The sequence below is a fragment of the Corallococcus sp. BB11-1 genome, from assembly GCF_026626625.1.
Lineage (GTDB): Bacteria > Myxococcota > Myxococcia > Myxococcales > Myxococcaceae > Corallococcus > Corallococcus soli.
Genome location: NZ_JAPNJY010000039.1, coordinates 457,370 through 513,758 on the forward strand (window position 1 = coordinate 457,370; position 56,389 = coordinate 513,758).

A 56,389-nucleotide genomic window follows, 5' to 3' on the forward strand; every position below is an offset into this window, starting at 1 on the left:
GGCCTGGACCAGGCCGAGCTGGCCGCGTAACGCCCGGGACGCAGCACCTGCGACAGCAAGCCGGCCCCGGACCCTCGCGTGGGAAGCGCGAAGGCTCGGGGCCGAGTCATGTCCGGGCTACTGGGGCCGCGGCGGCGTGGCGCCCGGCGACGACTCACCGCTCTCCGGCGCGGCGGGGGCGGCGGGCTGGGCGCTGGACGTGGCGTCGATGCGCAGCGCCTGCGGCTCACCGCTGTTCGCATCCGTGCGGTACGAGGCCCGCACCTGCGCGCCTTCCTGGATGTCCGCGGCGCTGGCGGCCCGGCCGTCCACCTGCACCTGCGTGGCGGGGCCCACCTGGAGTCGCAGCCGCGGTTCGCCGCCCTGGCTGAGCAGCACCTCCTGGGCGCTCGCGCTCAGCACCTGGCCGGAGATCTGCTGCTCCGGAGCGGCCTGCGGGGAGGCCACCGCCACGGGCCGCTGGACGGAGTTGGCGGGCGGCTGCGCGGGGGCGCTCTGGCCCACCGCCTCGCGCTGCTGGACCGTCTCACGCTGCTGGACCGTGAGGCCCTGCTGGAGCCGGCGCTGGGCCTCCAGCGCGCTCGCCTGCGCCTGCTGGGCCTCCGACTGGGCCTGCTGGGTGCTGGCCTGCGCCTGCTGCTGGCTCGCCTGGGCCTCCTGGGATTCCTTCTGGGCCCGGGCCCGCGCCTCCTGGAGCTCCTGCTGCTTCTGCTGGAGGTCCTCCTGGGCGCGCGCGGCCTCCCGCTGCTGGTTGGAGGCTTCCTTCTGGGCGTCGCGCGCGCTGTCGAAGGCCTTCTCTGAACGCTCCTGGGCCTGCTCCACCTCCTGGCTCGCGGAGACCGTCTGGCCCGAGGTCGTGGGGGTGGTGGTCTCCTGCCGGCTGCGATCGCCGTCCTGGCAGCCGGTGCCCACCACCAGTGCCGCGACTCCGGCGGTCAGCCATGTTGCGCGCGATTTCATGGGGTTCTCCTGTCGAAGGGATGACATCGCAAAGATGGCGCGGGCCCTCGGGGAACCAAGCCATGGGGCCGCGAGCGCTCGGCGCCCTGCCCCCCCTGCGGCAGGCAGTCACTTTGGGGCTACCGCGACTGGAGGAATGGCGATAAGGGGCGCCCCCCCATGCGCGCCTGCGGACTCGACTTCGGAACCAGCAACACCGCCCTGGCCCTGCCGGATGGCACCGTGCTGCCCCTGCAACCCCACACGCCGGAGCCGCGTCTGTTCCGCTCCGTGTTGTTCTTCGCGGAGGACGAGAAGGAGATCTTCGCGGGCGCGGACGCCATCAACCGCTACCTGGAGGACAACAACGGGCGGTTCATCCAGTCCGTGAAGTCCTTCCTGCACAGCACGTCCTTCCGGGCGACGCAGGTGAAGGGGCGCACGTTCACCATCGAGGACCTGGTGGCCATCCTGCTGCGCCGCGTGCGCGAGTCGGCCGGGGCGCACCTGGGCGAGCCACCGGACGCGGTGGTGATGGGGCGGCCGGCGGTGTTCACGCCGGATCCAGAGGCGGACGCCCTGGCGGAGAAGCGGCTGCGCAAGGCGGCGGAGCTGGCGGGCTTCACGCACGTCCAGTTCCTCATCGAGCCCATCGCGGCGGCGCTCGCGTACGAGGCGCGGCTGACGCGCGATGAGCTGGTGCTGGTGGCGGACTTCGGCGCCGGCACCACGGACCTGACGCTGATGAAGCTGGGGCCGTCGCGCCGGGGGAACCTGGACCGCAGGCCGGACGTGGTGGGGTCCACGGGCGTGCGCATCGGTGGTGACCGGTTCGACGCGGAGATCATGCGGCACAAGCTGCTGCCGCGCTTCGGGGCGGGGTCCACGTACAAGGTGAAGGGCTTCAGCCACAAGCGGCTGCCCATCCCGCAGCACGTGATGGCGAAGCTGCTGAACTGGCATGAGATGTCCTTCATCCGGGAGAAGTCCACGCAGGAGCTGCTGGAGGTGATGCTCGACACGAGCGACCACCCGGCCGAAATCGAAGCGCTCTACGACCTGGTGATGGACAACCTGGGCTACCGGCTGTTCCGGTCGATTGAAGCCGCGAAGGTGCGGCTGTCGAGCGAGGACGTGGCGACCATCGACTTCGACGAGGGGCGCATCCGCCTGCACGAGCCGATCACGCGCGCCGAGTTCGACACGGCGAGCCGGGCGTTGCTGGATGAACTCGCGCAGTGCACCGAAGGGCTGTTGGCGAAGCACCCGGAGGCCAGGGACATTGACGCCGTGTTCCTGACGGGTGGTTCGTCACAGATTCCCGCCGTGCGGGAGCTGTACGTGAAGCGCTTCGGTGAGGACCGCGTGCGCACCGCGGATGCCTTCACCTCCGTGGCGGAGGGTCTGGGACGCGCGTCCTCGTGGCTCGCGGGGTGAGGCATGGGTGGACCGACAGCATGGCGGCACGGGCTTGCGGCGGGCATCGCGCTCATGCTGTCGACGGCGTGTATCGGGCCCACGGATAGGACCTTCGTCACCGGGAAGATACAACCCCGGCAGATCCGCTTCGTGACGATCATCGAGACACCGCCGGAGGAAGAAGGAGGATGGAGGGCAGCCTGCATCCACATCCGGATTACGCGCGGAAACACTGGCGAATCCATCCTCTGCAGATTCGGGATCGAAACGCCCATCCACAACCTGGAGGGCCCCATCTCCACCCCACTGGCGCAGCGAATCACGGCGGCCCGAATCAACGAGGCCACGCAGACCGTCTTTGGCACCGCCACGATTGAGTCTCCGCTGGGGATGCTATGCGAGTCGCTGAAGGCGACGTTGCGGCCGATAATGAGGGCGTCCATCGCAGGCGCGGCGGTGACGACGCGGTGTAACGAGAAGGCCAGTCCGGTGCAGTTTGGCGCCTTCACCCTCTGACCTTGGAGGCTTCTCGCCATGCACCCAGACACCCAGCAACTGCTGACCATTGCCAGGCACTACTGGCCAGCACCGGGAGCATCCGAGGACGATGCCCCTGAGCACGCACGTCGCGCCCACCGCTGGGATGAGGCACTCCAGTTCATGCCTCAGTGGAATGGATTCCGAAGGGATCTGCGCGCATTGCTCCCAGGCTTCACCGTAGGGGACAACTCCGCGCCGTCCCAGGCATGTTTGGGCTGCACCGCCTATCCGGCGACAGGGGTACCCCTTCCCTCTGTTCCCTGGGCCGTCGTGGCGTGCTTGAGCATCCTGGCGCCTGTCTTCACCGTCTATGGCGTCTCGTTTGAATACGAGGGATGCAAACGCAGTGGAGCCCGGCTGCACTTGGACCCGCTGCCAGAAGCCATGAAGGGGACAGCCCACCTCATCGCGAGGGAACTGGAGGCCCGTTTCAACGTCAGCAGGTTGCCGCGAGAAGTCGCGGCCATCCCGGTGCCACTCGTAGTGGAGTGGACGCGTCCACCCCAGACCACCCTGTTCGACGCGCTCTTTACCAGCGATCCGACCAACATCCCGTGATGGAGTGCCCCGTCGGACCTCAGGGCCCCACGTCCACCGTGCGGAGGGCCCAGTCCACGCCGCCGCGGCCGTCGCGGGCCACCACCCAGAGGGTGATCCGCTCCGGCGCCATGGGCGTCTGGTAGGTCGTCGTCGGGTCGCCGGGCTTGCCGTCCACCGGCTCCAGCGAACGGAACGAGTTCACCTCGCCCTCCCCCGTCGCGAACCAGCTGTAGAAGACCTGCTCCGTCCTGGGCCCGTCCACCGTGGCGTAGGGCTCCGCGCTGCCCTCCGCCAGCACCGGCGTGAACGTCACCTCCGTGTCCAGCGGCAGCGGCCCCACCAGCGGCGCGCCGTTCCACAGCACGTCCTGCATCACCGGGTTCAGGTTCGGCGTCTGCGTGGAGCGCAGCGTGATGCGCCGCACCCCGCGCTCCAAGCCCTCCGGCGTCCCGCTGCCGTCCGTCGCCTCGTACCCCACGAACAGCGGCAGCCCCGCCTCCAGCACCGAGCGCACCGCCGGGTCGTTGAAGTCGAACCCGCCCCCGCTCCCCCCACCCGTGCCGCCCGTCACCGCCTGGAACGACGCGATGAGCAGCGCCTGCACGGCCGGGTCGCTCAACGACAACACCCCGTCCTGCAACGCCACGCCGGTGTCCCCCGGGCAGCCCGTGTCCCCGTAGGGGTTCACGTCCGGCCGGCACAGCGCGTACGTCACCGTCACCGGACGGCCGTCCGGCGTCACCGCCAGCGCGTTGAACGTCACCGGCGGCGGCAGCGTGGACGCGTTCGGATCCAACGCCAGCTCCGCGGGCTCCGCCTTGATGGCCAGCACCCGCACGCGGCGGATCTCACTCTGCAATTCGAAGTCGTTACCGCACGCGCTCAACACCAGCAGCGCGGCACACAGCAGGACAGGGGTGCGCATGGCGTCAGAAGCTCCCCTTGGCGCCGAGGATGGGCAGGATGGGCAGGCCCTTGAAGAACTCGCGCTGAGAGTAATTGTAGTTGTAGGCCACGCCTTCGACGGACTGGTTGTTGTAGGCGTTCGTCAGGTCCAGGTAGACGTTCAGGTTCCACGTGTCGAAGATGAAGCTCTTGTCCACGCGGATGTCCAACTGGTTGAACGACGGCAGCCGCTGCGAATTGATGGCCCCGTAGTACGGGATGAACACGTCCGTCGTGTCGTCGCGCCGCGCGCCCTCCACCGGCGTCGTCGGGTTGCCGGACGCCAGGCGGAAGCGCGCGCCCACCTCCCAGCCCTTCGGCAGCTTGTAGCTGGCGATGGCCGTCAGCACGTGCGTCTGGTCGTTGTCGAACAGGCGCCAGCGCGCGTCCGGCGCGTCCCGCCGCTCGCTGCGGCTGAGCGTGTACGAAATCCAGCCGAACAGCCGGTCCGTCAGCGCCCGGCGCACCAGCAGCTCGAAGCCGTAGATGCGCCCCACGCCGCCGTTCTTCAGCACCTCCGGCACCGACTCGCCGTCGCGGATGATGCGCGCGTTGGAGCGCACGATGAGGTCGTCCAGGTCGTTGTAGAAGACCTCGCTGCCCACGAACCACTCCGGCCGCGCCTGCCACTCCGCGCCCACGCTGTACTGGAGCGACCGCTTCGCCCCCAGGTCCGGGTTGCCGAACCCCGGCGACGGCTCATCCTGCGTCGGGGGGCTGTGGTAGACGCCCGCGCCGCCCTTCAGCGTCAGCGACTCCGTGAGCGCGTAGCGCACCGCCAGCCGGGGGTTCACCGAGCGCTTCACCTCCTGCTGCTCCGTGAAGATGTAGCTCTCCGTGCGGATGCCCGGCACCACCAGCAGCTCCTTCACCGGCCGCCACCGCACCTCCGCCCACGCGGACGGGTAGTACTGGGAGAAGGTCCCGTCGATGTTGATGAGGTCCTCCGTCACCAGCGGAGACGGCGGCTCACCCTCGCGCGGCGGCTGCTGGATGCTCGCCGTCACCTTCGCCAGGTTCGTCACCACGTCCAGGCCGCCGGCCACCGCCACCGTGTCGTTGAACACGTACTCAATCGTGGGACGCAGGAACAGGTCCGTGGACGCGATGCGCAGGCCACGCTCGCCAATGGAGAAGTCCAGCAGCGTGTTGCCCACGAGCGCGTGCGTGTCCAACGTCAGCTTGCCCTCGCGGTACTGGTGCCGCAGGCGCAGCTGGTTGAAGCCCGTCGTCACGTCCAGGCCCCCGTTGACGGTGGGGTCGTCGTCCGCCGGCTGATCCAACAGGAGCGCCAGCCGGTCGCGCGACGTGAGCCCCTGCAGCGTGAAGGTGTGGCGCTTGTTCGGCTTCCACACCAGCTTCGCCTGCGCGTCGTAGTAGCGCGGCGCCACCTGGAGGCTGTCGTCGTCGAACGGCACCGCCTTGAGCACCACGTCGATGTACGAGCGCCGGCCGCCGATGGCGAAGCTCAGCGTGTCCGTGATGGGGCCCTCCACCACCGCGTTGGACTCGATGAGGCTGATGCCCACCGTGGCGTGCAGCCGGTCCGTTCGCGGCTCGCGGCTGCGCACGTTGATGACGCCGCCGGTGATGTTGCCGTAGTACGCGGAGAAGTTGCCGGGCAGGTAGTCCACCGCCTCCAGCAGCTCCGAGTTGTACACGGAGGTGAGCCCACCGAAGTGGTACAGGATGGGGATGCGCAGGCCGTCCAGGAAGACGCCGGACTCCTGGGGGCTGGTGCCACGGATGACCAGCGCGCCGCCGTTGAACGCGGGCCGCGCCACGCCCGGCAGGTTCTGCACCACCTTGAGCGTGTCACCCTGCGTGCCCGGGATGCGCTGCACCTCCGCCACCTGGATGGTGGTGCGCGTCACCTCCTTGCGCTCGCGGTCGCTTCGCACCACCGTCTCGTACGCGCTGAAGATGCGCCGCTGCACGTAGTACGTGGCCTGCGTCTCCTGCCCCTCCGCGATGGTCTCCTGCGTGCGGAAGCGATCATAGCTGCCCAGCACCACGACCACCGGGTGCGTGCCCACCGGGACGCCCCGGAAGGAGAAGCGGCCCTCGCCGTCCGTCACGGTGGAGCGGTCCAGTTCCGTCAGCACCACCTCCGCGCCCACCAGCGGCTTGCGCGTGCCGCGCTCCAGCGCCTTGCCGCTGAAGTTCACCGGGCCCTGCGGCTCCGCGACGCCGCCGTCGGTGGCGACCTCCGGGGGCGGCTCCGGCGCGCGGAACACGAACTGGTAGGCGTACTGGATGCGCACCGGCGCGGGGACGTTGTCCACCTCCGCGGGCTCGAACTGGAACTGCTTCACCGCGGCGATGGCCGCCTCGTCGAAGCCGTTGCCGGCGGGCTGGGTGACCTCGACATTCGTGACGGCGCCCGTCTCCGAGATGTCGATGAACATCACCACCGTGCCCTCCAACTGCTGGGCGGCGGCCTCCGGCGGATAGGTCGCTTCGACCTGGCGCAGGAGCGCGGGTGGCTTCGTCAGCACCCCGGTGGGAACGCCAGCATCGCCAGCGGGGAGGCCAGCTTCACCAGCGGGAACACCTGCGTCCGGGGCCTGAGCTGCAGCCCCGGTCGCAAGCAATACACAGACGACGCAAGCGAGCGTTTTCATGAAGGGTGCGCGGGTCTCCCGCGCCCCCTCCTAGCGCCCCCCGAGGCTGGGCGCGAGCACGATTTCGATGCGCCGGTTCTGGCTCTTGTGCTCCGGCGTGTCGTTGGCGACGATGGGCTGGTACTGCCCGTAACCCGCCGCGGACAGCGACGTCGGGTCCACGCCCGAGTCCTGCAGCGAGCGCACCACCGCCATCGCGCGCGCCAGGCTCAGCTCCCAGTTGGACGGGAACTGCCCGCCGCCCGTGGGCACGTCGTCCGTGTGGCCCTCCACGCGGATGATGCGGCCGCGCACCGTCTTGAGCGCGTCCGCGATCTTCACGAGCGCCTCCTGCCCTTCCTTGCCCACACGCGCGGAGCCGGACGCGAAGAGGATCTTGTCCTTGAGCTGCACGGTCATCCGGCCCTTCATCTCCGACAGCTCAATCTTCCCGTCGGAGATCTCCTGCTTGAGGCTCTGGGCCAGGTTCTCGTACTCGGAGCTCTTCTTCTCCAGCTCCTCCTTGGCCTGCGCCAGCTTCTTCGTGTTGCGCGCCAGCTCGTCGTTGAGCGCGGCCAGCTGCGCGTTCTTCTCCTCCAGGGCGCGGCGCTCGGCCGCGGCGCTGGTGAGGCGGCTCTCGGAGGCGTTGAGGCGCGTCTCCAGCGCGGCCTTCTCCTGGGTCAGCGCGGCCTGCTGCTCCTCCAGCGCCTGGATCTTCGCCTCGGCCGCCGTGCGCGCCGCCTTCTCGTCCGTGAGGTTCTTCGTCAGCCCCTCGGCTTCCAGGGCCTTCTCGTTGAACTTGCCCTGCGAGACGCAACCCGTGGAAAGGGCAACCAGGGCAGCCAGAACCAGACGTGTCCGCATATGTGCGCTTCCTCCTGACAAGATGTTGGTGGGTCCGAGACTACCGCTCTCGGGCCCAGAACCTAGGAGAAACGCGCATCTACTTTGGGAACCAACTTCCCGGCCTGGTGGCCTACTGGGGGAAGATGGGGTGGGTGTTCAGCCAGGAGCTGAAGAGGGCGTCCGCGAAGGGCTTGCCGGGAATGTGGACCCCGCCGGAGGCGCCGCCGGAGACGTGGAGGCCGGAGCCCGGCAGGTAGGTGAGGACCAGGTCATCCCCCTTGCGCACGTCGTGGAGCGACGAGAGGAGCTTCTCCAGGGACTGGTTGAGGGTCTGCTCGCGCATGGCGGGGTTCTTGCGCAGGCCTTCGCGGAAGCTGCCCACCAGCTGGTCCCGGGTGATGGTCCGCAGGAACCGGAAGTGCAGTCGTTTCAGGCTGTTGGAGGCCACGGCCTCCTTGAAGCAGGTGGGCTCCTCCTCCATGTAGAGGCTCCACACGTAGATGTTGAAGAAGAGCTTCTTCTTCAGCTCCATGTGGGTGAGCGCGAGTGTGCGCCCCTCCACCTGGAGGGAATCCGGCATGTCGACCCCGCCCGCCTGTCCCGCATGGGCGACACCGCCCACCAGCAGGAGCATCCCCAGCGCGAACCCTCGCGCCCCCATTTTCAACGCCGTCCCCGTCATCGCCTTCCCCTTCACCCTCTTCCGAGCCGGTGATCGCAACGGTGCGCACTCTCCATGAAACCGCTACCGGCGCCGATCATTGGTTTGTGCACCATTGGACGGCAACCGGGCCCTTCTGGCAAGGACGTTGGGGCGCAAGTGACACCCCGCGTCGGAAGGAAGCGGGGCGGGAGCACGGGGAGGTGGCGGCTACTGCCGGTCGCTGAGCCGCTGTTGCAACAGCCAGGTGTAGAGGGACAGGTCGGCGTAGGCGGTGTCCCAGGTCGCGCCGTTGTGTCCTCCGTTGGGATAGACGGTGACGGGGCGCATCGCGCTCACGCCCGCGCCGCACTTCGTGTCCAGCCAGACCTTGATGCTGGTGGAGCGCGACGGCGTGTCGAGCGCGCCATGGAACGCCCAGATGGGCAGCGGCTTGAGGTCGCAGACGTTCGGGCTGTTGGTGGGCGTGGAGGTGAGCGCGATGGGGACGATGGCCGCCAGCTTGTCCCTGTGGAGCATGGCCAGGTCGATGCTGGTGTTGGCCCCGCCGCTCAGGCCCGTGAAGTAGACGCGGTCCGCGTCCACCCGGTAGTTCTTCTTCGTGTCCTCCAGCAGCGCCAGCAGCGTGTTGACGTTGAACCAGCCGTTGCCGCTGTTGGTGACCGGCGCGCGCTGGTTGGGCGAAATCACGATGGCCTGCATCGCCGCGCGGAAGCTGGCCGAGTTGAACTGCTTCGCCAGCCCCTCCGGGTTGGCCAGCACCGCCGTGTGGTCCACGGTGAGCGTCGAGCCGCCAATGCCGTGGAGCGAGATGATGAGCGGCCAGCGCGTGGTGCGGTCGTCGTTGTAGCCCTCCGGGAGGAACACCGCGGCGTCATAGCGGGGGCCGCGCGCCACGGTCTGCTGCCCGGCCGCGCAGGTGGTGGGGCCCGTGGGGAGGACGGCGTTCGGCGTCCCCATCAGCTTGAACTCCCGCAGCCGGCAGTACGGCGCGTCCTTGCACACCAGGCGCACCTTCGTGGTGATGACCGGACTGGTGAAGCTCAGCGTCCTGAACGTGGTGGTCAGCGGGTTGCCGTCCACCACCGTGCCGGGAATCGTCTTCCAGCAGCCCCCGTCCCACGCTTGCAGCTCGAAGGCCGTCATCGCGGCGGCCGCGGTCGCGGTGGTGGACAGTTGCAGCTCCGCGCCCTGGAGTTCGTGCGGCCCCTGGAGGTCCACGTCGAAGTAGTTGTGCGTCAGGAAGCTGTAGGACGACTCCCAGCGCGTGGTGAGCGAGCCGTCCACCGCGAACGCCGGCACGTACGTCGTGCTGCTGCTGCCGGCGGAGACCGGCTTGTCGAGCGCGACGTTGGTCACCACGGCCGGGGACGTCACCGTCACGCGCACGTCGTCAAAGCCCGTGGCCCCCTGGTTGTCGGTGGCGGTGAGCCGGAAGGTGGAGACCCCGGCGACAAGGCCGCTCACGCTCAGCGTCGCGGTGTTCGCGCCGCTCAACGTCGCCGTGGGGCCGTCCACCTGCGTCCAGGCCAGCGAGGCCACGGTCCCGTCCGCGTCGGTCGCGCTCCCGCTCAAGCCCAGGCTGTTCGCGGGCAGGGTGAGCGCCGCGTCCGGCCCCGCGCTGGCCACCGGAGCGAGGTTCGCGGTGCCGCCATGGAGCGAGCCGAAGACCCACAGCTCCTTCACGCGGCAGTTGTCCGCCAGCGGATCCAGGCAGGTGAGCCGCACCTTCTTCGCCGTCACCATTTGGGTAAAGGTCGTGGACACCGCGATGCTCGCGTTGGCCGTCTGGCTGGCGCCCGGAATCAGCTTCCAGCCGGTGCCGTCGTCGTAGGCGATTTCATAGTGCTGGATGGGCTTGGTGTCGCGGAAGCCGGTGTAGAGCTCCATCCGCATCAGGTCGAACGTGCCCTGCAGGTCGATGTCCAGTTGCCGCGTCGGGGTGTAGATGCCCGGACACCAGCGCGAGGCGTCGTCCGTGATGTTCCCATCCACCGCGTATGACGGCTGGAAGGGCGACTGGGAGGACGTGGCCGTCGCCGGCTTGTTCAGCGTGACATTGAGCAGCGGGGCGTCCAGGCCCGCACGCTGCTCCGCGAACCCGGCGCCTTCCGGCGCGCCACAGCCGATGAGCGCGAACGTCGCCAGCGCGCCCAGGAGCGATTGAAACCGTTGCATGGTGCCTCCCTGATGAGAACGAAGCACCTATCATGCATTACCTGTTTTACTTTTAAAACACGGTGACGTGAGCGAAAGGCCTCCTTCCCCCGGGCCGCGGTCCTGCTACGCGGCGGTGGCTGCCCTGGCGGCGGCGAGCAGCTGGTCGATGTCCAGGGGCTTGCGCAGATAGGAGCGGGCCGTCAGGACGTCGCGGCGGCTGTCGAGCTGGGGGTCGGCGCTCATCACCACCACCGGGATGTGGGCGAAGCGCGCGTCGGCCCGCTGCTCGGCGCGGAACTGGAAGCCGTCCTTCACCGGCATCATCAGGTCCAGGAGGATGAGCTCGGGTGGCGGCTGGAGCGTCTCCAGCGCGGCCAGCGCCTGGGCCCCGTTCTCCGCGCAGAAGACCGTGTGCCCCTCCTCCTGCAACAGCTCACGGATGGACTCGCGGATGTAGAAGTCATCCTCCACCACCAGGATGCGATGGCTCACGCCCGGAGCTCCTGTTCCCCGACCTGTGCTCGCGCGGCATCACGGGGCAGGCGGACCACGAAGCACGCGCCCCCGCCGGGCGACTCCTCCACGGAGATGGTCCCTCGGTGGGCCGCGACAATCTGCTTGGAGATGAAGAGGCCCAATCCCAGTCCTCCCGCGTTGCGGGATGCGAGCCCCCGGTCGAAGCGGTCGAAGATGCTCTCACGCTGCGCTGGCGGGACCCCGGGCCCCTGGTCCCGCACCTCCAGACGGACGTGGTCCCCCTGCTCCTCGGCCCGCACCTCCAGCGGCGTGCCCGGCGCGTACTTCAGCGCGTTGCAGAGGAGGTTCGTCAGCACCTGCTCCAGCCGATGCCCATCCCATACCCCTACGATGAGGGACGGAACGTCCAGCCGCACCCGACAGCCGGCCTGCTCCAACTGCCCGGAGAGGCGCTCCAGCACCTCGGAGACGAGCAGGGACAGGTCGACCTCCTGGAATGTGAGTTCGAGCGTGCCCGTGCGGATGCGCGCCACGTCCAGCAGGTCGTCCACGAGGCTCGTCAGCCGGTCCACCTGGAGCAGCGAGATGCGCATCGCCTTCGCCAGCTTCTCCGGGCTCGGGACACGGCCCTCCGCGGGCTTCACGTTCCGCTCGGTCATCTGCAATTGCATCCGCAGGGAGGTGATGGGCGTCTTCAGCTCGTGCGAGGCGATGGACAGGAACTCGTCGCGCGCGCCCAGCAGCACCTTCAGGTCGCGCTCCGCCTGCTTGAGCCGGGAGATGTCCCGGAGCGTGAGGATGGTGCGCGACGGCTGCTGCCCGATGGCCGGAACGAAGTCGGAGTCGACCACGAGGTGGAGCCGCCCGGCCGGGGAGTGGCCCACGGCCTCCAGGTCGCGGACCGGCGCATCCAGCGCTCGCGCCAGGTCGAACGGCGCCTCGGTTTCGTCGGTGAGGCGGAAGGCAGCGCCCTGCTCCGCGTCCTCGATCCCGCCCGGGAAATCTCCATCCGCGAGCTCCTGCGCGGCGTGGTTCGCGAAGGTGAAGCGGCGCGAGTCCGGGTCCACGAGCAGCGTGGGCGTGGGCAGCCGGTCCAGCACCGCCTCCAGCCACCGCTGCTGCTGCGCGAGGAGCGCCGCCTGCTCCTCCTGCTCGGCCGCCCGCAGCCGCATGGCCGCCATGGTGAGCTGCGCCCGCACCCGGGCCAGCAGCTCCCGGGCCGCGAAGGGCTTCGTCAGGTAGTCGTCCGCGCCCAGCTCCAGCCCGCTCGCCGTCTCTTCCTCGCCCGCGCGGGCGGACAGCAGGATGATGGGCACCGTGCGCAGCGCTTCGTCCGCGCGGAGCTGCCGCACCAGCTCGATGCCATCCATCACCGGCATCATCACGTCCGACAGCACGAGGTCCGGCCTGGACTCCCGCGCCAGACGCAGCGCCTCCGCCCCGTTCGAGACCGCCGTCACCTGATAGCGGTGTGACAGGAGGCGACGGACGTAGTCGCGCATGTCGGCGTTGTCGTCCGCGAGCAGGACCCGGGGACGGGCCCCGCTCACCCCTGCCTCCGGAGCACGCGCGGGCACCGGTGCTTCACCGTCCCCCGCCTGGGGAAGGGGCTCCGTCGCGGGGTTCGCCAGCCAGCGCAGCGACTCCTCGACGAACGCCTCGACGCGCATCGGGTTGGCGGGAAGTGACTCACCAGCGTCGATGGCCGGCGTCCCCATCCAGTAGGCATTTCCGAGCGGCACGCGGACCGTGAAGGTGGAGCCCTCTCCGACGACGCTGCGCACCTCCACGGAGCCCCCATGCAGCTTCGCCAGGTCCTGCACGAGCGCGAGCCCGATGCCGCTGCCCTCGTGGGTGCGCCCCTTCGCTTCCTGCACCCGGTGGAAGCGCTGGAACACGCGCCCCAGCTCGCCCTCCGGGATGCCAATGCCGGTGTCCCGCACCGACAGCCGCGCGAAGCCCCCGTCCCGCTTCACCTCCACGCGGATCTCCCCCGCGTGGGTGAACTTGAACGCGTTGGACACGAGGTTGAGGACGATCTTCTCCCACATCTCCCGGTCCACGAGCACCGGCTCCCCGAGCGGCTCCGCGTCCACCACCAGGCGCATGCCGGCGCGCTCCACGGCGGAGCGGAACGCGCTCGCGATGTCGCGGGTGAGCGCGGACAGGTCGGTGGGCTCCACCGACGCCCTGGCGCGACCGGCCTCGATGCGGGAGAAGTCGAGCAGCGCGTTCACCAGCTTGAGCAGGCGCAGCGCGTTGCGGTGCACGACCTCCAGCTCGCCGTGCGCCTCTGTCGGCAGTTGCCCCAGGCGCCCGGCCAGCAGGTCCTCCACGGGCCCGAGCATCAACGTGAGCGGCGTGCGGAACTCGTGGCTCACGTTGCTGAAGAAGGCCGTCTTGGCCTGATCAATCTCCGCCAGCGCCTCCGCCCTGCGCCGCTCGGCTTCATAGGCGCGTGCGTTGCCCAGGGCCGCGCTCGCCGCCCCGCCCAGCATCTCCACGAAGTTCCGATAGGCCTCGTCGAACGGGAGCCGCTGGCTCGTCCCGATGACGAGGAACCCCAGCGGCAGCTCCACGCCCGCGACCCGGACCGGCAGGACGAAGGCCTTCTGGAGCGGTTCTGGATACGGGCCCGCGGAGACCTGGCCGAACCGGGTCTCCAGGTCCGTCAGCATCTCCACCCGGCCGCTGCGCGCCGCGCGTGCGAGCGGCCAGCCACCCTCCCCAGCCTCGCCCGTGAGCCAGAGGACTTCGGGCGCGAGCGGCCCCCCCGCCTGGGTGCCACTGCTTCCCCGCAGCCGGGCCTGGGTCCCGTCCGGCGTCGTCACGTAGAGGAGCGCGAGGGGCACATCAAAGGCATACGTCCCAAGCGTCGCGAGGAGCAGGTCGCACGCCTCGTCGAACACCAGGGCCTTTCCGGCTCGGTCGGCCACGTCGCGCAGCGCCCGCGTCCGTCGCTGGGCAAGCATCGTGGCGGTGGTCTCCGTCACCGGATGGAAGATGCCCACCACCTTACCGAGCTCGTCGCGGATGGGGCTGGAGGAGAAGGTGAAGAAGGTCTCCTCCGGGTAGCCATTGCGTTCGAGGAACATCCGCTGGTTTTCGAGGTAGGACGTCTCCCCCGCCAGGGCCCGCTCGAAGGGCTCGCCAATGGCAGGCCACGCGGAGGCCCACGTCACGCGGTAGTTCTCCCCCATGGCGCGCGGGTGCGCCGCGCCGCAGACCCCGCGGTAGCCATCGTTGTAGATTTGATTGTGGCCGTTCCCCCAGATGATGTTGATGGGGAAGTTCGACGCGAGGCAGAGGCTCACGGTCGTGCGCAGGCTCTGGGGCCACGACTCAATGGGGCCCAGCGGTGAATCCGACCAGTCCAGCGACGCGATGAGGGAGGCCATTTCGCCCCCACCGGCAAGCCATGCGAGCTTCCTCGGAGGCGTGTGCATCGTGGAGGGATATGTACCCGGGTACGGGGGCACAAGGCGAGCCTCCACGCCCCGAGGACTTGGAGCGTCAAGAAGCTGACGCACGCTGTTTCAGGGCCTGCGCTTGACGCGTCGCGGAGGGGTTGGCCGGGGACTTCAGGGCACGCTTGCTCCCATGCCCGCGGGTCACCCCGACCCCGCACTCCAGATAGGTTCCCCCCATGAGCGCTTCGGCCCCGCCCCAGGTCCACTTCCGCACCTGCAACCTCTGCGAAGCGATGTGCGGGGTGCGCATCGAGGTGGCTGATGGACGCATCACGTCCATCAAGGGTGACGACGCGGACCCGTTCAGCCGGGGCCACGTCTGTCCCAAGGCCGTGGCCCTGCGCGACCTGCACGAGGACCCGGACCGCCTGCGCCATCCCATGAAGCGCACCGCCTCCGGCTGGGAGCGCGTGTCCTGGGAGGATGCGCTCAGCGACATCACCCGGCGCCTGCATGCACTCCAGCAGGAGCACGGCCCCCACTGCGTGGGCGCCTACCTGGGCAACCCCAACGTCCACAACCTGGGCGCGATGATGTTCGGCCCCGGCCTGCTGCGCTCGCTGCGCTCGCGCAACCGGTTCTCCGCCACCTCCGTCGACCAGCTCCCCCACCAGCTCGTCGCCCACTTCATGTTCGGCCACCAGCTGCTCGTCCCCATCCCGGACATCGACCGCACCCGGTACATGCTCATGCTGGGCGCCAATCCCCTGGCGTCCAATGGCAGCCTGATGACCGCGCCGGATGTCCGCGCCCGCCTCCGCGCCATCCAGGAGCGCGGCGGCAAGGTCGTCGTCATCGACCCGCGCCGCACGGAGACCGCGGGCATCGCCGACCAGCACGTCTTCGTCCGCCCTGGCACCGACGCGCTCGCCCTCTTCTCCCTGCTGCACGTCGTCCTGGGAGAAGGCACGCACCGCATGGGGCGGCTCGCCGCGTTCGTGGACGGCCTGGACACCGTCATGCCGCTCGTCCGCGACTTCCCTCCGGAGAGGACGGCCCCGCACACCGGCATCGCGCCGGACGTGCTTCGCGGCATCGCCCGGGACTTCCTCGCGGCGGAAGGCGCCGTCTGCTACGGCCGCGTCGGCGTTTCCACGCAGCCCTTTGGCTCGCTCTGCCAATGGCTCATCAACGTCCTCAACGTCGTCACCGGCAACCTGGACCGGGAGGGCGGCGCGCTCTTCACGCTGCCGGCGTTCGACCTCATCGGGGGGCCTCGCGCGCTGGGCGTGAGCCCTGGCAGCCATGGCCGCTGGAAGAGCCGCGTGCGGGGCCTGCCGGAGTCCTCTGGTGAGCTGCCCGTGGCCGTGCTCGCGGAGGAGATCCTCACGCCGGGCGACGGCCGCATCCGCGCGCTCATCACCGTGGCCGGCAACCCCGTGCTGTCCACGCCCAATGGCACCCAGCTGGACTCCGCGCTGTCGCGGCTGGACCTCATGGTGAGCGTGGACCCCTACCTCAACGAGACCACCCGGCACGCCCACTACATCCTGCCGCCCGCGTCCGTGCTGGAGCGCGGGCACTACGACCTCGTCTTCCACGCGCTCGCCGTGCGCAACACGGCCAAATACTCACCGCCCGTGTTCGCCCCCGGCCCGGAGTCCCGCCAGGACTGGGAGATCCTCCTGGAGCTCCAGCACCGCCTGGAGACGCTGCGCCACGGCCGCACCGCCCGCGCCACCCTCCAGTACCAGGCCCTCAAGCGGCTGGGGCCGGAGCGCCTGCTCGACCTGGGCCTGCGCATGGGGCCGTATGGCTCGCGCTTCCATCCGCTCAAGAAGGATGGCCTGTCGCTCGCGAAGCTCCGCGCCTCGCCTCACGGCATCGACCTGGGGCCCTTGAAGCCTTCCCTCCCCGGCCGCCTGCGCCACCGCTCCAAGCGCATCCAACTGGCGCCGGAGCTGCTCGTGGCGGACGTAGCCCGGCTCCGTGCGGCGTTCCCCGACGACGCGGCGCCTGGCGACGGCGAATTGCTGCTCATTGGCCGGCGGCACCTTCGCGACAACAACTCCTGGATGCACAACGTGCCGGGGCTCGTGAAGGGCCGGCCCCGCTGCACCCTCATGGTCCACCCGGACGACGCCTCGCGCCTGGGCCTCACCGACGGCGTGGACGCCACCATCCGCTCCCGCGTGGGTGAAATCACCGTGCCCGTGGCCATCACCGCCGACGTCATGCCCGGCGTCGTCAGCCTGCCGCACGGCTACGGCCACCAGCGCTCGGGCATCCGCATGCAGGTGGCTGGCGCGCACGCGGGCGCCAGCATCAACGACCTCACGGATGAGCAGGCTTTGGACGCCGTCAGCGGCAACGCCGCGTTCAGCGGCACGCCGGTGCGGGTACGGCCTGCGGCACCACCTGCGCCACCGTCACCTTCCGGCTCCGCCACACCAGCGGCGTGAGCGCGCCCACCAGCACGAACACCGCCTGCACCGTGTGCGCGAGCAGCGCGATGGACATCGCCTTCGCCGCGGACGTCCCCATCGCGCCCGCCGCCAGGGTGAACATGCCGTCCGTCACGCCCACCTGCCCCGGCACCAGCGAGCCCATGGCCAGCGCCACCAGGTAGAGCCCCTGCGTGAAGAGCGCCTGCACCACCGTCGCGTCGATGCCCACCGCGTGCGCCAGCACCGCGTACTGAATCACCTGCAACGCGCGGCTGCCCAGGAAGACCAGCATGGGCCGCCAAGGGCACAGCCCTCCGGCGCACAGCGACGCCTGGAACGACTCCGCGTGCGCGCCCCACTTCCCGCACCGGCGCTGCACCCACGCGCCCAGCCGCTTCGCGCGCAGGCCCGCGCGCACGCCCAGGGACGCCAGCAACAGCACGAAGCCGTGCACCACCATGGCCACCGTGAACGCGGACCAGCCCGTCATCAGGTAGGACGCCACCGCGCACGGAAAGGAGACGAGCCCTCCGGCCCCCAGGGACGCCGCCTGGGACGTGGCCGCCGCCGCCGTCGCCGCCGCGCCCCCCGTGTAGGGCGTGAGCAGCGTCGCCTTCGTCGCCTCCGCCGCCGCGCGGCCCGCGGGCGCCATGCTCGACACCGCCGTGCCAATCAGTTGCGCGCGCACCAACACCGACAGCGGCACCTGGCCCGCGCGGGCACCGTAGGACAGGCGCGTCGCCGCCGCGTCGCAGCCCTGCCGTCCCATTTCGATGAGCACCACCCAGGGCAACAGCGGCAGCGCGGCCAGGAGCGTGGTCTTCAGCTCACCCGCGCCAGCCTTGTTCACCATCGCCGTCAGCATGCCCAGGCCGCCGAGCGCGAAGACGGGCTTGAGCACCGTCAGCAGCCTGCGCCTCCAGACGCCCGGTTCGGCTGTCTGGCCTCCGGGTACGACGGCCAACGGCCCCGCCAGGGCCACTTCGTGGTGCACGTTGCTCACACTCGCCCTCCTCGCCCATCCCCACGTGCCCCACCGAGGGGTCCGCAACTCAAGCTGTGCAGCCCCCACCGTCGTGGCGAGGGCCGAACGTCGCCGGTCGGCAGCCTCCTCCGGCCCACGTTCGGGTGTGGACAGACCCCCGCCCTCGGGGGGCCGGAATGAAGCGCGGATGGATCAATGCAACCCCGCGTGCGCACGCGGAGTGGGCCTGCTTTGCACGCTCGGCAGCAGCGGCGAAGGCGGCTAGGGTGGCGCCGCCTTCAGGCAGCCTTCACGCGGGAGCATGCAATGAAAGCAGTGCGCTTCTCGGCCTTCGGTCCGCCCTCGGACGTCGCCCAGGTGGTGGAGGAATCCCCCGCGCCGCTCCAACCGGGAGAGGCGCGCCTGGCCGTGCTCGCCACGCCCATCAACCCCTCCGACCTGCTCACCCTCTCCGGTGAGTACGGCGTGCTGCCCAAGCTGCCCGCCACCCCGGGCAACGAGGGCGTGGGCCGCGTGGTGGAGGTGGTGGGCTCCGACGCCGTGGCGGTGGGTGACCGGGTGTTCCTGCCGCTGGGCGCGGGCACCTGGCGCACCCACCTCACCGTGCCCGCCGCGCAGCTGCTGCCGGTGCCGCCGGGATTGGACCTGCTCCAGGCGAGCATGCTGCTGGTCAACCCGCCCACCGCGTACCTGATGCTGCGCCAGTTCGTGACGCTCCAGCCCGGGGAGTGGGTGGTGCAGAACGCGGCCAACTCCGCCGTGGGGCGCTACCTCATCACCCTGGCCCAGGTGATGGGATTGAAGACCGTCAACGTGGTGCGCCGCCAGGACCTGGCCGACGCGCTCAAGGCGCAGGGCGCGGACGTGGTGCTGCTGGACACGGATGAGCTGCCCAAGCAGGTGCGCGACGCCACGGGCGGCGCGAAGGTGCGGCTGGGCATCGACGCGGTGGGCGGGGACTCCTCCCGGCGGCTGGGTGACTGTCTTTCCACCGGCGGCGTGCTGGTGAACTACGGCGCGATGAGCGGCAAGGGCCCCAAGCTGTCCGCGGCGGCCACCATCTTCAAGGACGTCAGCCTGCGCGGCTTCTGGCTGGTGCGCTGGATGCGCAACGCCCCGCGCGAGGAGCAGAACGCCACCTTCGCGCGGCTCGCGGAGCTGATGTCCGCGGGCACGTTGCAGGCGCCCGTGGACGGCACCTACCCGCTGGAGCGCATCCACGACGCGCTGAAGCGCGCCCAGGAGCCCAGCCGCGACGGGAAGATCATCCTGACCCCCACCCCCGCGGACTGAGCGCCCCGGCGGCCCCCCATTCCCACGGCATCGAAGGAGCAACGGACATGAAGCGAGTCGAAGGCAAGGTGGCGTTGGTGACGGGCGGCGCGGGAGGCCTGGGCGCCGCGTCCGCGCGGATGCTCGCGCGCGAGGGCGCCAGGGTGGTGGTGACCGACCGGCGCGAGGACGAAGCGCGCGCGGTGGCGGAGGAGCTGGGCGACGCGGGCCTGTTCGTCGCGCTGGACGTCACCCAGGAGGCGCAGTGGGAGCACGCCATGGCGCGCACCCTGGAGAAGTTCGGGAAGCTGGACGTGCTCGTGAACAACGCGGGCATGGGCATCGTGAAGGACATCGAGACCATGTCGCTGGACGAGTGGCGGCTCGTGCACGCGGTCAACCTGGACGGCGTCTTCCTGGGCTGCAAGCACGGCATCGCCGCGATGCGGAAGACGGAGGCGAAGGGCTCCATCATCAACATCTCCTCCATCGCCGGCATCGTCGGCGTGGGGCAGTTCCCCGCGTACAGCTCCAGCAAGGGCGGCGTGCGCCTGCTGTCCAAGTCCGTGGCGCTGCACTGCGCGGCCAAGGGCTACGGCATCCGGTGCAACTCCGTGCACCCGGGCTACGTGGAGACCGCCATGGTGGAGGCCCTGTCCCAGGCCAGCGGTCAGGCGGAGAAGACGCGCGCGCGCATGCTCAAGGGCATCCCCCTGGGCCACTTCGGTGAGCCCGACGACGTGGCGAACGCGGTGCTCTACCTCGCGTCGGACGAGTCCAAGCTCATGACGGGCGCCGAGGTCATCCTCGACGGCGGCGCCACCGCGCAGTAGCGCGGGGCCTCACGGGCGCCCACGGCTCACGCCCAGGGCGCCTGGAGCAGCTCGGCGAAGCGGAGGGCCAGCTCCGTCCGGCCCACCATCGCCTGCCCCCACGCGTTCGCCTGCGTGGCCCAGGTCACGGGCGTCAGCCCCACGACCTCGAAGAGCTTCATCACGTCCGCGCCCCCCTGGAGCGCCTTGAGCATGCGGGCGTAGTGCAGGAGCGTGGGCAGCGCCGTGCCGGGGAAGAGCACCTCCCGGTCCAAGGGGCGCGAGGGCACCTGGGGCTGCACGTCCGTCATGAGGCGCAGGGCGTCCGACAGGGCCCGGGTCTGTTGCTGTCCGTGCTCCACCAGCCGGGCGGCCTCCAGCGCTTCGGCGGCGCGGCGGGCCTGCTCAATCTGGCGCTCCTGGTCGCGGCGGCGGGACTCCGCCACCTGGCGTTCGACTTCACGTTCGCGCTCGTACGCCTCGCGCTCGCGGCGGCGGTCCCGGCGCTCGCGCATCATCCGCAGCGCGTCGTGCGTGTCATCCAGGAAGTCGCGGTGGATGTTGGACTCCTCCGGCGGCGACGGCGTGGCGCGCACGCGCTGCTCGAAGGCAGGGAGGCGCGACTCGAAGTACGCCAGCTCCGCCTCCATCTGCTGGACGTGGCGCGGGTCGTCGGACTCCACCGCGCGCAGCAGCGCCCAGGCCCCCTTGGACACGGAGAGGGACGCGGTGCGCGGGCGCGTGCCCACGATCTCCTCCGCCGCCGCCCAGAGGGTTCGCAACCGGGCGGGCAGGACGTCCAGCGGCGCATCCGCCAGCAAGGGCTCCACGTGGGGATAGAGGCCCACGGGGTCCAGCCGCCACCACGCCTGGAAGCGCACGAGGGCGTCGGGCTCCGCCTCACGCTGCTTCTCCCACAGGCGGTCGCGCCAGCTCGCGAAGGCGCGGAGCAGCAGGCTCCGTTCGGAGGGATGGGATTGGAAGCGCCGCCAGACCGCGTCCACCAGCACCTCGCGTCCGGAGTACGCGCTCCACTGCCGCGTCACGCGGGACATGGGCTCCACCAGCAGGTGCTGGTCCGGGCCCTCCCAGACGGCCATCAACAGCCGGGCCGCGTGTTCGAGTCCAGTGGCGGGAAGGCGCGCCTGCTCGCGCCACGAGGGGAAGATCATCAGGGCTTCCAGCAGGGCCTCCCCGCTGTGCGGATCACGGGCCCAGTCGTTCAGCCGCCGCTGTTCGTCCACCCCCGCATGGTGGAGGAAGTACACGAAGAGGAAGTCCTTGAAGCACGCGACGCGGTCCTTCTCCGCGCCCCGCTCAATCGCATGCACCGTCTCCTCCAGGAAGCACCACACCGCCTCCATCTCCTCTTCCTCGGGGGGGTCGGTGCTTTCGCCAGGGGCGGCGGCCCAGCCGAAGAAGTGCAGCGCGGTCTGCGCGGGCAGGGCGCGCAGCACCGAGCGCGCCCACCGGGCCCAGCGCTGCTGGTCCTCCAATCCCCAGTCGTGGAAGGGCCGCCGCTTCGCGAAGCGCAGCAGGTCGTCCGCGAGTGAGCCGACGGTGCGCACGGACACGGTGAGCAGCGCTTCCAGGGCCCCCTCCGGCGGAGGGAAGGGCAGGTCTTGCAGCACCTCCTGCACGAAGCGCTCGTCCCCTTCGCGCATCAGCCGGAGGAAGAGCCTGGGGGAACCCCACCCGCTCAGCGTGCGCCGCGCGAAGGTGACGGTGGCCGCGTCGGGTGAGTCCAGCGCCTGCGCCACCTCCACCTCGTCGCGCAGGCACAGCGCGCATTCGAAGCGCACCTCCGGGTCGGTGCCGTACAGCCCCCGGTGCAGGGCGGTCAGCACGGCGTCGGGGGGCGCCTCCCGCGACACCCGCGTCCAGGCGACCGCGGCGCGCGCGCCGATGTCGGGCACGTCCAGCACGCCCAGGGCCAGCAAGCGGATCCGCTCGCGCTCCTCCGAGGTCAGTCGCAGGGAGGAGGCATTGCGCCAGCGCATCAGGGCGAGCATCGCCTCCACCGCCACGCGTCCGTCCTGGAGCAGCAGGTAGCGCACCGTGGCGCGCGCATCCTGGGAGAACGTGCCCTGGTGCACCCAGGCGAGCGCCGCCATGTCGCGCAGGTTCGCGTCCGGCGCCTTGCTGGACAGGTACGCCAGCGAATCCGGCAGGGGGCTGAAGGGCGCGATGCTCTCCGCGAGGACGGCCTCGTCCATGGGCAGGCGGGCCGCCCAGGCGTCCTCCATGTCGCCCACGAAGCCGCGTTGCAGCAGCCGGGGCTCGATGCGCCGCGCGTCCTCGATGAGCCGCAGCGCCACGCCCCACTGTCGCGCGTAGCGGGCCGCCAGGACCTCCACCTGGGCGGGCTCCAGCGCGGCGGTGCGGCCCGCCAGGGCGAAACGGTCCACCCCGGACTTCAGCAGCTCGCGCGCGGCGCCGTAGCGCTCCGGCGGGACGGGGCCACAGAAGCAGTGCGGGCAGGCGACGGCGGTCGGGATGAAGCGGGTGCAGCCGGGACAGCGCACTTCCGCGCCCCGCTGCACGCCGCTGTCGAGCAGGGCGGACATGCCCTGTGTCTACTCCGCCAGGGGCCCCGCGTGCACCCCGGGAGCCGCATCGTCAGGCCACCGCGCATGGATTGCGGCGACCGCGTGGCATGCCTCGCATCCGCCAGCGGGCAGCCGGCTGCGCTGCTCAGGGCAGGGCGTAGACGCGGACGTAATCGATTTCAAACACCGCGGGCAGCGACACGAAGAACAGGTCGGTGGTGGCGCAGCCGGTGGTGCCCGGGGCGGCCTGCGTCCGCGAGCAGCGGTGGACCATGGGGAGGTAGCCCAACTGCTGATCCGGCTCGCCCACCCACTTGCCGCCGACGGCCGTGTTCAGACAGATGTCCCAGGTCGAATTCGCGCCCGGCTGACGCAGCATCGCCAGGGTCGCCGCATCGGTCAGCTGGTAGCCCCCGTACTGGACCCCGTCCAGGAACGCCTTGAAGTCGATGGGGCCGGTGAGCGGGTCGCCCGCCGGGGTGATCTCCACGGACCAGGTGTGCCAGCCGCCAGTCCCCGGCGCGGCGGGCTCGAACGTCACCAGCTGCTGCGTCGTGTTCACCCCGAGCGTGTTGGGGAAGTGCAGCGAGAACTTCCCGCGCCCCGGCCGGTAGTTGAAGAAGTACTCCATGACGTCGACCTCCCCGGAGGAGGCCCCGCCCTTGCGACGCAACCAGAAGGCGGGCAGCAGGCCCTGCCCATGCGGCAGCCGGGCGCGAATCTCATACTTGCCATAGAGCGGGAAGTACGTGGCCGGGCTGCCCTCGCGGGTGTTGATCATCCCGGAGGTGAAGTAGCGCTTGCCCGCGGGGAGGCCCGTCCTGGGCGTGGCCCGGTTGACGCCATCCGGGCTGGTGAAGGGCATCGCAGGCGCCTGGGTCGTGGACCCGAGGTAGTCCTGGCGCCGGGAGTGGATCTTCAGCGTCCCCGCCGAGACCTCCAGGTTCTCCGGCCGGTACCACTGCGACTCGCTGTTCCCCGCCGCGTAGGTGTGCGGCATCTTGTACCACCACGGCTTCAGGTCGGTGCCGTCGAACTCGTCCTGCCACAGCGGGGCGCCCCAGGCAGGGAGCAGCCCCGTGGCGCCGGCCGCGCGAACGCCTCCAGGGCCCTCCGCCGCGACAACAGGAGCCGTGTCAGGAGCTGGCGCGGGCTCCGGCTCGCCGCAAGCAGCCCACAGGCCCAGGCCACAGACCGCCAACCCCCATCTTGTCGCACGAAGCATGTTCATCCAGCAGGACCTTCCGTGAGAGGGAATCACACGGAGCCAGCCTGCCATGGAACAGCATTCCATGGAATACGAGCTTAATCATGATATCTACAATGGGGATGTAACAGCCACCGTCGCGGTGCGGCCTTCAGGGTTCGACCACCGCGGCCTCACCTGCCATGGGGGAGGCTGCGGCGTCCCGCTGCGCCTTCTGCGTCCACAGCGTCTGGAAGCGCTCTTCGAGCCGCGCGCCCAGCGGCTCCGAGTCCAGATACAGGCTCGTCTCGTCGTAGCGGGTGAACGAACTCAACGTCCAGTTGTGGCTGCCCATCACCAGGTGCCTGCCATCCACCAGCACCAGCTTGGAGTGCGTGAGCCGGGTCGCCGTGTCGTAGCGCACCGGCACCTTCCGGGCCGTCAGCGCCTGGAAGGCCGACAGGTTGATGATGCGGGAATGATAGACATCCCCCTTCGCGTCCTGGTCCAGGATGACCTGGACGTCCACGCCGCGCTCATGCGCCGCGATGAGCTGTTGCAGCAGACCGTGCGTGGGATATTTCGCATCCACGTACCGGAAGAAGAAGAGGACCACCCGCACGGAGCGCGCCGCCCCTGAGAGCAGGCGCTCCACGAACTCCGGGTACTGGCCCTGCCTCAACAGCACGCCCGCCCGGACCGGGCCAGAGGCGTCCTCGGCGTGGGCGCGGGCCCGGTCCAGCCGCTCCTGTTCGGTCCGCGCCGCGCTCGCCCGCGTGGCCCCCAGCCGCCGTGCGACACCGCAGGGGTGCTCCCGCGCATCCCGCAGGGCCTCCTCCAGCTCCATCAGCACCTGGGCCACCGGGCCCTGCCCCTGCGCGCGGCGCCACTGGAACGAGCCTCCGCTGGCGGCCACCCATTGCACGTACCGGGCGAAGGAGGGCTCCTGGACGAACGCCTCCAGCGCCTCGCTCCGGAACACCGGCGGGCGCTCCTCCAGGAGGATCCGCCCGCGGAGCTGCTCCAGCCCCTTCACGCCCAGGCCCTCCACCCGCAGCAGCGACTCCAGCGTGCGGAAGGGGCCGTGCGCGCGGCGGTGTCTCACGATGCGCCCCGCCAGCCCCCGCCCCAGGCCCGGCAGCCCCTCCAGTTCCTCCGCGCTGGCCGTGTTCACCTCCAGGGCGTCCGCCCACTCGTGCGGCGTCACGAAGGGCAGCGCTGGCGTGTCCGACGCCTCGCGCACGGGCCTGCTGTAGCGGGCGGACCCGGCGCCTTCCTCCAGCGCACGGGCGTAGCGGTTCATCCGCCGTTGCAGCACCTCCCGGGCCCGGCGCAGGGCGAACTGGCGCGCGACGTCCTCGCCGGGCGCCTCATCCAGGACCAGCGCCCCGCCCTGCGCGCGGCTGAGCTCCACCAGCAGCCCGGTGGCCCGCTCCAGCTCGCCCGGCTCCCACCGCACCTGCTCCGACCAGCCACGCACCATCGGCGCGAACCACTCAGGACGCATGGGCCGCCTCCGCTTTCCGTGCACCCTCGGTCCAGAGCCGCTCGAAGTCCCGCCCCAGCCCCATCGCGAGCTGCGGCGAGTTCACCGCCAGGGAGTCCTCATGGCTCACGTGGAAGGCGGAGTGCGTCCAGTTGTGACTGCCCAGCAGCACCCGGTCGTCCACGATGACGAACTTGCTGTGGGTGCTCACGTGGCGCTCGGAGTGGAACAGCCGCACCGGCACGCCCAGCTCCCGCATGTAGAGCGCGGAGGTGGTGTTGGCGATGTGGACCTCCGGCGTGTCCGACACCCCCACCAGCACCCGCACGTCCACGTTGCGCCACCGCGCCCGGGCCAGCTGCTCCACCAGGCCGCGCACCGACCGCAGCGGATCCCTCAGCACCCGCGTGTCGATGATGAAGACAGACACCCAGAGCCGCTTGCGCGCCAGCGCGAACCAGCTGGCCGCGAAGGGTGCGTAGTCCCCGTCGTGGAGCAGCGTGCCTCCGGACACGGGGAAGGCCTCGAAGCTCATGGCGCCTCCGGCGTCAGGGTCGCCAGCCGCTCCCGCAATCCCTGCTCATAGTGGCGGTAGGTGAGGAGCAGCCGGCGCGTGAAGTCCTGGTACTCCGCCAGCGCCAGGGAGACCCGCGGCGCCGCCTCCTTCTCCGACGGCGTCTTCGCCTTCGCCTCCTGTTCGGCCTGGAAGAGCAGCGCCACCTCCTGCCAGGAGAGCGTCGCGAGCTGTTCGTGGATGAGCAGGCGGTGCTCCTCCAGCAGGTCCTCGATGGCTTCCAGCCGTTCGTATCCGGGGGACATGGGCATGGGCGGCGTCCTCGCTACATGCTGCCCGCCTCATCGAGCAGCAGTTGGAGCATCCGTTCGAAGTCCAGCCGGGCCTGGTCCTCGGGGCTTGTGGGCGCGTAGGGGTCGGCGAAGTCGAACAGGTCGATGGACGCGCCGTCGCCTGGCAGGGCGTTGGGGTCGAACTCCGGGTCCAGGTGGAGCATGTCCGCGTAATTCCCCAGGTTGGGATAGCCCATCAGTGGACCTCCTCCCGCTCCTGTTCGGGCAGGTACGCGCGGACGGTGGCCTCGACGAGCGCCTTCAATTCCTCACGGGTCCACGCCAGGGTGGAGGCGCGGAAGAAGCGGCGGGTGACGGGGTCCTCCACCCGCTCCCAGTCATACAGTTGCTCCAGCCGGAGCTGGACCAGCTGCTCGCGCGTCATCGTCGTCGACAACCGGCGCAGCTGCTCCCTGAGGAGCTGCTCGAAGCGGGGCTGGAGCGGGACCACCAGGAGTTCCATGTTGGAAATCTGGGAGGCGCCCCGGAGCCTTCAAGAGACGGTCCGGTGGAGGCTCCCCTGCCCGGCCCCGCGAGCGATGCAAGACCCGGGCGGACGGGCCTCCAAGGCCCCGCCCCCGCCTCCGGGCGCGCCGGGCGTTCGGTGCCGCGCGAGGACTGGAGGCCTATCCTCAGGTGTGAGCCTCGGGGCCAGGGCGAGCACCCCAGGCGCGGCCCGCGTGGGCACTCAAGGACCGGGGGTTCGCATGGAGCGCCTTCTCACCCGCGATGCGCGGCCAGCACCGGAGCGGGGTGTCTGGCAGGGCAGCCGCGCCGCCCCCCGGTGGCTCCTCGGCACGCTGCCAGGAGCGTGGGTCGCGCTCCTCTTCGCATGTCTGTCCTTCACCCCGTCCCTGCTGCCACGCACCGGGGCCTTCCAGGGCTTCGTCAGCGGCGTCAGCGCGGTCATCGGCTACGGGCTGGGCGTGCTGGGCGCCTGGCTGTGGCGCGAGTTCGCCCATCGCCCCGCGAGGACGCCCCGTCCCCGGGCGTGGCGGTTCTTCTTCATCGCGGGCGGTGTGGCGCTGGTCGCCGCGCTGCTGCTGGGCTTCCACTGGCAGCGCCACATCCGGGAGCTCATGGGGATGCCCCATCCGGGCAGCGCGGGCTACGTGTTCGCCCCCGTCATCGCGGCGTTCGTGTTCTTCCTGCTGCTCACTTTGGGGCGGGGCCTGCGGGCGGTGCATCGCGCGCTGGACGCGCGGCTCGCGCGGCACATCGGGCCTCGCGCGGCGCGCGCGATGAGTGTCCTGGCGGTGGTGGCGCTCACCTTCCTGGTCGCCAGTGGCTTGATGAAGGATGGCCTCCTCGGGATGGCGGACCGCAGCCTGGCCCTGCGGGACCTGACCACCGAGGAGGGCGTGGTCCCGCCCTCCACCGCGCTGCGCTCCGGCGGCCCCGGCTCGCAGGTGGAGTGGGAGTCATTGGGACGGGAGGGACGCAACTTCGTGGGGCGCGGCCCCAGCGTGCAGCAGCTCACCGCGTTCGCCGGCACGGAGGCGAAGGAGCCCATCCGCGTGTACGCGGGCTACGCATCCGCGCAGGACGCGGAGGGGCGGGCCGAATTGGCGGTGCGGGAATTGGAGCGGACCGGCGCCTTCCAGCGCGCCCACCTGCTGGTGGTGACGACCACGGGCAGCGGCTGGGTGGTGCCCCAGGCGGTGGAGGCCTTCGAGTACGTGACGGGCGGGGACTCCGCCATCGTCGCCACGCAGTACTCACACCTGTGGTCGTGGCTCTCCGTGCTGGTGGACCAGAAGAAGGCGCGCAAGGAGGGCCGCGCGCTCTTCGATGCGGTGTACGAGCGCTGGTCGAAGCTCCCCGAAGGCCAGCGCCCGAAGCTGCTCGTGTTCGGCGAGAGCCTGGGCTCCTACGGCGGGGAGACCGCGTTCAGCGGCGAGCGCGACCTGGCCAACCGCACCGACGGGGCGCTGTTCGTGGGCCCGCCGAACTTCAACACCCTGTATCGCGAGTTCACCGACCAGCGCGACGCCGGCAGCCCGGAGGTGGAGCCCATCTATCGCCAGGGTCGCACGGTCCGCTTCAGCCGCCGGCCTGGGGAGGTCATCCCTCCGGCGGATGCGCCGTGGGGGCCTTCCCGCGTGCTGTACCTGCTGCACCCCTCCGACCCCATCACCTGGTGGAGCCCCTCGCTCATGGTGAAGCGGCCGGACTGGCTGCGCGAGCCCCGCGGTCCAGACGTGCTGGGCGCGATGGTGTGGATCCCCTTCGTGACGTTCTGGCAGGTGACGGCGGACCTGCCGCTGGGGCTGGAGGTGCCTTCAGGCTACGGCCACGTCTACACCGGCGAGCACGTGGACGGCTGGGTCGCGCTGGTCCAACCCCAGGGCTGGGATGACGGGAAGTCCGCGCGGCTGCGAAGGCTGCTTGAGCGAGAGCCGTGACAGGAATGGCCACACACAGCACCGGATTCGTAGCGCATTCCGCTACACCCGGAAGGTCCTGAAACCCTCCGGGCGGCGGGGATGGGCATCAGGGCGTGCGGACTTCCTTCTGGAGGGTGAAGCTCTCCAGGCCGTCCGCCTGGAAGGTCACCTCACGGAGCGTGCGGGACTTGAGCGCGACGCCCTCGGGCTGGAAGGTGACGAGTTGCACCGCGACCGAGAGGCTGTAGTCGGGGAAGCGGACGGGGCGGGGGGACGGGAAGTCCAGGCCCGGGGTGCAGGTCTCCCCGTTCGGGCCTTCCATGACGCCGTGGGCGCTGCCCCAGCGGCCGGGGAAGGAGACGAGCTTGGACAGCTGCATGGCGCCACCCGGGGCGGCCCGGCCCACGAAGTCCTCCTGGACGGGCTTCACGCCGGTCCGCGTGAAGACCAGCTTCCCGTCGTTGTAGCCCCGCACCGTGTAGGAGGTGGCGCCGTGGACGGAGGCATCCACGTAGATGGCGCCCTGGTCGTCCTGCTTCGAGCGCGCCACGACCACGCGCTCACGCAGCTCCGGCGAGCCGTCCGGCAGGGCGCCGGTGAAGGTCATCAGCATCCGGCTGCCGAAGTCCGGCTCCAGCGGGCTCAGCCACGCATCCCACCCGGTGGCGTCGTTCAGTTCGATGCTCACCCCGGCCTGCTTGCCATCCGTGCTCTTGACGACCAGGCCCTCGTTGGAGGCGTGCAGTTCGGTGCCCGCCAGCGGGCAGTGCGCCATGCCGGAGAACTCCGTGCAGCCCTCGGCCTTCGCGTCCCCGGCGAGGACCGGCGTCGCGGTCAGCAGGATGCCGACTCCCAGTCCGAGTCCGAGCGCGTTACGAACGAGTGAGCGGTTCTTCTTCCATTGAAAGGTCATGGGTGTCTCCGGGGGAGGGTGGAACGACTGCGCCGGAGCGCGACTGCACACCCCATGCCGCACGGCGCCTGGAATTGCGGCCGGGTGGGAGCGCCGTGCTTTGCTGCCAGGGTTTCCTTCACCAGGAGGTAGCCGTGGGTGCATTGGACGGGAAGATCGCGGTCATCACGGGCGGTGGCACTGGAATCGGTCTGGCCATCGCGGAGCGCTTCGCCCACGAGGGCGCGGAGGTGGTCATCGCCGGCCGCCGTCAGCAACGCCTGGACGCCGCGGTGGAGCAGTTGGGGCATGGCGTCCGGAGTGTGGCCACGGACGTGGGTGACGACGCGCAGGTGAAGCGGCTCATCGACTCCGTGCCGCGCGTGGACCTGCTGGTGACGTGCGCTGGCGGCGCCGTGTTCGGCGCGGTGGAGGCCGTGCCGTCCCAGGCGTGGCGAAACCTCTTCAACGACCGGTTCTTCGGCCAGCTCTCCGCCTGCCATTACGCGGTGCCGAAGATGGCGGCGGGCAGCGCCATCATCCTGTGTTCTGGCATCGCCGGACACGCGGCCCTGGTGAACTACTCGGGGGGCGCGGGCCTGTGCGGCGCGGTCAACGCCATGGGCCGCTCGCTCGCGGTCGAGCTCGCGCCCAAGGGCATCCGCGTCAACGTGCTGTCGCCGGGGTTGACCCGGGATACGGCCATCGACTGGGGCGTTCCGCCCGAGCAGTTGGGCGCGTTCATGGACGCCCTCGTGAGCAACATCCCGCTCAAGCGGCCGGGCACCGTCCGGGACATGGCGGATGCGGCCTACTTCCTCGCGACGTGCGCCTACGCCACGGGGCAGGTCATCGACATCGACGGGGGTTGGACGGCGGTCTGAGCGGTTCTTCCGCGCACGGGGCCGGGAGGACTGCCGGCGCCGTGCCGTGGAGCCGCGTCTCAAATGATTTAATCCGGCTTAACTCCACCGCGCCCCGGTGCTCCCGGACAATGCCCCTGCATCGAAACAAAGCGCAGCACCCGAGGGGGAAGTCACATGGGGAGCACCATCCAGCCGAACTTTGGCGCCAACGCGTCTCGCACCACCTTCAAGCCCGTGGCGGCCACGGTGCCGCCGCCGGCCGCCAACACGACGACGCCCGCCGCGCCCAGGCTGGCCGCCGCCACGGACACCTTCGTGTCCCAGCCGGTCCGCAAGCAGGGCGTGAACCTGACCGGTGAGCCGCCCGTCGTCACCGTCATGCCCGCCGTCGACGTGTCTCCCAAGCCCACGACCTACACCGTGAAGGATGGCGACACGGGCTACGGCATCGCGCACAAGCTGGGCGTGAGCCTGGAGGCCCTGCGCAATGCCAACCCGCAGGCGGGAGGGCTGGGGGGCGGCTCCGGAGGCTTCCTGAACATCGGGGACACGCTCAACGTCCCGTCGGGCACCACCCCTTCGCAGGCGGCCCCGGCCCCGATTCCCTCCGCCACGGTCGCCACGCCGGTGGTGCCGCAGACGACGACGGAAGCGACCGCGGCCCCGGCCGTCGTCGCCCCCGACACCGCCGCGCCCTCGGCGCAGTACACCATCGTGGACGGGGACAACCTTGATCTCATCGCGCAGAAGCTGGGCGTGAGCAAGCAGGCCCTACTCGACGAAAACCCGCAGGCGGCGGACGGGCTGCTGCGCCAGAACAATCAATTCATCCACCCGAATCAGAAGCTCTCCATCCCCGGACCGCCTCCGCCCCCGCTGGCCGAGGCCCCGGCCGGATCGCCGGACCTCGCCCCCGCTCCCGCCATGGTGACCGCCGCAGAGGAGATGGAGGCGGCCTACGGCGCGGACTCGGCGGATCCGACGCACTACGACTGGAAGTGCCTGAAGTTCGTGGCGCAGACCGCCGTCAACGCCGGACAGGGGGACCCCATCCTGGACCAGCCGAGCGCCGCGACGGCCCTCTACGAGGCACAGCGGCAGGGCCGCCTGTACGCGAGCACGGCGAACATGCCGGAGGGCGCGGTCGTCTTCTGGCCGGCCACGGACAACAACGGGGACGACGGTCACGTCGCCATCTACACGGGGCGCAACACCGAGGATGGCGACCCCATCATGCTGACCAGCACCGGCTTCAACTCGAAGACCAGCGGCGTGCGGGAGATGCCGCTCTCCGAACTCAACAGGATGGAAGCCGCGGAGCCCTCGGGCTGGATGATGCCCCGCTAGCAACGTCCGTCATGAATCCGTGGCGGCGTGACGCGCATGTCTCGAATCCGTTGAGCGCGACGGAGCCGGACTCCTGAGCAGACCCTCCGTGGCACGGTGGTTGCGTAGGGGGAAGCCCATGACGCCACGGATCATCTGTCTGTTCATGTTGTCGCTGGTCCTCCCTGGCGCCGCCGCCAGCGCCGGGGAGCCGGACGCGGCGCTGCCCCAGGCCGCGTCCAGCGGTTGGTTCGAGAACCCCGCCCGCACGCGCGGCCTCACCGGGACGACCGCGCTCCCGCTCCATGCGGGCGAGGGCTTCATCGGGCAGCAGGCGCTCTTCTTCACCGTCGCGGAGGTGGGCCTGAGCGACCGCGTGTCCGTGAACTTCGCCTCGGCCACCCCCTTCCAGCTGATGTTCACCGAAACCTCCTTCAGCCTCCTCGGGGGCATCAAGCTGACCACGCCGCTGAGCGAGAAGCTGCACCTGGCGGTCGGCGTCCAGGGTGGCACCTACGACAGCGACTTCCCGGGCTCGTTGGGGCACCACAGCGCCGTCGCCGCCTACGGCACCCTCACCTACGGGACAGGCGACGCGAACCTCTCCCTCACGGTCCAGCCCATCTACGTCTGGGCCCGCGACGACGATGGGGGCCTGATGGTGCTGCCCATGCTGGGAGGCTTCCTGCGCCTGGGCGAGCACTGGGGGCTCACGGGAGAGGTCGCCCTCTCACCTGTGCGGGCCATGGCCGACGCGTTCGCCTTCGCGACCGCGGGCGCGCGGCTCATGGGCCAGCGGTGGTCCGTGGACCTGGGAGTCCTGGCCGGACAGCAGCTGCGGGGTCAGGACGTCCCCGCCTTCGTGCCTGGAGCGTCCTTCCTGTTTCACTGGCGCTGAGCCGGGCCGTGGGGCCGCGGCCTCACGGCTTCGGCGCGGGCGCTGCCTTCGGCGCGGGCGTGGCAGGCGTGGCGCCCGGGGTGGTGCCCTGCGCGGCCTTGGCCTTGGTGTATGTGGCCACGCGGTTCGTCACCTCGCCCATCAGGTCGTTGGGGATGGGGACGGAGAGGTTGTACTGGGCGATGCGCCACCCGGCGGGCTCCTTCACCAGCACGCCGCTGCCGCGCGCCGGCCCCAGGTTGGGCGTGTCCAGCGCTTCGTCGAACCAGGCCGTCTGGCCGTCCTTCGCCAGGAAGACGTTGCGCGACAGCGACTTGAAGCTCCAGGCCTTGCCCTTGGAGAAGTACGGCTTCGACCAGGCGCGGAACTGGTCCACCGTCCAGCGCTCCGTCCCGTCCGTGCCCATGAAGACCGCGTCCGGCGTGAACAGCGCGAAGTAGCGCGCCTCGTTCGCCGCCGCCGCCGCGCGGTGCCAGTCGTCCAGCACCGTGGCCACCGCCACCTTCGGGTCGGCGGGGGCCGCGGGCACGGGCGCCGCGGGGTTGGCGGCGAGCGTCAGCCACAGGAAGGAGAAGACGGAAGGCACCGGGTTCACCTCGACGGAAGGAGTGTTCGCGGTATGAAGCGGCACGACGTGCCCCGGGTCAAGGCACACGGACAAGGTGGTGGTGGCGTGGTGCTCGAAAGCTTTCAGGTTGGCGCCGGAGACGTCCCCACGGTGCTGTTGCATGGCTTCCTCGGCAGCGGTCGCAACCTGCGCTCGCTCGCGGTCGCGTGGACCCAGGCCGACCCGCGCCGCCGCATCCTCCTGCCCGACCTCACCGGCCACGGCACCTCCCCGGCCCTGCCCGCCAACGCGGACCTGTCCACGCTGGCCCGCGACGTCGTGGACACGCTGGACGCCCAGGGCATCACCGGCGCCATCGACTGGGTGGGCCACTCGCTGGGCGGCCGCGTGTCCCTGGCCGCCAGCCTCCACGCCTCCGAACGCGTGGGCAGCGTCACGCTGCTGGACATCGCCCCCGGGCCGGTGCCCCTGGACCTGTCGGAGAGCGGCTTCGTCCTGGACATCCTCCTGAAGGCCCCGCCCCGCGCCGACAACCGCCGGGCCCTGCGCGAGGACCTCACCGGACGCGGCCTGTCCGAGGGCCTGTCCGACTGGCTCCTCATGAACCTGGTGCCCGACGGCGACGGCGTGCGCTGGCGGTTCGATCGCGAGGCCCTCCTGCGCCTGCACCAGCGCGTCAACGGCGAGGACCTCTGGCCCGCCGTGGAGCGCCCCGTCCACCCGCCCCTGCGCTGCATCCGGGGCGGGCGCAGCCGGTACGTGCCGGACGCCTCCGCCCAACGCCTGGAGGCCGCGGGCTGCCCCGTGGCCCTCCTGCCGGACGCGGGCCACTTCGTCCACGTGGACAGTGCCCAGGCCCTGCTGGCGTGGCTGATGGCCTGATGGATTCCCAGACCGTCCTGCTCGTCTTCATCGCCGTCGGGCTGGACGGGGTGGCGGGGCTGGCGGGCGGCGTGCTGTCCGAGCGCTGGTTGCAACGCCGGTTGCCCGCGCTGGTGGCCTTCGCCGCCGGCACCCTGCTGGGCGCCGTCTTCCTGGAGGTGCTGCCGGAGGCCGTGGCCTCGCTGGGGGACTCCGCCTTCACCTGGGCCCTGGGCAGCTTCGTCGCCCTGGCCCTGCTGGAGTGGGCGCTGGGCCATCACCACCACCACGCCGAAGGCGCCTCCGCGCACGCGCACGGCCATGCCCATGGGCACACGCATGCGCACGGCGCGCCCACCCTGCCGGCGGCGCTGCTGGCGTCGGATGCGCTGCACAACGTGGGCGATGGCGCGGCGGTGGCGGCCGCCTTCCTCGTGTCCCCCAGCGCGGGCTTCGCCACCGCGTTCGCCGTCATCCTCCACGAGCTGCCGCAGGAGGTGGGCGACTACGCGCTGCTGCGCGCCGCGGGCTGGTCCCGGGCCAGGTCGCTCGTCGCGCTGGGCGCGGTGCAGCTCACCGCCGCGGTGGGCGCCGGGGCCGTGCTGGTGGGCACCCAGCACCTGCCGTCACTCCAGGGCACCGTGCTGGCCATCGCCGGGGGCTCGTTCCTCTACATCGGCGCGGTGGACCTGCTGCCGGAGCTGCGCCGGGGCCCGGACTCGCGCCAGCGCGTGGTGGGCTTCGTCTGTGGACTGCTCCTCATTGGCGGCCTGCACTTCGTGGGGCGGTTCCTCGGCGCGCACGGCTGAGCGAGGATGCGGCCCATGCAAGCAAAGTCCGTGATTGTCACCGGCGCCTCGTCCGGCATCGGCGAGGCGCTGGCGGTGGCCCTGGCCGCCCGGGGTGCGAACGTGACGCTGGCCGCGCGCGATGCCCAGGCGCTGGAGCGCGTGAAGGCCCGGTGCGAGGCCGCCGGGGGCAAGGCGCTGGCGGTGCCCACCGACGTGGGGGACCCGGAGGCGTGCCGCGTGCTCGTGGAGCGCGCTGTCGCTGGGTTCGGCGGCGTGGACGTGCTCGTCAACAACGCGGGCGTCACCATGCACGCCCGGTTCGAGGACGTGAAGGACCTGGGCCTCTTCGAGCGGCTGATGCGCATCAACTACCTGGGCGCGGTGCACTGCACCTTCCACGCGCTGCCGCACGTCAAGGCGCGCAAGGGACTGCTCGTCGCCATCTCGTCGCTGACGGGCAAGACGGGCGTGCCCACGCGCACCGGCTACGCCGCCAGCAAGCACGCCATGCAGGGCTTCTTCGACTCGCTGCGCATCGAGCTGCTGGGCACCGGCACCGACGTGCTGGTGGTGTCCCCGGGCTTCGTGGCCACGGGCATCCGCGCCAACGCGCTGGGCGCCGAGGGCCGGCCCCTGGGGCAGAGCCCCCGCGACGAGGAGGGCGCCACCATGGACGTGGACACCTGCGTGGGCCTCATCCTGCGCGCCATGGAGCGCCGCGACCGCGAGGTGGTGATGACGCTCACCGCCCGCGTGGGCCTGGTGCTCAAGCTCGTCGCCCCGGGGCTGCTCGACACGCTGGCCGCGCGCGCCATCCGGGGCAAGAAGGCCTGAGCTACTTCTCCAGCTTCGACACCATGCCCCACAGGCCGTCGAAGGTGGCGTTGCCCACCTGGTGCAGGCCGAAGCCCCAGAGGAAGGCGGACATCCACGCGCCGGAGCCGCCCCAGGTGGGGGAGAAGACGTCCAGCAGCTGGAGCCCCAGCAGCACCGCGATGATGGACATCATCCCCAGCACCGCCAGCTCCACCTTCCACAGGTCGCCCGAGCGCGGCAGGGGGATCCAGTCCAGGTTCACCAGCGCGTCCGTGCCCGTCTTGGTGATGCCCGGCGGCGGCAGCGGCGTGATGTTGCCGCCCGCGGGCGCGCCGGGCAGCGGCGGCGGGGGCTCCGCGGGCTTCTGGGAGAACGGATCCAACGTCACGTCCGGGAGCGTCTCCAGCACCGACTGCCGGCTGCCCACGGACGCCGCCCTCTGCCGCAGCGTCGCGTTGCGCTCGAAGGTCTGGTGGGCGGTGCGGTAGTCGGGCGTGGCCTGGTTCACCTCTCCCTGGTCCAGGTGCGCGCGCGCCGACTTCAGCTGCGCCTCCACCTCCGCCTCCCAGCCCGACAGCGCGCGCAGGTCCCCGCCGGACTCCCGCCGGGCGGCGGCCAGCGCCTCCTCCAGGTTGTCCACCAGCGCGCGCAGGTACAGCGCGTGCGCGGACTGGTAGTACAGGAAGGCCTCGTCCACGCTGGCCGACTTGCGCGCCCGCGCCCGCGCGAGCTGCTCCGCCACGCGCGCGCGCAGCTCCGCCCACTCCTCCGGCGTGAAGCCCCCCGGCAGCTCCCGCCCGGAGAGCGAGCCCTCCAGGTCCGACAGGAGGATTTCGAGGAAGGCCTCGCGCGCGGCGTCCACCAGCCGGCGCGACGACTCCAGGTCGGTGCCGGGCAGCTGCTGCCGCGCGCGCAGCAGGTACAGGGGCAGCTCGCCCTGGAGCCGGCGGCTCACCGCGTCGTCCCCGCGCTGGGACACCAGTGTCTGGGATTGCTGCTCCAGCTCCGCCAGCCGCGACTCCAGCACCGCGCGGGCCACCGACTCCAGGTCGAGCGTGCGCAGGTACTGCGCCTGCTCCGTGAAGTCCGCGGACGTGGCCTGGTCGTTCTGGAGCAGCGACTCCACCGACTTGAGCTTCTTCTCCGCGTCCAGCAGGGCCATGCCCTTGAGCCCCTCCAGCTGGCGCAGCAGGACGGACCAGAGCGAGAACAACTGGAGGCGCGCCTCGAAGAGCGCCAGCACGGAGTCCTGCACCGCGAGCCCGCTCAGCGGCCGCTGGATGTCGTGCAGCAGCGCGTCCACCTGCCGCCGCAGCGCCGCGGCCACCGCCGCCTCGCGCTCCAGCGGACGGGCGGGCACCAGCTCCTGCAGCTTCTGGCGCGCCGCCTCCGCGCGGCCACGCAGCGTCACGCGCGGGCGCACGCGCTGCACGTAGAAGCGCACCGCCGCGGACGTCACCACGCCCAGGAAGATGAGGAACGCGCCCCACAGCGCGGGCGTCTTCACCCAGACGGTGAAGGTCTGCTCCACCGGCGAGCCCTGCGGCACGCCCAGCCGCACCGTGCCGGTGTACTCGCCGGACTCCGGCAGGCCGTCCACGTCCAGGCTCAAGAGGCCGGTGCCGTTCGCGGGCACCTGGAGGACGCCCTCGCTGAGCGCGCCGTCCGGCCCCCGGAAGGACCAGCGGGCGTCCTGCGCCTGCACGGGCGCGGCGCCATTGCCCGCGCCGCCCTCCTTGCGGTCCAGCTGCACCACCGCCGCGGGCCCCACCGCGCCGCCCACGCCCGCCGTCTCCTTGAAGGTCAGCCGCACCGTGGCCTTCCCGGAGAACGGCCCCAGCGTCCAGCCGCGCGCGGGCGACACCGGGTAGAACTGCACCGTCGGCGCGGCCTCCACGCGCTGGACGAGCAGCGGCGTCACTTCCCGCGCGCCGTCCGCCAGCAGCACCACGCGGCCCCGGTAGTCCCCGGGCGAGGGCAGGTCCGCCGACAGCGCCACCGTCACCGGCTGCCGCACGGAGATGGGCGCCTCCGCCGCGCCGTCCGTCGCCGTCCCCACGCGCACCGTCACCGGCACCTGCGTGCCGTCCGCCGCCAGCAGCGGATCCACCAGCACCGTCACCCGCGTGCCCGCGGGCTCCCCGCCCGCGGAAGCCTCGCCCCCGGCCTCCGGGGACCCGGGCAGCAGGTCCACCCGCAGCGCCGTCTCCAGGTGGCCGGTGGGCGTGCGCAGCCGCACCTCGTTGTTGGAGGTCAGCCCCGCGACGCTGAAGCGCGGCGCCGCGAGCGCGAGCGCCGGCAGCAGGCAGAGCACCGCCCACGTCAGGCCCGCGCCCACGCGCGGGGAGACGGTCGTCAAGGTCGTGCGACTGCGAGCGGGAAGGCCCATGCCGGGGACGATAGCAGTCCCCCACCCCGGCCCCGCATCCGCGACGTCAGTCCCAGCCCAGGTGGCGAAGGACGGGGGACGGCAGGCTGGCGCGGATGGTCTCCAGGGGGATGCCCTCGTCGTCCTCGGCGGCCTCGTGGCCGGGGCGCGGGTCGCCGCTGTGGTGCAGCGCGACCAGCTCCAGGTCCTGCGTGAAGCACGGCGAGCCGGACGAGCCCGGGTGCGTGTTGGTGCAGTACGTGATGCGCGTGTGCGAGCGGTTGAGCGCCTGGAACGTGTCCAGCGCCACCTGCATCGGCCGGCCCTTGGGGTGCTGCACGACGAGCGCCAGGGCGCCGGTGGTGAAGGGCGCGGGCGACGGGGGCAGCGGGATGAAGCCGCGCGGGCGGTCCCCCAGGCGGTCCTCGCCGGGCGCGTCCTGGATGCGCAGGAAGGCGTAGTCCAGTTCGTCGCGCGTGGCCTCGCGCGGGCGCGGGTGCATCAGGTCCGCCGGGCTGTGCGGGCTCTGCGCCAGGCACGCCGTCACCGGGTACACGCGGCCGGGGTGCACGGCGATGCGTTCAGGCAGCACCTTCAGGTCGAAGCGCACGCGCAGCGCCTCCACCAGCCGGTGCTCGATGACGTGCGAGTTGGTGAGCACGACGTCCGGCGCCACCAGGAAGCCCGTGCCCAGCGCGCGGCCCCCGTCCAGCTCCACCCGGCACACGCGCCGCGACAGCAGGGCCAGCCTGTCCCTCCAGACCTCCGGCGTCATGGGCTGCTTCGCCGCCCGGACGATGCGCGCCAGCGCGCTGGCGGACACGCTGCGCTGCACGGAGGAGAAGTACGACTGGAGGAAGCGGCGGATGCGCGGGTGGCCGGGCGCCGCCGCCTGCGCGCCGCGCACGAGCGTGTCCGTCCACCCCTCCGCCTCCGCGGTGTGCACGAGCGCCCGGGCCCGGGCCGCGCCCTCCCGCTCCACGGGGAGCACGAAGTCCCGACCGCACTTCACCGTGACCATCCGGTGGAGCTCCTCCACCGAGGCGAATGCGCCCAGGAGGGCGTGGGTGAGTTCCTCCCGCTCGGAGCCTTCAAGCTCCATCCGTGTCCTCTCGCGGCCGCGCGGTTCACGCATGCCGTGTGACTTGCAGTGTACGCATGCGGGCCGCGATTGCACTGCGCGCGGAGCGCTCGGCGGGCAGGGCCCCCGCGCCGTGTCCGCCCTGCCCCACCGCCGTTCGCTGCCGGACGGACGGAGCATCCCTTCCTCCCGGAGTGGGGAATGACCCTGAACGGGAGGCCCCCCACCCACGCACTCCAGGGAGGGGCGCCCGTGCCCCGCGCCCGCGTCAGCGCACCGCCCAGGTGGTGGGTGGCAGCAGCGAGGTGATGCCCGGCTGGCCGGGCACGTCCAGCCGTGACGCGCCCGCCTGCAACGTGCCGGCGAGCGTGGGCAGCACGCGGAAGGCCACCTGCACCGGCGCCGCGCCCTCCGTCCTGGGGGCGATGCGCAGCGACAGCAACCCGTCCTGCACCTCCCAGGATTCAGCCCGGCCCGAGGACACCAGCGCGTCCAGGCTCGCGGCGTCCACCTGCACGCCGGCGGGCAGCTCCTGCTGGAAGCGCAGCGGCAGGGACGAGGGCGCGCCCACCACCACCCGCACGTCCGAGAGCTGGCCCACGCGCGCTTGCGTCGGTCCGTCCACGGTGAGCTCCAGGCCGCCCTGCGCCTCGCGCTTCCAGGGCACCGTCGCGGCCAGCGTCAGCGAGAAGCCCAGCCCCGGCACCGCGGGCTCCGCGCGCACCGTCCACGCGTGCGTCCCCGCTGAACCCGGGGCCGCCGCCTCCAGCGACAGCACCTCGCGCAGCGCCTTCGCGTCGTAGGTGCCTTCGGTGACGACCTTTCCGTCGCGCTCCAGCGTCACGCGCACCTGGGACGGCAGCGGCTGCCGGAAGAGCGCCAGCGCCGCGCGCAGGCCCACGCGGTTCGCCTGCCCATCCCCCCAGCCGTAACCGGGCGAATAGTGCGCCAGCAGGAAGGCGCCCAGGTCCGCCAGCGGCGCCTTCGCATCCCCCTGGAGGGCGAGCACCGCCATCGCCGTGGCCTCCACGACGGAGGGCTCCACGCCGTCCGCCCGCATCGTGCCCGGCTCCACCGGCAGCGACGCGGTGCCGTCCGCGCCCTGCTTCACCGCTTCGCGCACGCGGGCGCGCAGCGCGTCCGCCACGCTGCCCGTCACCGCGCCCTCCGCCAGCAGCACCGCCGCCGTGTAGCCGTCCTTCACCTGCGGCAGGTAGCGCTCGAAGACGCCGGCGGAGCGCGCGGTGAAGGCCGCCGCGCGCTGCTTGCCCGCGTCGGTGCCCACCGCCGCGCGCACCGTGCGCGCGCAGTCCGCCGTCGCGACGAGCAGCCGCTGGAGCGGCCAGCCGTCACCGCCCTGGCAGGTGCCGTCCGGGCGCTGCGCCTGCGCCACCTGCGCCGCGAGCCTCTCCCCCAGCCGCGCGAGCACCGGGTTGTCCGGGTGGGCCAGCGCGCCTTCCGCGATGCGCGTCGCCACGTCCACCGACGGCGCGCGCGCGGCCCGCAGCACCCGCTGCGCCGCCACCCGCGCCAGGGACTTCAGCGCGTCCGCGTCCGGCGTCTCGCCCAGCGACGCGAGCAGCGCGGGCGCCTGCCCCGCGAGCAGCAGCGCGTACGCGTCCGCGGCCGCGCCCGCGGGCCTGCGCTCCACCGCCGCCAGCTCCGCGCGCATCACGCCCAGCGCGCCCGGGAACACCTGCAGCCGCACCCGCTCACTGCCGGCCTGCGCGTCCGCCGCCCCGTCCAGGGACAGCGTGCGCGGCGCCGCCAGCGAGCCGCCCCGCGTCTGGAGCACGGGCTGCCCGGTGGCCCACACGTCGAAGTCGCGCACCACCGCGTCGGCGTCGCCCAGCGAGGCCCGCACCGTCACCGGGCCGGCGCCCTGGGCCCGCACCGTCACCAGCTCCACCGCGCTGCCCCGCGCGGGCACCTTCACCGTGCGCGCGCCGGCCTCCACCTGGGCGCCCCGCACGTCCACCTTCAGCTGGGCCACCACCTCCTTGTCGGTGGTGTTCACCACCTGCACCGGCAGGCGCACCGTGTCGCCCGCGCGCAGGAAGGGCGGCAGCACCGGATCCACGTAGGTGGGCAGCGTGCCCGCGAAGGACGTCACCGCCCCCGCCTGCGCGCCGGAGCGCGAGTGCGCGAGCGCCAGCACCCGCCACTGCGTCAGCCGGTCCGGCACGCGCACCGGCACCGTCGCCTGGCCGCTGGCGTCCGTCACCACCAGGGGCTCGAAGAGGAACGTCTCCGGGAACCAGGCGCGGGTGGGCGCGGGCGCCCCGTCCCCGCCCCTGTCCTTGGACGGCTCCTCCTCCTCCGCGGCGAAATCATCCACGCTGACCTCGGAGGGCGCCTCCGCGACGGCGGGGGCCGGGGCCGCCGCCATGCCGCCGCCGCCCGGGCCGGTCCCTCGCGCGCCCAGCCATCCCTCGTCGAAGGACGACGCGCCGAAGGACTTCATGCTCTTGCGCGGCGGGGGCGGGGGCGCCATCAGCGCGGTGGCGCTATCCCCCGCGAGCGCGGCGGCGGACGCGCCGAAGAGCTTCCTCATGTTGTCGGCCGCGATCCCCAGGATCACCACGGTCCCCACGCCCAAAACGAAGCCCAGGGCTCCGCCCTTCATCCCGCGCGAAATCATGGCGACTCCCGGGCGACCCACGCGCCCCAGTTCACGACGTCTTCCGGCAGCCGCGTCCCGCTCACCACCACGGCGCGGGGATCCGTCAGCGACAACAGGTCGGCGGGCAGGCGCGACAGCCGCAGCCTGCGCCCGAACGCGTCCGTCACCTTCTCCCCGCGCTGCTCACACGCGGTGAGCGACGCCGCCCACAGCCGGGCGAGGCCCGCCGGGTCCAGCGTCTCGCCCTTGGGCGCCGTCTCCTCCCACTTGCGCGCCTGGGCGTGCAGCTCCGTCAGCACCGCGTAGAAGGGCTCCGTCAGCTCCGCGTCCGGGGAGAAGGGGCTCGTCGCGTTCGCGCTCACGCGCGTCTCCACGTCCTCCAGCGTCGGCACCTCCGTCACGCGCAGCAGCGCCGCCGCCGCCGCGTTCGCGCCCCGGATGCGCCCCATGGCCAGCGCCTGTCCGTCCAGCACGCCGAAGGCCGGCGTCGCCACCGTGGGCGCGGGCCGCAGGCCCTCCAGCGCGTCCGGGCCCGGCAGCGGCGCCAGCTGCGCGAGCATCTCATCCACGCCGAAGAGGCCCACCGCCGCGGGCCCCTCCTGGCCGTCCACCACCGTGTGCACCCGCAGGTGCGCGAGCTCCCCGGGCGCGTACGCGGGCTTGTCCGGCGACACCTCCACCGCCAGCTTCGCGCGCGGCGCCACGTACACGCGCGCCTGCGCGGCCACGCCCTCCACGTGGGCCCAGCCCTCGAAGTCCGCGGGCAGCGTGAAGTGCGCCCAGCGCGTGGCCGGGTCCACCTCCGCCTTCAGCCGCGTCTGCCCCGCCACCAGCTCCAGCGTCCGGGGCAGCTCACCCCGGAAGCCCGGGCCGCGCAGCAGCTCCACCTTCACCGCTTCGCCGGCCTTCGCCAGCACCGGCGTGGCCCGCAGGCGCAGGGGCGGCAGCGCCGCGGGGCGCAGCACCAGCGTCGTGTCGCCCACGTCCTGGCCCTCCCACTTCGCCTTCACCTTCAGCTCGTAGCCCAGGAACGTGGTGGCCCATTCCTGCTGGGCCCGGGAGATGCGCCGGCCGGGCTGCGCGGGCTGCGCGGGCTGCGCGGTGAAGCGCACCACGCCCATGGAGCCCCCGATGGAGCTGTCCCCCCCCGGCTCCTCCTGCTGCTCCGGCAGGCGCAGCCGTGACAAGCGCTCCTTCAGGCACGGCAGCACCGACGCGGAGAGCCCGGTGTCGTCCGAGGACAGCGGCAGCCAGGACAGCGCCACGTCCCGCTTCCCGCGCGCCTGGCGCCACGTCATCACGGCGGGCAACAGGGCAGGGGTCGACAGGTCCGGGGGCAGACAGGAGCGCGCGTCCAGCGCGGGCTGCGCCAGGGCCGCGTCCATCGGACCCGTGCTCCCGGCGGCCGCCTGGGTGGTGGGGTGCAACGTGGGCAGGCCTGGCTCCCTGACGTTGAACTGGAGCACGAGCATCCGCTCCGCGCCGGACGGCAGGCCGCGCGCCCGCAGCACCGCCGCCATGCATGAACCCACGCCCTCCTCCGTGCCGGCCACGTCCAGCACCTGTCCCGACGGGCCCACCCGCGCGGACAGCGCCACCCGGACGCCTCCCTGCGCCCCGGAGACGAAGCGCGCGCAGGGGTGGAGGGCGGGCAGCAGGCGCTCCAGCGCGAGCTGATCCGCGAGCGACGGCTGCTGGCCCCCCTCCTCGTTCAGCAGGTCCAACGACGACGCCACCGACACCGGCGGCGGGCGCGGCGTGGGCCGGACCGGCAGGGGCGGCACCACCACGTTCACCGCGGGGCCGGGGTCCAGTTGGAAGGCGGCCACGCCGTCCTCGTCCGCGACCGCGCTCACGCCGGGGTCCTTCGGGTCCCACGCGCGCGTCACCGTCACCTCCGCGCCCGGCAGCACCCGGCCGGCGGCGGTGGTGGCGCGCAGGTAGACGCGGTTGCTGAAGCCCGCGAGCAGCCCGTCCTCCAGCTCCGTCACCGACGACACGGCCAGCGCGTCCTCGGACAACAGCAGCGACACCGCGCCCCGCACCGGCTCCCCCGTCGCGTCGCGGGCCTCCACGCGCGCGCTCAGCGTGGACTGTCCGCGCAGGTCCGCGGGCACGCGGGGCAGCGTCACCCGGAAGCGGCCCGCGGCGTCGGTGCGCGCCTTCTTCGGCAGCTCGCCCTTGAGCCACTCCGTCGGGGGCGGCCACGCGCCGGCATGGCTCCACTCCAGCGCCACGTCCGTGTCCGCCAGCGGCGCGCCGGACGCGTACGCGACCTCGCCCGTCACCTCTGGCGTCTCGTTCGCGCGCCAGAAGGGCCTGGGGCTCCGGGCTTCCAGCCGCAGGCGCGGCAGCGTGAAGGGCTCCACCGTGAAGCGGGCCTCGCCGGAAGCGCCGCCGCTGGTCCACGCCACCGTCCAGTCGCCGGTGGGCGCGCCCCGGTCCAGCGGCAGGTCCCCGGCCACCACGCCCCAGGGCCCCGCGGGCGCTCTCTCCTCCAGCACCACCTCCCCGGTGGGGTCCTTCACCAACCAGGTCCCGGGCCGCCCGTCGAGCGGCGACAGGTCCTTCGCCCGCAGCGCCACCGCGCGGAAGCGCACCCGGTGCCCGGGCTCGTAGAGGGGGCGGTCGGTCAGCACGCGCACGCGCGCGGGCGCGTACAGCGGCAGGGGCGCGTCCACGCTGTCGGTGCCCAGCGGCGTGGTGACGCGCGCGCGCAGCCGGTAGTCCCCGTCCGGCACCTGGGGCAGCGTCACCGGCGCGTTCAGCGGACCGTCACCGTCGCGCTTCCACCGGGACTTCGCGTCCACCGGCAGGGGCATCTCCTTGCCGGCCGCATCCACCAGGAACAGCTCCGGGGAGCCCCGGCCCACGGGCGCATTGAGCGCGTGGCCGCGGTCGTCCACCCCGTGCGCCTCCGCCCAGACGTGGACCCGGGTGGAAGCGCCCCGCGCCAGCCCCTGCGCGGACAGCCCCGCCGTCTGACGGAACGCGCCATCCGGACACCGGGGCACGTCCACGCCCTGGAACACCCAGGCGGACAGGCACCTCCCGGAGGCCAGGAAGGCCAGCCCCCCGCCCACGACCAGGAGCCCCAGCCCCCCCGTCACCCACCGCCTGCGATGGTTGCGCACTGTCATGCATTCTCCCCTTCGACCACTGTACGCCGGAAATCCCGGGGAAGGTCCCCACCCGCCACCTTCTGCCGCGCGCGGGGGTGGCTGGGCTAGGGTGCCGCGCCATGGTCGCGCCGAAGAACCGCCCCCCGCAGGATGCCCTGCCTCCCCGCCTGGAAACGCTGCTCGAGTCCCTGATGGATCGGGACTTCGCGGCGCGGCTGCGCAAGGTCTACCAGGCGGCCGCGGTCGCCATCGACCGGCTGGGCCACCTGAACGTCGTGAAGTACGAGCCCACCACCGCCGAACCCGACGACGGCGCGGACCTGTCCCTCTGGGAGACGATGGCCCCCGCCATCGGCGACACGCTGGTGGACGTCAACCGCCTGGTCGTCGCCATCCGTGACGCCTTCCCCCCGCCGGCCCGGCCCGCGTCCGGTGACGGCGGCTGGGCCCCGCCCCCCTCCAGCTCCGACGAGCGCCGCGCGCAGGAAGCGGAGGCCGTGCTGCACGCGAGCGCCGAGCGGCTGGCGAAGCGCGTGCAGGAGCTGGGCGTGCAGATGCGGCGGCCGGAGGTGGTGAGCGACCGCTGGACGCTGATGTCGGAGCTGGCCGCGTCGCGCGCGGACTTCCGCAACCGCGTGGGCGACCTCGTCTACCTCACCGCCGCGGCCTTCGCGGACGTGCGGCGCGAGGACGTGGTGCCCGGCTATTCCCACCAGGTGGGCGCGCGCGTGGCCCTCCGGGGCGCGGCGGCGGACCTGCGCCGGTCGCTCCAGGGACGGCTGGAGCGCGCGGCCAAGGCGACGGACGCCCAGCGGCCCGCGCTGGCGCGGCAGGCGGAGGAGAGCCTCGCGGCGTTCGTGTCGCTGTCCTCGTCGCTCGCGCTGCGCACGCCCACCAAGCGCGAGCTCGTCGCGACGCGGGGCCGGCTGCGCGAGGCGGGCGCCCGGCCGGAGCTGGGGCCGGACGTGCTGCCGGGGCTGGTGGAGCCCTTCCTCGCGCTCCTGGAGGAGGCGATGGAGGAGGTGACGCGCGCCTGGCTCACCGTGCACGACCGCGCGGTGTGGGCCGCGAGCGGCGTCCGCCTGGAGCAGGTGGACATGCACCTGGAGCTGGGCTCACCGGGCGCGGCGCGCGTCCTGGAGGAGGCGGTGGAGGCCGCGGGCGCGCTCTCCGGCCGCGCGGCCCCCTTCGACGTCTTCCTGCGCAAGGGGCGTCAGGAGGCCGCCGCGGGGCTCAACGAGGCCGGAGCGCGGGACCTGCTCGCCCGCTTCCGCGAGCGGCTGGCCAGCCTGCCGTTCAGCTGAGCGCTTCAGCGGCTCAGGGCTTGTTCGTCGGAGGCGTCGCGGACGCGGGCAGCGCCGGGGCCTCCTGCTTCGGCGGCAGGATGCGCAGCTCGTCGAAGCGCTCCGCCAGCGTCTGCGGCGTCAGCTCCTCCTGCCACTGCTTGGGGTTGGTGTTCCAGCCGAAGTCGGCCGGCACCTTGCCGCCGCCCTGGCTGGTGTAGCCGATCATGTCCGGGAACTGCGCGGACCAGCGGCCGCCGGGATCCGGCTCCTTGGTGACGTGCTGCCGGTTGGGGAGGATGAAGGGCTTGGGCTTGGGAGCATCACTCATGCATCGAAGCCTCTCCGAAAGCCGGCCGCATGGGTAGAGGCAAGCGGGCCCCCTGCCGCCTTCGCGCATGGTCCTTGGGGGGCAGCACGCGGGGCCCCAGCGCGAACACCGCCGCGAAGAAGCGCGCCTGCGCCTCGCTCCCGTAGCGGTAGCGCCGGAAGTCCCCCTCCCCCGGGGAGACATCCACCCGCCAGCCCTTCCGATCGCACACGACCTTCACCGTGGTTTCCACACCCATCCCACACCTCCCCCGTCCCGTTGCCGTCCGAGGGGGCGTCCTATGGAAGAGCCGTGCCAGCCCACCCCAGACCGAACAGCGGGTTGCGGTGTCGGCGGGTGAGCAGTCGGTGGCCGCCCGGTAACGTTTGCAGGCCCGCCCGGCCCTTGCTGCCCGCCGCCCCTGCAAGGAAGGGCGGAGGCGGGAGGCGGGTCCTCGCGAGAAGAGTCCAGTCTGCTTGTGTCTCGCGGATCCTGCGTTAACTCAATGGCATGACCCAATTCGAGACCCAGAGCGGAGAGCGATTCGCGGACTTCGATCTTCCCGAGGGCTGCATGGCGTGCGGCGGCGCGGTCTCCATCCGTGCCACGCCCGCGGGCGCCCACGGCTATTGCCCCCACTGCCACGTGCTGTCGCGTCCCCAGATGCGCGTGAAGCCCAACGGCGTGGAGCTGTCCTTCGAGACCACGGCGCTCGCGTAGCGCAGGGCGTCCTTCCCCACGACGACAGCCCGCCCGGGGAGCCTCCACCCGTGGCGGCAGCGGACGAAAAACAGCGCGGAGACACGAGGGGAGTCGCGCCAGGCCGCGATTCCCCTCTTTTTTCGCTCAGTGCACCTGGGCCATGAGCAGCGGCGCGGTGAAGAACGACAGCGGGATGCCCACGCCCACCATCAGCACCGCCAGCTCCGGATCCAGGTCGTACTCCGCGGCGAGCAGGGCCGCCGTCACCATGGGCGCCATGGCGATTTGCAGCACCGTGGCCTGCTTCACCACCAGCGTCAGCCCCGGCACGAACGCCAGCACGGCCAGCACGGCGAGCGGCGCGAGCACCAGCTTGTAGGACAGCCCCAGCGCGAGCGCCGGCACGCGGGCGCGCAGTCCGCCCAGCCGCAGCTGGAAGCCCACGATGAAGAGCGCCAGCGGCGTGAGCAGGTCGCCCAGCCGTTGCAGCACCGCGTCCAGCCAGTCCGGGAAGCCGAAGGGCCGCAGCAGCAGCGCCACCACCAGCGCCTGGAACGGCGGGAACACCAGCACCCTGCGCGCGAGCGTGCCCACGGACAGGGAGGCCCCGGCGTGGGCCTTCGCCGCCGTCAGCGTGGCCAGCGTCGCCACCACCATGAACGAGCCCAGCTGGTCCGCCACCACCGCCACCGCCACGCCGTCCGGGCCCAGCAGCGCGGCGGCCATGGGCAGGCCCACGAAGGCGGTGTTGCCCAGCCCCGCGGTGAGCACCAGCGCCGTCACCGACTCGCGCGACAGCCCCAGCCGGGGGCCGAGCAGGCGCAGGAACGCGAGCGCCCCCAGGAAGAGCAGCCACGGGGCCACCGCGGCCACCATCAGCCCGGGCGTGAACTGCAGCCGGTGCATGGAGCGCAGCACCAGCGCGGGCAGCGACACGTTGAGGAGGAAGGCGTTGAAGACCGACGCCGTGGCCTCCGGGAAGCGGCCGCTGCGGCGGGCCAGCACCCCCAGCACCAGGCACACGCCCAGCAGTCCGATGACCTGACCCATGCCCTGCTTCGTCCCGCCTTCCCGTGTCGGTGGCGGCGCAACCTGGAGGAGCCCTCCCCGGAAGTCCAGCCCGGAGCACACGCCCCGGCAGGTGTGTTTCCCGCGCGGTTGGAATGCATGAAGCCCCAACCGCCCGGTGGAGGCGGGAGGTCATGGAAATGCACGCGGCGTGGGCGCATTGTCCCACGCGCGGTCAGCCCTGGTGCCGCGTCCCCGTCGGGCCCCCTGCATGAATCCCGTTGCCATGGTGTTGAGAGCGCTCGGTGGGGGTGGCCTGCCCCGGACCTATTGGGTGCTGTGGGTGGGCACCCTGGTGAACCGGCTGGGCGCCTTCGTCGCGCCCTTCCTGGCGCTGTACCTGACGCGCGAGCGCGGCTTCAGCGTGGAGCAGACGGGCCTCATCGTGTCGCTGAACGGCGCGGGCGCGGTGCTGGCGGCGCCCCTGGGCGGCATGCTCGCGGACCGGGTGGGCCGGCGCCTCACGCTCGCGGGCGGCCTGTGGCTGGGCTCGGGGGCGATGGTGTTCATCGGCTTCTCGGAGACGCCCGGGCGCATCGCGGTCGCGGCCTTCCTGCTGGGCCTGATGGGAGAGCTGTACCGCCCGGCGGTGTCGGCGGCCATCGCGGACGTGGTGCCGGCGCGCGACCGGGCGCGGGCGTACGGGCTGCTCTACTGGGTCATCAACCTGGGGTACGCCTTCGCGCTGCCGCTGGCCGGCCTGCTCGCGGGGATGGGCTACCGGTGGCTCTTCATCGCGGACGCCGTGACGACGTTCCTCTACGGCTGCTTCGTGTGGGTGCTGGTGCCGGAGACGCGGCCGGAGGCGGCGCGGGACGCCCCGGCGCGCTCCACGCTGGGCGACCTGCTGACGCCCTTCCGGGACGGCGTGTTCCTGGCGTTCTGCCTGCCCGTCTTCGCGCTGGCGCTCCTCTTCTTCCAGAGCCACATGAGCCTGCCGGTGACGCTGTCCGCGCAGGGACTGACGCCCGCGCAGTACGGCCTGGTGATGTCCGTGAACGGCGTGCTCATCGTCACGCTGCAGCCGTTCATCACGCGCCTCGTGGGCCGGATGCGGCGCTCCACCGCGCTGGCGCTCGCGGGCCTGCTGACGGGGGTGGGCTTCGGGCTGCACGCCCTGCCGGCGGGCGTGCCGTGGGCGATGCTCGCCGTGGCGGTGTGGACGCTGGGGGAGATGGCCCAGTCGCCGGTGGCGCCCACGGTGGTGGCGGACCTGGCGCCCACGGAGCTGCGCGGCAGCTACCAGGGCGCGTACTTCATGATGTGGGGGCTCGCCTCCAGCGCCGCCCCCGCGCTGGGCGGCGCGGCGCTGGGCCACTTCAACGCGTCCGCGCTGTGGGTGGGCTGCTGCGTCCTGGGGCTCGCGGCGGGTGGCTGGCACCTGGTCATCGCGGGCGCCCGCCGCCGCCGGGTGGAGGCGCTGCGCACGGAGCGCCCGGAGATGAGCACCAGCCTGGACTGAGCTACTGCCCGAGCAGCGCCTCCGGCCGCGTGAGGCCGCGCGCGCGGGCGACGGGCTGGAGGATGTCCTGGGGGGGCGCGTCGGCGGTGAGCAGCAGCGCGCGCACGGAGGTCTCCACCACGTCCTCGGCCCCGGGGCGCACCATGCCGCGCCGGGCGTCCTCCACGCGCTTGCCTCGGTACACGTCGAAGCGCTCCTTCACGCGCTTCGCCAGGTCGGCCACGGCCTTGTCGCCCGCGTCCACGCGCAGCTCCAGTTCGTTGCGCAGCTGCACGGGGTCCGCGAGCACGCCGTAGCGGTCATAGCCCCTGTGGGCCACGTCCTCGTGCAGCACCGCGTAGTCCTGCGTGTTGGGCGCGGGCACCTGCTGGGGCGACAGCAGGTCGCGCATCACCGCCGTCACGGTGGCCGTCACGGTGAGCCGGTGCAGCTGCACGTCGTAGACGAAGTCCGAATACATGGGCTCCTCCACGGTGATGGGCTCGCGGAAGACGGCGTCGCGGTGACGCTGCACCTCCGTGCGCTGCGTCTCCGCCTTGTCCAGCGCCACCTGCACCGCCGTCTCCAGCACGCGCGCCGCCTTGGCCTTCTGCACCATCAGGCCCTCGTCCTGGGTGCACTGCCCGGAGCAGCGCTCCGGGTTGCACTCCCCGGGGATGCTGCCCGGCTTCTGCGCCGCGCGGGCCTCCTCGCCGCACTCCACCAGCGCCTCGCGGCACTCGCGCTTCTCCCGCTCGCGGCACCGCTCGGCGGCGTCGCGCAGCGTGCCCAGCTCCACCTGGGCGCGCAGGTACTCGCGCAGCACCGCGGCCTGCTTGCGCTCCACCGTCTCCAGGGTGCGCTCCGTCTCCAGCAGCTTCGATTCGAACTGGCCGCGCTTGGGGTTGGGCACGGAGCGGTTGCCCGCGAGGTAGCGCTTCGTGCGCTGCGACTCCTCCACCGCCTTGAGGGGCAGCACGCGCTCCAGCGCGAGCTCCAGCTTCACGCCCACGCGCCCGGCGGGCGCCTCCGTCACGACCTTCAGGGGCAGCTGCGTGGGCAGGAAGGTGGCCAGCCGTCCCGCGCTCAGCCGCTGGGCGACGTCGGGCGCCTGGGCCTGGTCGTCCACGGGCGTGGCCACCACCAGGAAGGCCACCTCGTCGCGCAGCTTCAGCCGCACCGCCTCCGCCCGCTCCCGGGCCGCGGTGGCGCCCACGCGCTCCTGGTCCGCGCGCACGTACGCCAGCAGCGCGTTGCCCAGCTTGCCGGCCTTCTCCAGCGTCTCCGCGCTCGCGAAGAAGCGCTTCGCCCACGCCACCTGCACCGCGTCCACGCCCTTGCGGGCCGACGTGTGCTCCGGCGCCACGGCCAGCACCGCGTCCAATTCCGCGCGGGCATCCTGGAGCTTCTCCTCCTTCAAGAGCCCCAGGGCCACCGCCACGCGCGCCTCCAGCGTCTGGGCGAGCAGCGCGCGGGCCCCGTCATGGTCGGGGTCCAGCTCCAGCACGCGCACCAGCAGCTTGGTGGCGGACGCCAGGTCCCCGGAGGCATGGGCGGCGCCGGCCTCCTGGTACACCTCCGCGCCCCACTCCTTGCGCACCGCGCGCAGCTTCACCGTGACCTCGGAGGCCTGTGGGTCCGCGGCCAGGGCGCGCAGGTAGGCCGCCTCCGCCTCCGCCCAGCGGCGCTCCTTGGTGGAGGCGTCGCCTTCGCGCACCGCGCGGGAGAAGGCGGAACAGCCGCTGAGGAGCACGAGCGTGGCCAGGGCCAGGGCGCTCAGCCAGCGGGAGGGGACGCGGGGGTTTCGGGCGGGGGGGCTCACACTCCGCATCTTCGCGGGAAAGTCCTCCGGGGGTGAAGATTCCGACAGTCCGTGTCAGGTCGCCTGTCCAGCGTGAAGGCAGACACCCTGGAGGGACGGGCACGGGACGGGTGCCGTGAATACGCTGTTCTGCCTTTCACACGCTTCGAACCCACACGGTCCTCTGCTGACTGCGATGAGCCAGGGTGCAGGCGTTCAGTGCCTGGGCTTCCGGCCCTCGGGAATGACGCGACGCACCAGTCGGTAGAGGGAATCAGCACCCACGAGGGGGGCTAGAGAGAATCACATGCCTTGTCCACAGCCGCGACCCACCGAGTTCCATCTTCCGCTGCGGGCCGATTCGTTCTCCATCGAGGAGTACCGCAACGTCCACTGCCGCTTCTACAGCGGCTGCATCGACGTGGCGGTCCGCGAGGACTGGGAAAGCTTCACCTGCGCCAAGTGCCCGCTGTTCCAGGCGGACAAAGCGCCAGGGGCCAGCACGTATGCCTTCACCCAGCCCGCCGACTTCGGGCGGCCGTAGCGTCTTCTTCATCTGTGATTGAAGCGACCGGGCGTCCGACCGGGCCCCATCCTCCCCGCAGGGGGTAGGAGCGGGCCTGGAGGGCGCCCGTCGTCCGAGGCGGCAGTGGACCCGGGGCCACTGCCCGCCGCGACGGCAGGGCTCACCTTCAGGGTGAGAGGGCGTGAATGCAGGAACAGCGCGTCACATCATGGCTGGAGTTGCAGGAGGTGTTGTTCGCCGGTTCGTGGAACGAGCCGCTCGGCCGCTTTCGAACAAGCTTCGTCTTCCGCGGCATTCCGGATGCAACGCTGGATTTGTCCGCGACGCTCAACCGCCAGGGTGCGTTCGTGCGGCACGAGCGGGACCTGTTGAGGGCCTTCCGCAAGTACGCGCGGGGCGTGCCGGGCACGGCGCAGCTCACGTCGGTGTGGGACTGGCTGGCGCTGGCGCAGCACCACGGGATGCCGACGCGGTTCCTGGACTGGACGTTCAGCCCGTACGTGGCGCTGCACTTCATGACCGAGCGCCAGGACTACCTGGACAAGGACGGCGCCATCTGGTGCGTGGACTACCACCAGACGAACCAGCAGTTGCCCGGGCCGCTGCGTGAGCAGCTGCGGCTGGAAGGCGCGGACGTGTTCACGGCGGAGATGCTGGCGTCGGTGGCCGGGGACCTGCCGACGTTCGACGGGCTGGCGGAGCATCCGTTCGTGTTGTTCTTCGAGCCGCCGTCGCTGGATGCGCGCATCGTGAACCAGTTCGCGCTGTTCTCGGTGATGAACGGCCCGGGCCTGAGCCTGAACGTGTTCCTGGGACACCAGCACCGGGGCGTGCGGCGGCTCATCGTGCCGGCGGCGCTCAAGTGGGAGGTCCGGGACAAGCTCGACCAGGCGAACATCACCGAGCGCGTGCTCTTCCCCGGCCTGGACGGCCTGAGCCGTTGGCTGCGCCGCTACTACGGTCCCCGGCTCCGTTAGGAAGCGGGAGTCGGGGCGGGAGCCGGAGCTTCGTTCACGGGCGCGGGAGCAGGTGGAGGCGGCGCGGGTTCGGGAGCAGTTGGAGGCGCTGGCTCCTCAAGCGGAGGCGCTGAGAAGGAAGGATCACCCGGCGGCGGAGGGGCCCTTGCCACCACGTCCCCCTGGGGCGTGACCGCATAGGCATCCCAGGCATCGAGGACCCGGATGCGCGGCCCACCACAGGGTCTGAAGTCCTGGTGGACGACGACGTAGAACAGCCCCGGCGTCGGTCCCGTGAATACAGCGACCAGCAGCCCCTGCTCCGGGCTGGAGCACCCTTCGAACAACGTCGGGTCGGCGTTCGTGCGGACCAACTCACGCACCGCTCCCGCCGCGGCCACCGCAGCCCCTGCTTGCATGGGTTGTCCCACGAGCTGGGCTGAGCGCTCGTCCGGCCATTCAACCGGCGTCTTCCACGTCTTCGACGGCGCGACACATCCCGTGAGCACCGCGACGAGTGCGGCTGCCATTGCCTTGACCATCGTTCCTGGCTCCTATTCGCGCAGCAGTCGCAGCGGCCCATTCGTACACCGGGGTGCCACACCGAACTGGCTCAATGTGGGCGCGCAGGTTCCCAGCGGGCCCCACCTGCGTCGGGTTCCGCTCCATTGTTCGACCTCACCCGTGGGGAAATAGCGCAGGTAGACACGCGTTCCATCCTGGCGCTCCGCGACCACCGCGGAAGCCATTTCGATGGCCAGCCCCTTGAACAAGGCAGGCGCGGGATTGCCGGGGACCAGACGGACCACCGCCATGGCCGTCATGGGGTCGACCGCATCGGTTGGCCAGGCCAGGAGATCCACGGAAGAGGGTGGGCTGCCACACGGGTGGTTGTGGATGAAGCCCACCACCCAGACGCTCCGCGCCGGGTGGTCATCGTCTTCGACATGGAGCGGCACGGAGCAGCGATCATGGCTCCCCAGTACAGGCTCGGATACCCGCCAGGACAGCGCGTCCTGTCCTCCAGCGACGTAGACCGTCGCGCAATACTCCGTGGACAACCCCTTGATGGGACGCCGGGTCACCGGATCGCACATCCGCGCTCCGGGGCGTTGGAGCAGGACATCCGCGACGTCCCGCAGCAAGTCGATGGGAATCGACCTGTCTTCCGCTGGCATTTCGACGGCCGGGATCCGCGCCCAGGGACCTCGGACGGACTTCGCCGCCGCGACCGGGGCCGCGGTCGCGCAGCCCACGAGCAGTGACACCAGGACGCACCCGAGCGCGAATCTCACCCGGCGCATCCTCCCATGGCCCCGGGGGGGCCGCGCCCCAGGTGTTTCCAGTGAACCGCTGATGACGGTGCGAGCCAGTTATCGCCAGCCGGTGAAATATCAGGGGGCCGGAGCCGGAGCTTCGTTCACGGGCGCGGGAGGTGACGACTCAGCGGGGGGCTCCACGGGTGCCGTGGGCGGAGTCTGGGGCGCCGGTGGCACCTCGGGAGCACGTTCTTCAGGAGGGCCTGGAGACTCCGCGACCACGTCTCCCCGAGGCGTGACTGCATAGAAGAACCATCCATCCAGGATGCGCCTGCGCGGCCCCGAGCAGCGTTCGAAGTCGGGATCCAGCAGCACGTAGTACAGCCCCGGCGTTGGCCCCGTGAAGAGCGACACGTTCAGTCCGTCCTCGGGACGCTCACAGCCGAAGAACACCCGCTGGGGAGTGGTCTTCACGAACTCGCGGATGGCGCCCACCGCGGCCTGGGCCGCGCCTGCGGGCATGGGGTTGCCAACGGGTCGGGCTGACTGCGCGTCCGGCCATTCGACGGTGCCCGTCCACGCCGCCACGGGAGTCCTGCATCCGGACAACACCAGCATGAGCACCAACCATCCCTGCACCAGGAAGCACCCGAGCGTGAATCTCACCCGGCGCATCCTCCCATGGCCTCGGGGAATGCACCCAGCGCTTCACGCCGCTCCGCTCACGCAGGCACGGGTTCGCCGCCCAGTGGACCCGGTCCCGACCCATCCCGCTCGCGCCGCGTCGCGCGCATCACGGCGTCGCGCTCCGCATCGCCGCGCGCGCCCTTGTGCGCCAGCGCCCCGCCCATCACCACCGCCGCAAGCACCACCAGCATCATCAGGATGCCCACCAACATCGCGCCGATGATGATCATTTGAACCGACCTCTCCGGAAGGGGCCGCGCCTCCAGTGCGCCAGCCAGGCCCAAATCCAACAATGCGTCGCCTCCACGCCTCCCGCAGGGTCGTGCACGACGCGCCTGACAGGACCTCGCCTCCCTGTCTGTCTTCAACCACGCGCGTGCGACCCCGGAGTCCCCCTGTCGCCATGGACAGACAAAGGACGCACCTTTCCTGCCGACACGGCAGCAATCCCGACACGGAGGTGCACGCATGCATGACCCCGGCAACGGTCGATGGAACGACCCGCGAGCCACCCCATCGTCCGCCTGGAAGCGCCAGCCCTCGCTCACCCCGCGCACCCCCTGGCCCGACGCCCCCCCCGAGGACGGGCGTCAATGCCTGCCCCCGGACGTCCCCCCGTCCCCGTCCGACGGTGAAAGTCTTCCTCACGACGACTTCGACGACGCCATCGCGTCCTGGTAGGCACCCGGGGCATGAGCGTGCCCCGCCCCAACCCGCTGCTGTCGGACCGTGACGTGGACTTCCAGCTCTACGAGGTGCTCGACACCGCGGCCCTCTGCGGGCTGCCTGCCTTCCAGGAGCACTCCCGCGACACCCTCGACCTGCTGCTGGACAGCACCCGCCGCTTCGCCCGCGATGTGCTCGCCCCCACCTACCGGCCCATGGACGCCACGCCGCCCACCTTCGAGCACGGGCGCGTGCGCGTGCACCCGGCCATGCGCTCGCTCTACGCGGACATGGTGGACCTGGGCCTGCTCACCGCCACGCGCCCTCCCGACGTCGGCGGCCAACAGCTCCCGCTCACCGTGAACGCCGCGTCGAGCGTGTACCTCATGGCCGCCAACCTGAGCGCCTATGGCTACCTGGGCCTCACGCTCGGCGCCGCGCACCTGCTGGAGGCCTTCGGCACGCCCTTCCTGCGCGAGCAGTTCATGGCCCGCATGTACCGGGGTGAGTGGACCGGCACCATGGCCCTCACCGAACCCCAGGCCGGCAGCAGCCTCGCGGACGTGAAGACGCGCGCCACGCCCGCGCCGGACGGCACCTTCCGCCTCCAGGGCTCGAAGATCTTCATCAGCGGCGGCGACCAGGACTTCACCGACAACATCGTGCACCTGACCCTCGCGCGCATCGAAGGCGCGGAAGGTGGCACGCGCGGCGTGTCCCTCTTCGCCGTGCCCGCGCGCAGGCCCGAAGGCGACCGGTTCGTCCCCAACGACGTCCAGGTGGCCGGCGTCATCCACAAGATTGGCTGGCGCGGCCTGCCCAGCCTCGTCCTCAACTTCGGCGAGTCCGGGGACTGCCACGGCTGGCTCGTGGGCCAGCCCGGCCGGGGTCTCGCCTGCATGTTCCAGATGATGAACGAGGCGCGCATCATGGTGGGCCTCAACGGCGTGGCCACCGCGTCCGTCGCC

At 71.8% G+C, this 56,389-nt stretch carries 49 protein-coding genes (2 of these 49 cut by a window edge); 20 read left to right on the forward strand and 29 right to left on the reverse strand.

From position 1 onward, the window contains the following. Positions 1 to 30, forward strand: the final stretch of a protein-coding gene (locus OV207_RS34355; protein WP_193346562.1) for an RNA polymerase factor sigma-32. Its footprint begins 858 nt before the window's first position; only the last 30 of its 888 coding nucleotides appear in the window; its start codon lies off the left edge, out of view; its stop codon occupies positions 28 to 30. Positions 31 to 117: 87 nt separating this feature from the next. Here the strand turns inward: OV207_RS34355 and OV207_RS34360 are convergent, their stop codons facing one another. Next, complete coding sequence (locus OV207_RS34360; RefSeq protein WP_267559323.1) at positions 118 to 960, reverse strand: hypothetical protein; 843 nt, start codon at positions 958 to 960, stop codon at positions 118 to 120. A 159-nt stretch (positions 961 to 1,119) separates the two neighbouring features. Here OV207_RS34360 and OV207_RS34365 point away from each other — a divergent pair, with 159 nt between their 5' ends. The 3 genes from OV207_RS34365 to OV207_RS34375 all read left to right on the forward strand — a co-directional run bounded on the left by OV207_RS34365 (position 1,120) and on the right by OV207_RS34375 (position 3,456). Next, positions 1,120 to 2,376, forward strand: coding sequence for an Hsp70 family protein (locus tag OV207_RS34365; protein ID WP_193346560.1), 1,257 nt, complete (start codon positions 1,120 to 1,122; stop codon positions 2,374 to 2,376). 3 nt (positions 2,377 to 2,379) lie between these two features. Further along, a complete protein-coding gene (locus tag OV207_RS34370; RefSeq protein WP_267559324.1) occupies positions 2,380 to 2,874 on the forward strand; it encodes a hypothetical protein in 495 nt (164 codons plus the stop codon). A 303-nt stretch (positions 2,875 to 3,177) separates the two neighbouring features. Continuing rightward, positions 3,178 to 3,456, forward strand: a complete 279-nt coding sequence (locus OV207_RS34375; RefSeq protein ID WP_267559325.1) for a hypothetical protein — start codon at positions 3,178 to 3,180, stop codon at positions 3,454 to 3,456. A 19-nt stretch (positions 3,457 to 3,475) separates the two neighbouring features. On the opposite strand, the gene OV207_RS34380 is transcribed toward OV207_RS34375, so the two are convergent. The 7 genes from OV207_RS34380 to OV207_RS34410 all read right to left on the reverse strand — a co-directional run bounded on the left by OV207_RS34380 (position 3,476) and on the right by OV207_RS34410 (position 14,528). Then, complete coding sequence (locus tag OV207_RS34380) at positions 3,476 to 4,363, reverse strand: hypothetical protein (protein WP_267559326.1); 888 nt, start codon at positions 4,361 to 4,363, stop codon at positions 3,476 to 3,478. Positions 4,364 to 4,367: 4 nt separating this feature from the next. After that, on the reverse strand, positions 4,368 to 7,007 hold the full coding sequence (locus OV207_RS34385; protein WP_267559327.1) for a TonB-dependent receptor domain-containing protein: 2,640 nt from the start codon (positions 7,005 to 7,007) through the stop codon (positions 4,368 to 4,370). A gap of 30 nt (positions 7,008 to 7,037) precedes the next feature. Further along, complete coding sequence (locus tag OV207_RS34390) at positions 7,038 to 7,850, reverse strand: OmpA/MotB family protein (protein WP_267559328.1); 813 nt, start codon at positions 7,848 to 7,850, stop codon at positions 7,038 to 7,040. Positions 7,851 to 7,962: 112 nt separating this feature from the next. Beyond that, positions 7,963 to 8,514: a chalcone isomerase family protein gene (locus OV207_RS34395; RefSeq protein ID WP_193346554.1), complete on the reverse strand. Its 552-nt coding sequence runs from the start codon at positions 8,512 to 8,514 to the stop codon at positions 7,963 to 7,965. A gap of 189 nt (positions 8,515 to 8,703) precedes the next feature. Then, a complete protein-coding gene (locus OV207_RS34400; protein WP_267559329.1) occupies positions 8,704 to 10,671 on the reverse strand; it encodes a discoidin domain-containing protein in 1,968 nt (655 codons plus the stop codon). Between the two features lie 105 nt (positions 10,672 to 10,776). Further along, positions 10,777 to 11,145 (reverse strand): response regulator, encoded by a 369-nt coding sequence (locus tag OV207_RS34405; protein ID WP_193346552.1) that lies wholly within the window; start codon positions 11,143 to 11,145, stop codon positions 10,777 to 10,779. Then, on the reverse strand, positions 11,142 to 14,528 hold the full coding sequence (locus OV207_RS34410; RefSeq protein ID WP_267559331.1) for an ATP-binding protein: 3,387 nt from the start codon (positions 14,526 to 14,528) through the stop codon (positions 11,142 to 11,144). The genes OV207_RS34405 and OV207_RS34410 overlap by 4 nt, the downstream gene beginning before the upstream one ends. Before the next feature lie 248 nt (positions 14,529 to 14,776). Here OV207_RS34410 and OV207_RS34415 point away from each other — a divergent pair, with 248 nt between their 5' ends. Continuing rightward, positions 14,777 to 17,002 (forward strand): molybdopterin-dependent oxidoreductase, encoded by a 2,226-nt coding sequence (locus OV207_RS34415; protein WP_267559333.1) that lies wholly within the window; start codon positions 14,777 to 14,779, stop codon positions 17,000 to 17,002. Here the strand turns inward: OV207_RS34415 and OV207_RS34420 are convergent. Then, the gene (locus OV207_RS34420; protein ID WP_267559335.1) at positions 16,920 to 17,990 is read right to left on the reverse strand and encodes a lysylphosphatidylglycerol synthase domain-containing protein; all 1,071 of its coding nucleotides are present in this window, start codon (positions 17,988 to 17,990) and stop codon (positions 16,920 to 16,922) included. The two genes, OV207_RS34415 and OV207_RS34420, sit on opposite strands and share 83 nt — an antisense overlap. A gap of 288 nt (positions 17,991 to 18,278) precedes the next feature. Between OV207_RS34420 and OV207_RS34425 the strand changes: the two genes are divergently transcribed. Beyond that, a complete protein-coding gene (locus OV207_RS34425) occupies positions 18,279 to 19,265 on the forward strand; it encodes a zinc-dependent alcohol dehydrogenase family protein (RefSeq protein ID WP_193346549.1) in 987 nt (328 codons plus the stop codon). A gap of 47 nt (positions 19,266 to 19,312) precedes the next feature. Then, complete coding sequence (locus OV207_RS34430; protein ID WP_267559337.1) at positions 19,313 to 20,077, forward strand: glucose 1-dehydrogenase; 765 nt, start codon at positions 19,313 to 19,315, stop codon at positions 20,075 to 20,077. A gap of 26 nt (positions 20,078 to 20,103) precedes the next feature. Here the strand turns inward: OV207_RS34430 and OV207_RS34435 are convergent, their stop codons facing one another. The 7 genes from OV207_RS34435 to OV207_RS34465 all read right to left on the reverse strand — a co-directional run bounded on the left by OV207_RS34435 (position 20,104) and on the right by OV207_RS34465 (position 26,586). Further along, positions 20,104 to 22,623, reverse strand: a complete 2,520-nt coding sequence (locus OV207_RS34435) for a hypothetical protein (RefSeq protein WP_267559339.1) — start codon at positions 22,621 to 22,623, stop codon at positions 20,104 to 20,106. A 127-nt stretch (positions 22,624 to 22,750) separates the two neighbouring features. After that, on the reverse strand, positions 22,751 to 23,806 hold the full coding sequence (locus OV207_RS34440; RefSeq protein ID WP_267559340.1) for a glycoside hydrolase family 16 protein: 1,056 nt from the start codon (positions 23,804 to 23,806) through the stop codon (positions 22,751 to 22,753). Positions 23,807 to 23,963: 157 nt separating this feature from the next. After that, positions 23,964 to 25,298: a phospholipase D-like domain-containing protein gene (locus OV207_RS34445; RefSeq protein WP_267559341.1), complete on the reverse strand. Its 1,335-nt coding sequence runs from the start codon at positions 25,296 to 25,298 to the stop codon at positions 23,964 to 23,966. After that, a complete protein-coding gene (locus OV207_RS34450; RefSeq protein ID WP_267559342.1) occupies positions 25,288 to 25,812 on the reverse strand; it encodes a phospholipase D-like domain-containing protein in 525 nt (174 codons plus the stop codon). Before OV207_RS34450 ends, OV207_RS34445 begins: the two co-directional genes overlap by 11 nt. Beyond that, complete coding sequence (locus OV207_RS34455; protein WP_267559343.1) at positions 25,809 to 26,102, reverse strand: hypothetical protein; 294 nt, start codon at positions 26,100 to 26,102, stop codon at positions 25,809 to 25,811. The genes OV207_RS34450 and OV207_RS34455 overlap by 4 nt, the downstream gene beginning before the upstream one ends. Before the next feature lie 14 nt (positions 26,103 to 26,116). Next, positions 26,117 to 26,320: a hypothetical protein gene (locus tag OV207_RS34460; RefSeq protein ID WP_267559344.1), complete on the reverse strand. Its 204-nt coding sequence runs from the start codon at positions 26,318 to 26,320 to the stop codon at positions 26,117 to 26,119. Next, complete coding sequence (locus tag OV207_RS34465) at positions 26,320 to 26,586, reverse strand: hypothetical protein (protein WP_267559345.1); 267 nt, start codon at positions 26,584 to 26,586, stop codon at positions 26,320 to 26,322. Before OV207_RS34465 ends, OV207_RS34460 begins: the two co-directional genes overlap by 1 nt. Before the next feature lie 244 nt (positions 26,587 to 26,830). Between OV207_RS34465 and OV207_RS34470 the strand changes: the two genes are divergently transcribed. Beyond that, positions 26,831 to 28,528 (forward strand): alpha/beta hydrolase, encoded by a 1,698-nt coding sequence (locus tag OV207_RS34470; protein WP_267559346.1) that lies wholly within the window; start codon positions 26,831 to 26,833, stop codon positions 28,526 to 28,528. An 88-nt stretch (positions 28,529 to 28,616) separates the two neighbouring features. Here the strand turns inward: OV207_RS34470 and OV207_RS34475 are convergent, their stop codons facing one another. Then, positions 28,617 to 29,423: a hypothetical protein gene (locus tag OV207_RS34475; protein WP_267559347.1), complete on the reverse strand. Its 807-nt coding sequence runs from the start codon at positions 29,421 to 29,423 to the stop codon at positions 28,617 to 28,619. 134 nt (positions 29,424 to 29,557) lie between these two features. Between OV207_RS34475 and OV207_RS34480 the strand changes: the two genes are divergently transcribed. From OV207_RS34480 to OV207_RS34490, 3 genes are all read left to right on the forward strand, one after another. Next, positions 29,558 to 30,286 (forward strand): SDR family NAD(P)-dependent oxidoreductase, encoded by a 729-nt coding sequence (locus OV207_RS34480; RefSeq protein ID WP_267559348.1) that lies wholly within the window; start codon positions 29,558 to 29,560, stop codon positions 30,284 to 30,286. 156 nt (positions 30,287 to 30,442) lie between these two features. Further along, the gene (locus tag OV207_RS34485) at positions 30,443 to 31,615 is read left to right on the forward strand and encodes a LysM peptidoglycan-binding domain-containing protein (RefSeq protein WP_267559349.1); all 1,173 of its coding nucleotides are present in this window, start codon (positions 30,443 to 30,445) and stop codon (positions 31,613 to 31,615) included. A gap of 118 nt (positions 31,616 to 31,733) precedes the next feature. Further along, positions 31,734 to 32,492 (forward strand): hypothetical protein, encoded by a 759-nt coding sequence (locus OV207_RS34490; RefSeq protein ID WP_267559350.1) that lies wholly within the window; start codon positions 31,734 to 31,736, stop codon positions 32,490 to 32,492. A gap of 22 nt (positions 32,493 to 32,514) precedes the next feature. Here OV207_RS34490 and OV207_RS34495 read toward each other — a convergent pair whose 3' ends face one another. Next, positions 32,515 to 33,222 (reverse strand): nuclear transport factor 2 family protein, encoded by a 708-nt coding sequence (locus OV207_RS34495; protein WP_420715283.1) that lies wholly within the window; start codon positions 33,220 to 33,222, stop codon positions 32,515 to 32,517. Here OV207_RS34495 and OV207_RS34500 point away from each other — a divergent pair. From OV207_RS34500 to OV207_RS34510, 3 genes are read left to right on the forward strand one after another with little or no spacing between them, the layout of a single operon-like run. Beyond that, a complete protein-coding gene (locus OV207_RS34500; RefSeq protein ID WP_267559390.1) occupies positions 33,166 to 33,942 on the forward strand; it encodes an alpha/beta fold hydrolase in 777 nt (258 codons plus the stop codon). The genes OV207_RS34495 and OV207_RS34500 overlap by 57 nt on opposite strands. After that, the gene (locus OV207_RS34505) at positions 33,942 to 34,730 is read left to right on the forward strand and encodes a ZIP family metal transporter (RefSeq protein ID WP_267559352.1); all 789 of its coding nucleotides are present in this window, start codon (positions 33,942 to 33,944) and stop codon (positions 34,728 to 34,730) included. Before OV207_RS34500 ends, OV207_RS34505 begins: the two co-directional genes overlap by 1 nt. A 6-nt stretch (positions 34,731 to 34,736) precedes the next feature. Continuing rightward, on the forward strand, positions 34,737 to 35,546 hold the full coding sequence (locus OV207_RS34510; RefSeq protein ID WP_193346529.1) for an SDR family oxidoreductase: 810 nt from the start codon (positions 34,737 to 34,739) through the stop codon (positions 35,544 to 35,546). 1 nt (position 35,547) lies between these two features. Here OV207_RS34510 and OV207_RS34515 read toward each other — a convergent pair whose 3' ends face one another. From OV207_RS34515 to OV207_RS34530, 4 genes are all read right to left on the reverse strand, one after another. Further along, positions 35,548 to 37,887: a hypothetical protein gene (locus OV207_RS34515; protein ID WP_267559353.1), complete on the reverse strand. Its 2,340-nt coding sequence runs from the start codon at positions 37,885 to 37,887 to the stop codon at positions 35,548 to 35,550. Between the two features lie 76 nt (positions 37,888 to 37,963). Next, positions 37,964 to 38,998: a trypsin-like peptidase domain-containing protein gene (locus OV207_RS34520; RefSeq protein ID WP_267559355.1), complete on the reverse strand. Its 1,035-nt coding sequence runs from the start codon at positions 38,996 to 38,998 to the stop codon at positions 37,964 to 37,966. A gap of 247 nt (positions 38,999 to 39,245) precedes the next feature. After that, the gene (locus tag OV207_RS34525; protein ID WP_267559356.1) at positions 39,246 to 41,618 is read right to left on the reverse strand and encodes an alpha-2-macroglobulin family protein; all 2,373 of its coding nucleotides are present in this window, start codon (positions 41,616 to 41,618) and stop codon (positions 39,246 to 39,248) included. Beyond that, a complete protein-coding gene (locus OV207_RS34530; protein ID WP_267559357.1) occupies positions 41,615 to 44,740 on the reverse strand; it encodes an MG2 domain-containing protein in 3,126 nt (1,041 codons plus the stop codon). The genes OV207_RS34525 and OV207_RS34530 overlap by 4 nt, the downstream gene beginning before the upstream one ends. Positions 44,741 to 44,841: 101 nt before the next feature. On the opposite strand from OV207_RS34530, the gene OV207_RS34535 reads away from it, so the two are divergent. Then, complete coding sequence (locus OV207_RS34535; protein ID WP_193346524.1) at positions 44,842 to 46,026, forward strand: hypothetical protein; 1,185 nt, start codon at positions 44,842 to 44,844, stop codon at positions 46,024 to 46,026. A 13-nt stretch (positions 46,027 to 46,039) separates the two neighbouring features. Here the strand turns inward: OV207_RS34535 and OV207_RS34540 are convergent, their stop codons facing one another. Continuing rightward, complete coding sequence (locus OV207_RS34540) at positions 46,040 to 46,336, reverse strand: hypothetical protein (protein WP_193346523.1); 297 nt, start codon at positions 46,334 to 46,336, stop codon at positions 46,040 to 46,042. Beyond that, a complete protein-coding gene (locus tag OV207_RS34545; RefSeq protein WP_193346522.1) occupies positions 46,329 to 46,574 on the reverse strand; it encodes a hypothetical protein in 246 nt (81 codons plus the stop codon). Before OV207_RS34545 ends, OV207_RS34540 begins: the two co-directional genes overlap by 8 nt. Positions 46,575 to 46,825: 251 nt before the next feature. Between OV207_RS34545 and OV207_RS34550 the strand changes: the two genes are divergently transcribed. Beyond that, entirely contained in the window at positions 46,826 to 47,035 is a 210-nt protein-coding gene (locus OV207_RS34550; RefSeq protein WP_193346521.1) for a hypothetical protein, read from the forward strand. 126 nt (positions 47,036 to 47,161) lie between these two features. Here OV207_RS34550 and OV207_RS34555 read toward each other — a convergent pair whose 3' ends face one another. Beyond that, positions 47,162 to 48,067: an AEC family transporter gene (locus tag OV207_RS34555; protein WP_267559358.1), complete on the reverse strand. Its 906-nt coding sequence runs from the start codon at positions 48,065 to 48,067 to the stop codon at positions 47,162 to 47,164. 229 nt (positions 48,068 to 48,296) lie between these two features. Here OV207_RS34555 and OV207_RS34560 point away from each other — a divergent pair, with 229 nt between their 5' ends. Continuing rightward, on the forward strand, positions 48,297 to 49,547 hold the full coding sequence (locus OV207_RS34560) for an MDR family MFS transporter (protein WP_193346519.1): 1,251 nt from the start codon (positions 48,297 to 48,299) through the stop codon (positions 49,545 to 49,547). Between the two features lies 1 nt (position 49,548). Here the strand turns inward: OV207_RS34560 and traC are convergent, their stop codons facing one another. Continuing rightward, entirely contained in the window at positions 49,549 to 51,357 is a 1,809-nt protein-coding gene (gene traC, locus OV207_RS34565) for an outer membrane exchange accessory lipoprotein TraC (protein WP_193346518.1), read from the reverse strand. A 277-nt stretch (positions 51,358 to 51,634) separates the two neighbouring features. On the opposite strand from traC, the gene OV207_RS34570 reads away from it, so the two are divergent. Together OV207_RS34570 and OV207_RS34575 are read left to right on the forward strand one after the other, a co-directional pair. Further along, positions 51,635 to 51,871: a hypothetical protein gene (locus OV207_RS34570; protein WP_193346517.1), complete on the forward strand. Its 237-nt coding sequence runs from the start codon at positions 51,635 to 51,637 to the stop codon at positions 51,869 to 51,871. 167 nt (positions 51,872 to 52,038) lie between these two features. After that, complete coding sequence (locus tag OV207_RS34575) at positions 52,039 to 52,830, forward strand: FRG domain-containing protein (RefSeq protein ID WP_193346516.1); 792 nt, start codon at positions 52,039 to 52,041, stop codon at positions 52,828 to 52,830. Between the two features lie 533 nt (positions 52,831 to 53,363). On the opposite strand, the gene OV207_RS34580 is transcribed toward OV207_RS34575, so the two are convergent. The 3 genes from OV207_RS34580 to OV207_RS34590 form a co-directional block, all read right to left on the reverse strand. After that, on the reverse strand, positions 53,364 to 54,104 hold the full coding sequence (locus OV207_RS34580; protein WP_267559359.1) for a hypothetical protein: 741 nt from the start codon (positions 54,102 to 54,104) through the stop codon (positions 53,364 to 53,366). A gap of 99 nt (positions 54,105 to 54,203) precedes the next feature. Continuing rightward, positions 54,204 to 54,734, reverse strand: a complete 531-nt coding sequence (locus OV207_RS34585; RefSeq protein WP_267559361.1) for a hypothetical protein — start codon at positions 54,732 to 54,734, stop codon at positions 54,204 to 54,206. Positions 54,735 to 54,790: 56 nt separating this feature from the next. Further along, complete coding sequence (locus tag OV207_RS34590; RefSeq protein ID WP_267559362.1) at positions 54,791 to 54,985, reverse strand: hypothetical protein; 195 nt, start codon at positions 54,983 to 54,985, stop codon at positions 54,791 to 54,793. A gap of 462 nt (positions 54,986 to 55,447) precedes the next feature. On the opposite strand from OV207_RS34590, the gene OV207_RS34595 reads away from it, so the two are divergent. Next, on the forward strand, positions 55,448 to 56,389 hold the 5' portion of the coding sequence (locus OV207_RS34595; RefSeq protein ID WP_267559364.1) for an acyl-CoA dehydrogenase. Its footprint extends 876 nt past the window's final position; the window shows 942 of its 1,818 coding nt (coding positions 1-942); the start codon lies at positions 55,448 to 55,450; the stop codon falls past the right edge of the window.

Excerpts from the sequence above, each read along its gene's own strand:
- OV207_RS34390 (WP_267559328.1), bottom strand. The coding sequence starts at position 7,850 with ATGCGGACACGTCTGGTTCTGGCTGCCCTGGTTGCCCTTTCCACGGGT.
- OV207_RS34395 (WP_193346554.1), bottom strand. The coding sequence starts at position 8,514 with ATGACGGGGACGGCGTTGAAAATGGGGGCGCGAGGGTTCGCGCTGGGG.
- OV207_RS34435 (WP_267559339.1), bottom strand. The coding sequence starts at position 22,623 with ATGTCCGCCCTGCTCGACAGCGGCGTGCAGCGGGGCGCGGAAGTGCGC.
- OV207_RS34425 (WP_193346549.1), top strand. The coding sequence starts at position 18,279 with ATGAAAGCAGTGCGCTTCTCGGCCTTCGGTCCGCCCTCGGACGTCGCC.
- OV207_RS34495 (WP_420715283.1), bottom strand. The coding sequence starts at position 33,222 with ATGCAACAGCACCGTGGGGACGTCTCCGGCGCCAACCTGAAAGCTTTC.
- OV207_RS34550 (WP_193346521.1), top strand. The coding sequence starts at position 46,826 with ATGACCCAATTCGAGACCCAGAGCGGAGAGCGATTCGCGGACTTCGAT.
- OV207_RS34560 (WP_193346519.1), top strand. The coding sequence starts at position 48,297 with ATGAATCCCGTTGCCATGGTGTTGAGAGCGCTCGGTGGGGGTGGCCTG.
- OV207_RS34370 (WP_267559324.1), top strand. The coding sequence starts at position 2,380 with ATGGGTGGACCGACAGCATGGCGGCACGGGCTTGCGGCGGGCATCGCG.
- OV207_RS34365 (WP_193346560.1), top strand. The coding sequence starts at position 1,120 with ATGCGCGCCTGCGGACTCGACTTCGGAACCAGCAACACCGCCCTGGCC.
- OV207_RS34465 (WP_267559345.1), bottom strand. The coding sequence starts at position 26,586 with ATGGAACTCCTGGTGGTCCCGCTCCAGCCCCGCTTCGAGCAGCTCCTC.
- OV207_RS34430 (WP_267559337.1), top strand. The coding sequence starts at position 19,313 with ATGAAGCGAGTCGAAGGCAAGGTGGCGTTGGTGACGGGCGGCGCGGGA.
- OV207_RS34400 (WP_267559329.1), bottom strand. The coding sequence starts at position 10,671 with ATGCAACGGTTTCAATCGCTCCTGGGCGCGCTGGCGACGTTCGCGCTC.
- OV207_RS34535 (WP_193346524.1), top strand. The coding sequence starts at position 44,842 with ATGGTCGCGCCGAAGAACCGCCCCCCGCAGGATGCCCTGCCTCCCCGC.
- OV207_RS34460 (WP_267559344.1), bottom strand. The coding sequence starts at position 26,320 with ATGGGCTATCCCAACCTGGGGAATTACGCGGACATGCTCCACCTGGAC.
- OV207_RS34510 (WP_193346529.1), top strand. The coding sequence starts at position 34,737 with ATGCGGCCCATGCAAGCAAAGTCCGTGATTGTCACCGGCGCCTCGTCC.
- OV207_RS34505 (WP_267559352.1), top strand. The coding sequence starts at position 33,942 with ATGGATTCCCAGACCGTCCTGCTCGTCTTCATCGCCGTCGGGCTGGAC.
- OV207_RS34360 (WP_267559323.1), bottom strand. The coding sequence starts at position 960 with ATGAAATCGCGCGCAACATGGCTGACCGCCGGAGTCGCGGCACTGGTG.
- OV207_RS34575 (WP_193346516.1), top strand. The coding sequence starts at position 52,039 with ATGCAGGAACAGCGCGTCACATCATGGCTGGAGTTGCAGGAGGTGTTG.
- OV207_RS34475 (WP_267559347.1), bottom strand. The coding sequence starts at position 29,423 with ATGACCTTTCAATGGAAGAAGAACCGCTCACTCGTTCGTAACGCGCTC.
- OV207_RS34545 (WP_193346522.1), bottom strand. The coding sequence starts at position 46,574 with ATGGGTGTGGAAACCACGGTGAAGGTCGTGTGCGATCGGAAGGGCTGG.
- OV207_RS34485 (WP_267559349.1), top strand. The coding sequence starts at position 30,443 with ATGGGGAGCACCATCCAGCCGAACTTTGGCGCCAACGCGTCTCGCACC.
- OV207_RS34590 (WP_267559362.1), bottom strand. The coding sequence starts at position 54,985 with ATGATCATCATCGGCGCGATGTTGGTGGGCATCCTGATGATGCTGGTG.
- OV207_RS34455 (WP_267559343.1), bottom strand. The coding sequence starts at position 26,102 with ATGCCCATGTCCCCCGGATACGAACGGCTGGAAGCCATCGAGGACCTG.
- OV207_RS34385 (WP_267559327.1), bottom strand. The coding sequence starts at position 7,007 with ATGAAAACGCTCGCTTGCGTCGTCTGTGTATTGCTTGCGACCGGGGCT.
- OV207_RS34445 (WP_267559341.1), bottom strand. The coding sequence starts at position 25,298 with ATGCGTCCTGAGTGGTTCGCGCCGATGGTGCGTGGCTGGTCGGAGCAG.
- OV207_RS34415 (WP_267559333.1), top strand. The coding sequence starts at position 14,777 with ATGAGCGCTTCGGCCCCGCCCCAGGTCCACTTCCGCACCTGCAACCTC.
- OV207_RS34570 (WP_193346517.1), top strand. The coding sequence starts at position 51,635 with ATGCCTTGTCCACAGCCGCGACCCACCGAGTTCCATCTTCCGCTGCGG.
- OV207_RS34555 (WP_267559358.1), bottom strand. The coding sequence starts at position 48,067 with ATGGGTCAGGTCATCGGACTGCTGGGCGTGTGCCTGGTGCTGGGGGTG.
- OV207_RS34410 (WP_267559331.1), bottom strand. The coding sequence starts at position 14,528 with ATGGCCTCCCTCATCGCGTCGCTGGACTGGTCGGATTCACCGCTGGGC.
- OV207_RS34450 (WP_267559342.1), bottom strand. The coding sequence starts at position 25,812 with ATGAGCTTCGAGGCCTTCCCCGTGTCCGGAGGCACGCTGCTCCACGAC.
- OV207_RS34530 (WP_267559357.1), bottom strand. The coding sequence starts at position 44,740 with ATGACAGTGCGCAACCATCGCAGGCGGTGGGTGACGGGGGGGCTGGGG.
- OV207_RS34525 (WP_267559356.1), bottom strand. The coding sequence starts at position 41,618 with ATGATTTCGCGCGGGATGAAGGGCGGAGCCCTGGGCTTCGTTTTGGGC.
- OV207_RS34520 (WP_267559355.1), bottom strand. The coding sequence starts at position 38,998 with ATGGAGCTTGAAGGCTCCGAGCGGGAGGAACTCACCCACGCCCTCCTG.
- OV207_RS34540 (WP_193346523.1), bottom strand. The coding sequence starts at position 46,336 with ATGAGTGATGCTCCCAAGCCCAAGCCCTTCATCCTCCCCAACCGGCAG.
- OV207_RS34490 (WP_267559350.1), top strand. The coding sequence starts at position 31,734 with ATGACGCCACGGATCATCTGTCTGTTCATGTTGTCGCTGGTCCTCCCT.
- OV207_RS34380 (WP_267559326.1), bottom strand. The coding sequence starts at position 4,363 with ATGCGCACCCCTGTCCTGCTGTGTGCCGCGCTGCTGGTGTTGAGCGCG.
- OV207_RS34470 (WP_267559346.1), top strand. The coding sequence starts at position 26,831 with ATGGAGCGCCTTCTCACCCGCGATGCGCGGCCAGCACCGGAGCGGGGT.
- traC (WP_193346518.1), bottom strand. The coding sequence starts at position 51,357 with ATGCGGAGTGTGAGCCCCCCCGCCCGAAACCCCCGCGTCCCCTCCCGC.